Origin of the sequence: Ruminococcus flavefaciens ND2009 (assembly GCF_000621785.1) — a bacterium.
GTDB lineage: Bacteria > Bacillota > Clostridia > Oscillospirales > Ruminococcaceae > Ruminococcus > Ruminococcus flavefaciens_C.
Map to the genome: position 1 here is coordinate 115,344 of NZ_JHXI01000010.1, position 57,671 is coordinate 173,014.

Below are 57,671 nucleotides of genomic sequence, written 5' to 3' on the forward strand. Positions count from 1 at the left end.
GGTGCCGTCTGCTACAGCCACATAGTCCTTAGCCTTTATGCCGTCGCAGCCTGCGGTGATGTTCAGCTCTCCGCCCGTCAGGACTATATCGTCCTTTGAGCGTATGCCGCAGTAGTTTCCCTTGATATTGAGAGTACCGCCGCCATTGATGGTAAGACTGTCCCGGCTAAACAGTGCAGCGTCGGGTATATCCGACTCCTCGGGAATGATACTGCTCCTGCCGTCGGTGAGTGAGTTTACGCTGTTATACTCAAGGGTGATGTATGTTTTTTTGGCGTCATTTATGAGTAAAGGCGCCGACGTCCCGGAAGTGATATTTACGTTGTTCAACTTCAGATGAACACTTGCTTCCGGTGCATCGATTATTATCTGCCCGTTTGTGAGCTCTCCCGATATGCTGTAAATGCCCTCGGAAGTGATAGTTACAGTGCTGCCCTCAATGGTCACGCCTGTTCCCTCGACCTCAGCCTTGCTGCCCATTAAGTTTATCTCTGCGTCATTCTCAACCAGCGGAGGAGATATGTCTTTCGTTGTGAACAATTCCTCCGGGGTCGGCAATGTATCGGATATGCTTCTGACAGGCTCGGGGATATTTGCGGTCACGGTAGCAGCGGTAGTATCAGATGTGGTGTACTCCGTTGTGACTGCTGTATCCGAACTGCTGCCCTTTGATGAGCTGCAGCCCGCTGTCACGGAAGCGAGGTAAGCCGCAGCAGCAAGCAAGCCCAGGAGCTTAGCGTATTTTTTCATAGTAAAAACCTGCTTTCTCTGTCTTTTTGCCTTGCAGCTCTCTATCCAATGTAAGCATTATACGCTACAGATATGTGCATTATGTGATAGAAAGCTGAATTATTGATGTAGCAGCCAGATCCAGAAGCTGATACTTGACAAAAATGAAATTTCTCTGCGTTGCAAAAGCTCGAAATACGGCAGTATTCCTTCACTTTTGCGCCTTGATAAATTCCATTTTTGCCTTCGTCCGGACTTCAGGATCTGATTGCTCCATCAATAAAAGAAAAATCCTCACGGAAAGTCCGTGAGGATAAGAACGTATCAAAGTCCCGAAACTGTGAAGTCCACCTCTATGTCGGTCCAGTCCTTGAATTCGGCAGGATCCACGATCTGAGCGGAATAGCTGCCGTCGTTGAGCTCCGAAGGCGTATTGAAGTCGTAGTTTGTATAGAGAGCTCCCTCGGCTGTTCTTGCATCTGCGGGAAGGTACTCGTCGCTTACCCACTCGTTGTAGATATTTGAGCGTACAGCCTCAGCCTCGGTATTGGTGTAATTCTTCTTTTTCAGCTCCACGTCCCTGCCGTCCACCTTTACGTTCTTGACGGTGATGATAGCATTTGGAAGGACCTTCTCGGCGTCGGCGATGATGACTGCCGCAAAGCCTATGCCGTTTACCTTGTAGGAGCCCTTGGGGTCTCCTGATGCCAGATACTGGAAGGCGGTGCTGTTGGCTGTGACGCTTACCTTATAGTCGCCGTTGCCGTTTATGTGTACTGTCCCTGCCTTGTAGCAGAGGGGGTTCTTCTCGTCTGTGCCGCCCAGGTACTGCTTGTCCCAGTTGGCGTCAACTACGGCAAGATAGGCATCTCCCGAAGCTGCCTCAACAGCCTCATCGAAGTCTACTCCCGGAACTGCTGCCGTGGTGGGCTCTGTCTCGGGCTCGGCAGCCGTACCCTTGTCGGGCGCCTTGCTCTTTTTACCGGAGCTGCACGAAGCAGAGCCTCCGCATATCACAGCGGCAGCAAGCAGAGCTGCCAGCACTTTGGTTATTTTCATTTTCATGACCTCATTTCCCATAACATTTACATATTCAACTATTATAATAATACACGATATGCCGTTTTTCTGCAAGATACTTATTGAACAAACTTTTTACTTTGACTGTTTTTTGAATTGTATAATCAGCTCAGTTCAAACATACCCGTGTACAGCTGATAGTACTTGCCATGCTGTGCGATGAGCTCTCTGTGGTTTCCTCTCTCGATTATCCTGCCATGCTCCAGCACCATGATGGCGTGGGAGTTGCGGACGGTTGAGAGCCTGTGGGCAATGACGAATACGGTCCTGCCCTCCATAAGGGAGTCCATGCCCTTTTCGATGAGGGCTTCTGTACGGGTGTCGATGGAGCTGGTAGCCTCATCGAGAATGAGCACAGGCGGGTCTGCAACGGCGGCTCTTGCAATGGCAAGGAGCTGACGCTGTCCCTGTGACAGGTTGGCACCGTCGGCGGTGAGCATGGTGTCATAGCCGTTTTCAAGGTGCTTTATGAAGCTGTCTGCGTTGGCGAGCTCTGCTGCTGCGTAGACCTCCTCGTCGGTGGCGTCAAGCTTTCCGTAGCGGATATTGTCCATGACTGTTCCCGTGAACAGGTGGGTGTCCTGAAGAACTATGGACTGGGAGCGTCTCAGGTCGACCTTCTTTATCTTGTTGATGTTTATGCCGTCATAGCGTATCTTGCCCTCGGGCACATCGTAGAAGCGGTTTATGAGGTTGATGATAGTGGTCTTGCCTGCGCCCGTTGAGCCTACGAATGCTATCTTCTGTCCCGGCTTCGCATAGAGTGATATGCCGTTGAGGACGGTCTTGTTGGGCTCATAGCCGAACACCACATCGTCGAATTCCACATTTCCGCGTACCTCGGTGTAGGTAACGGTGCCCTCAGCCTTGTGGGGGTGCTTCCATGCCCAGTGACCTGTGCGCTTGTCGGTCTCGGTAACTGTGCCGTCGGGAGCTATCTCCGCATTTACCAGTGTCACATAGCCCTCGTCAGCCTCGGGCTCCTCGTCGATGACGCGGAATATCCTCTCTGCACCTGCAAGGGCAGTGAGTACGGAATTGAGCTGCTGGGACACCTGTGTGATGGGCTGTGAGAAGGAACGGGTGAACATGAGGTAGGACACAACGGTACCGATAGTCATGCCGCCGATGTTCTTCACGGCGAAGATACCGCCGATTATGGCAGTTGCGGCGTAATGTATATAGGACAGGTTGTTCATGACGGGCATGAGGATATTTGCGAAGGTATTGGCATGGGTGGCAGCCTTGCACAGCTCCTCGTTGAGAGCGTCGAACTCCTCCTCAGCCTTGTCCTCATGGCAGAATACCTTGACCACCTTCTGACCTTCTATCATCTCCTCGATATAGCCGTTCACTCTTCCGAGAGCCTTCTGCTGGGCGATGAAGCCCCTGCTGCTCCGTGAGCCCACGAAGCCTATGACCTTGATGATTATGAACAGCATTGCAATAACAAGTATGGTCAGTCTCCAGCTGTAGATGAGCATAGCCGTGAAAACTCCCACGATAGTCACCGCTGAGCTGATGAACTGGGCGATACTGTTGCTGAGCATCTCGCGGATAGCATCGGTATCATTGGTGTAGAGACTCATGAGCTCGCCGTGGGTGTGCTTGTCGAAGAAGCGTATGGGCAGCATTTCCATCTTGCAGAAAAGGTCGTTCCTTATACGCATGAGGGTGGTGGTGGATATTTTCATCATCATACGCTGATAAAACAGCGAGCAGAGAGCTCCCATGATGTATATCGCTGACATGAGGGCAAGTATGCTGATGAATTCACCGTAGCGCCATTTGCCGTCGCCTACTGCCCTGTTGAGGTTGTCGATAATGGGCTTGAGAAGCGAGTTTCCCATGATACCCGCAAAGGAGCTGAAGATTATGCAGATGACCACGAAGATGAACTGCACGCGGAAGCCGTACATATAGCTGAATATGCGCTTCAGAGCCTTGAATGTGTTCTCGGGCTTTGCCATTGCTCTTTGTGTTCTCGGAGGCATTATTCTTCATCTCCCTTCTGCTGTGAGTCATATACCTCGCGGTATATCCCGCTGGACTCCATGAGCTGTGCATGGGTGCCGATGTCGGTTATCCTGCCGCCGTCCATGACGATTATCCTGTCTGCGTCCATGACTGAGGTTATACGCTGAGCGATGATGATAGTGGTGGTGTCGCCCAGCTTCTCGCGGAACGCCTTTCGGATACTGCTGTCTGTAGCAGTGTCAACAGCGCTGGTGGAGTCGTCCAGAATGATTATCTTAGGCTTTTTCAGAAGGGCTCTTGCAATACAGAGCCTCTGCTTCTGACCTCCCGATACGTTTACGCCGCCCTGTCCCAGGTCGGTGTCGTAGCCCTCGGGGAAGCTCATGATGAAGTCGTGAGCGCAGGCTGACTTGCAGGCGTCTATTATCTCCTCGTCTGTGGCATTCTCGTCGCCCCAGCGGAGATTGTCCTTGATAGTGCCCGAGAACAGCACGTTCTTCTGGAGCACCATTGCCACCTGGTCGCGGAGAGTCTCAAGGGGATACTCCTTTACATCGTGACCTCCGACCAGTACCCTTCCTGCGGTGGCATCATAGAGACGGGGTATGAGCTGTACCAGCGAGGTCTTTGACGAGCCCGTACCGCCGATGATACCGATGGTCTCGCCTGAATGTATATCCAGGTCTATGCCCTCAAGGGCAAGGTTTTCCATATCGTCATAGTAGCTGAAGCTGACATTCTCAAATCTTATGGAGCCGTCCTCTGCGGACACGGAAGCTCCCTCGGGAGCCACGATGGTGGGCTTCTCCTTCAGTACCTCGTAGATACGCTGGAGAGAAGCTCTCGATACCACGAACATGATGAACAGCATGGAAAGCATCATCAGCGACATGAGTATCTGTCCCACGAACATGATGAAGCTGTAGAGCTCGCCTGTCTCTATACCGCCCTTTACGGACATATGACCGCCGAAGTAGAGTATGGCGACTATGCTTGCATACATTACCAGCTGCATGATAGGCATATTGAGTATTACCAGCTTTTCCGCCGCGAACTGCGCCAGACGGACGTCGTTGGTGTTCTCCTCAAAGCGCTTCTTCTCATAGTCCTCACGGGCAAAAGCCTTTACCACGCGGATACCGATGAGGTTTTCCTGTATCCTTCCGTTCATGCTGTCATATTTGGTCAGCATCTTCTCGAAGCGGGGGTGCGCCTTGGAGATGATGAAGAACACCGCACAGCCCAGCACGGGTATGGCGAACAGGAATATCACCGACAGCTTTGCATTCTGCCTTACCGCCATTACCGTGGCACAGACCAGCATGATGGGCGAGCGGAATGCCATGCGTATGAACATCATAAAGGCGTTCTGTATATTGGTGACGTCCGTGGTGAGACGTGTGGTCAGCGACGCCGTTGAGAAGCGGTCCACATTTGCAAAGGAGAAGCCCTGTACCTTGCGGAAAAGAGCGCTTCTGAGATTTTTTGCGAAGCCCATTGCCGCAACTGCGCTGAATCTTGCCGCCAGTGCGCCGAAGCACAGCGAGCATATTGACATAACGACCATAAGTCCGCCCATTCGCGCAACATAGCCTATGTCTCCCATTTTTATGCCGTTATCTATTATCTTTCCCATGACTATCGGTATCAGCACCTCCATGAGCACCTCTCCGATAATGGTCACAGGCGAAAGAATCGCCTGTTTCTTGTACTTTCCCACATGGGAAAATATGGTCTTGTACATTCACATTCCCCTTTCACATCGTTTATACAGTCTAACTTTTATTTTAACATTTGTAATGTATCTTGTCAAATGGGGAGAAACTCTCCCCTCCGCCTTGACATCGGAGTGATACTATAGTAAAATGTTATTCGGAGGTGTTATGATGTTAAACTACAGACCTAAAATGTTCGACGAAGCGTCGAAGTCACACGCATCAAAAAAGCTTTTCGTGATAATACTCTGCTTTATTGCAGTGTTCATAGTGGTGATCGTGCTTGAGAGCCTGGTATCGGGAATAGTTTCCTGGACCCCCTTGAAGGATGAACTTGCAAACGCCGATACGGAACATATATGGCAGGAGTCCATGGAGGCTTCAAAGAAGGTAATGTCAGACCCGAAAATAATGGTGCCCACCCTTATCGGTACGGTATTCGGCACTCTTACAGCCATGTTCTACTGCCGCTTTATAGAGATGAGACCCATCCGCTCAATGGGTGCGGTAAAGAAGCGCTGCATACCCGATTACCTTATCGGACTTGTGATCGGTGCAGCTCTTATGACCGCAATAGTCGCCATGAGCAATCTCACAGGCGCAAGCAAGACCGTTATGTGTGAAAAGGTAGAATACGGCACTATAGCCCTGTTCCTGCTGGGATTTTTCGTACAGGGCATGAGCGAGGAGTTCATCTTCCGCGGCTATCTGCTTACCACCATAGGAGGCGCAGGCTACCACACCGCTGTCGGTGTCGGCATAACCTCTGTAGGCTTTGCCCTTGCACACGCCGCAAACCCCGGCTTCGGAGCAGTCCCCTTTATCAATCTCACCATGTTCGGTGTCTTTGCAGCCCTCTACATGATACTCACTGACAGTATATGGGGTGTTTCCGCCATACATTCCATCTGGAACTTCACCCAGGGCAATCTCTACGGCATAAGCGTCAGCGGCTCTGCCGACACAGAGTCGGTAATGCGCACCTCGGCTGTGTCGGAAAAGGCATGGCTCACAGGCGGAGAGTTCGGCATAGAGGGAAGCATATTCACCACTGTCGCCCTCGGTATCGGCATAGCTGCTGTGCTCTTCCTGCTGAATAAAAAGGCAGCAAAAGCTGCCCCCGCTCAATGATCCCGAAGCTATGATCTGAGTTTAGAGTTGAAAGTTGTAGAGTCGTCTGCGGTGACAATTTTTAAATATTGTGAGCGAAGCGAACACATTAACTAATCACTGACCACTATGCACTAATCACTATCAGCGCTTGCGCTGAACAAACACAATGCCCCTGAGTGCCTTGTAACACTCAGGGGCAAAACTTTTATACGGGATAATTTTTTATTGCTTGGTTTCAAGTATGCGGAGCGCCATGTATCCGATGTGTATCACAACTGCGATTATGCAGCCCACCGAGGTCAGCGCCACGGGGAAGCCTCTCAGCTTCTGTGCCGGTGTGGACATGGGCAGCCTGTTCTTTACGGTGAATATTATCAGCAGGATAAGTCCTACCACCGCGCCTGCCAGGATAGCCAGACCATAGATACCCTTTGCAACGTCGTTATCCTCCATGAGAGACATGACAGTCACCATTGAGTTGATAAAGATGTGGACGATTATTGAGGGGATTATGGAGTTGTGCTTCATGTCGATGTGGCCGAAGAATATTCCGATGAGGAAAGCCAGCATGAACTGAGGCAGATTGCCGTGGGCAAGTCCGAAGAACACTGCCGATATGAATATGGCGAAGCGCCTGTCCGCCTTTGAGAATATCTTCATCAGTGCGCCGCGGAACATTATCTCTTCCGTAAGGGGAGCAATGATACAGCTGTATATGGTCATTATGGCAAAGCCCAGACCCGTATTTCCGTAGTCCAGATCCATGACATTGGTGGTGAAGCCGTACTTGGAGAAGATGCTCTCTATGCCGCTGGAAAGCATTCCTGCGGTTATCCAGATGAACAGTCCCGCAAAGCAGTGTATCACCGCGTCGCTGAAGGTGTAATCCCTGGTTTTAAGCATGAATGAGGGCTTTATCTTCGCCCATTTCAGTCCTATGAAGGCAAATCCCACATTTGAGATAAGGTATATGAGCATATTTATCGAGACGAAGATCGCTCCGCCGTCCATATAGTGGGAAATAGCGCCTGTGGACGCATTGGGGTTCAGCTTTTGCAGCAGGAACTGTATACCAAATATAAGTGCATAAGCCAGAATGCTTGAGCCGATGAACTGGAAGAGGAAGGTAAATCCGCCTATGTTGTAATACTTCCTGAGGGCGTTCTTTTCCACCTTCGCAGGCTCATACGGCACGGAGAACTCGGGCATCGTTATCCAGGGGAGTATCTCCGAATAGTCGTCATTGTACCAGTGGTACTCCGAGGGGTTGTCAAAGGGGTCATAGACGTCGGTCTTCTGCTTTTCCTTCAGCTCCTTGTCCTTCGCCTGAAGCTGCTTTGTAAGGCTGTATATCTCATGGTTAAGTGCGGCATATTCCGCGCTGTATCCCTGTGTTTCGTTCATTTCCGTCGTTTATCCCTGCCTTTCTCTGTATCTTCAGCATATTCTGAACTATATTTTAACATAAAAATCAATAAAAGTAAAGAGGCAGCAGCAAGTTTTCATCAGCTGTACACTATTGCAAGTCCCTGTGAGCTCTCGCAGGTAAAGGGCTTGTCGTCGCCCGTCACTGTCACAAAGAGCTCATCGCCCCTTCGGACCGCCTTTATCTCTGCGGCGATACTGCCGTTTCTGTCATACACTATGGTCTCCGCGGAGCCGCCCTCGCTCATACCATAGAACACTATCCTCATGCCGTCGGCGTAGTCATAGTCGGCGGTGTCGGTGAAGCTTCCGTACACTATGACGGAATCGGGCTTTGCATACAGGGGCATACCGAAATAATCGTACTTACGGGTATACCAGCCTCCGCCCGAGAGCTCCTCACCTGTCTGTATATCCGTCCATGTGCCGCCCGCGGGAAGATAGAAGCTGCACTCCCCCGACTCGCTGAAAACGGGAGCCGCAAGCAGGGAGTCTCCCAGCATATACTGAGTGTCAACAGTGAGGGCGCCGCGGTCGTGGGTGAAGTCCACAGCCATTGCCCTCATGACGGGAACTCCCGTGAAATGAGTCTTTACGGCGCAGCTCCAGATATAGGGCATGAGCCTGCCTTTCAGCTTTACGAAATGCCTTGCCACATCGCAGCTCTCCTCGTCGAAGTGCCAGGGCACACGATAGGAGTTGTTGCCGTGATAGCGCGAATGTGAGGACATGAGCCCAAAGGCTGTCCAACGCTTGTAGAGGTCGGGAGTGCCAGTAGCCTCGAAGCCGCCTATGTCATGGGAGAAAAAGCCGAAGCCCGACATACAAAGAGAAAGTCCGCCGCGGAGGGTCTCCCACATGGAATTGTAGTCCGAGAAGCAATCTCCGCCCCAGTGAACGGGGAACTGCTGACAGCCTGCGGTGGCTGACCTTGCGAAAAGGCATCCCCTGCCCTCAAGGGCTTCAAAAGCAGTCCTGTTGTATAGGTAGGAGTAATAGTTGTGCATCATGAACGGGTCCGAGCCGTCATGCCAGACCACGTCCGTGGGGATACGCTCGCCGAAATCCGTCTTTACCGCATCCACTCCCATATCCGAAAGCTCCCGTATCTGTGCGGCATACCACTCTCTCGCCTCAGGGTTTGTGAAGTCTATTATGCCCATACCCGGCTGCCACATATCGCTCTGATACACGGAGCCGTCCCTGTTTTTCAGGAAGAAGCCCTTCTCCGCGCACTCCGCGAACACAGGGGATTTCTGCCCCACATAGGGATTTATCCACACGCATATCCTGAGCCCCTTTGCCTTGAGGCGGGCTATCATCGCCCCGGGGTCAGGGAATTTTCTCTCGTCCCAGCGGAAGCTGCACCACTCCAGCTCCTTCATCCAGAAGCAGTCGAAGTGGAAAACGTCCAGGGGTATGTCCCTGCGCTTCATCTCGTCAATGAAGGAGGTCACGGTGTCCTCGTCATACTCTGTGGTGAAGGAGGTTGACAGCCACAGTCCGAAGGACCAGGGCGGCGGCAGTGCAGGTCTGCCTGTAAGGGCGGTGTACCGCTCTATAACATCGGCAATGGTATCGCCGCCGAAGATGAAGTATTCCAGTGTCTCCCCCTGAACGGAAAAAGCAGTCTTTGACACGTTCTCGCTCCCCACCTCGAAGCTGACACGGGCAGGGGTATTGACAAAGACGCCATAGCCGCGGGACGATGTGAAGAAAGGCACCGATTTGTAGCTCTGCTCGGTGCAGGTGCCGCCGTCATCATTCCAGACCTCAACGGTCTGACCGTTCTTTACGAAAGAGGTGAACTTCTCGCCTAAGCCGTAGATATACTCGCCTACGGAGATGTCAAGCATTTCGCGGATATAGGTGCTGCCGCCGTTGTCCCACTGCGAGAAGGGGCGCTCCCCCGAGGTCTCCTGCTGACGGAGCTGCCTGCGGAAGGGCTCCTCCTCTATGATAGAAGTGGTGCGCCAGCCTGTTTTGGTTAGGAGCCTGTCCCCGTACCTGTAGGAGATGTTCCACTCCTTGCCGTCAGCGCCCGTCCTGACGGAGGTCTTTCCCGAAATGAGCTCCCAGCCCCCGTCCTCGGTACGCCTTATGACGGGACGGAAGCCGCTGTCCTCATTGAGAGGGAAAGAAGGACGCTTCTTCACGCCGCCGCTGAAATGGCTTATAGTGACCTTGATGCTGTTCTCCAGTGTGGAGGTGAAGGTCACTGTGAGCATGGGACCGCCTAAGGTCATGCCCCTGTTTGATATGAACTGTGTAGCCGCCCACACCGTCAGGGACCTGTCGTCCGCTTCGGTCTCGTATATCTGAGCTGCCCAGCGGACGTCATAGCCCGTCCTGCTGAGCCAGTAACCGTCGGATACCTTCATTTTTTCAACTCCTTCCGCGCCGAAAGCGCTGAATGTCATGATAGTACTATCATACCATGTTTTTATGAACTTTTCAATCCGTTCTGTCAAGCCTTCTTTAAGGTTTGCGCCTCAGGTGTACTTTCTACAAATGGTAATTTTTGCAATCCGGTTTCCACTATGGATATATCTGCTTCTGCACTTTTTCACTGCTTTTTACACAGGCGATATAAAGCCTTTTATACCGCAAAAATCCCACTGTTCACACCTGTTCTGCGAGGTTACGGTTATAACATATCGTGCAAAATATCACACGTTTTCTGAAATAACATTATTATGCTAAAAATAGTAATATCTTGACCAAAATTTTAAGAAAAAAGGCTATTTATCGGCATTTCCTTCGTTTTGTACACCTAATCTTTATTTTTTGAGTTGCAATGTTATTATTATTGAAGTAAAATGAGTGTAACAGCATGAAATGATATGCAGCATATCATTGCGTGAGCGAAAAAATAAAATAAATAAATATTGAGGAGGAGAATGTATGAAATTCAAAAAACTTGTTGCAAGTCTTACCGCTGCAAGCTGTCTTTCGGGCGCCTTCGTGGCATTCCCCGAATTCGTACAGCGCACATACGCTGCTTCTGTCGTATCCAACGATTTTGAACGCAACTATGACGGCTGGTACGGCGAAGGCGACACCGTTGAGCTGACTGCTCAGCCCGCAGCAGGCGCAGATATGTCAAGAGGCATGAAGGTCTCGGGACGTGCTTCCGCTGAGGACGGCGCCGCTTCATCAAAGGGCCTCTACCTTTTCGGCGGAGACAAGTACGACTACAGCGTAAAGGTATTCAGCAATACCGCTCAGAAGTTCAACCTTACACTTCTTGTCATCGACGAGGAGACTGAGAAGGAGACAACTGTTGTACTGGATTCAAAGAACGTTCCCGCAGGTCAGTGGACAGAGCTGAAGAACAGCTATACCGCTCCCGAGGGAAGCTACGAGTTCAAGGTAAAGATCACCACAGACTCCACAGATGACTTCTTCTTTGATGATTTCCTCATCACAGGAGACAAGAGCGCTCTTGATGCACACGCTGCTCCCGCAGGCAAGGGTCTCAAGGACGAGTTCGCTAATTACTTCCGCGTTGGCAACATCTTCAACGGCGGTACTATCAAGAACAGCGGTATCCAGGGCATACTGCTCAAGGACTGCAACGCTATCGAGTGCGAGAACGAGACAAAGCCCTGGGATACTATGGTCCAGAACGGCTCGACCAATACCAACGTAAAGGTATCTCTCAACAGCTGTGCAGCTATCTGCGATTTCTGCGTTCAGCACGGTCTCGGCTTCAGAGGTCATACCCTTGTATGGCACAGCCAGACTCATGAGTGGTTCTTCAAGGAGAACTTCAGCAACAACGGCGGCTATGTAAACAGCTCCACAATGGATCAGCGTATGGAGAGCTACATCAAGAATATGTTCAACGCATACGCAACTCAATACCCCGACCTCGACCTCTATGCTTACGACGTTTGTAACGAGGTAATCAACGACGGCACCGCTTCACAGGGCGGACTCAGACCTACAAACGGCACAGAGGGTCAGAACGGCTCATCTGCATGGGTAAGAGTTTACGGAAACAACTCCTTCGTTGAGAAGGCATTCACCTATGCAAGACAGTACGCTCCTCCGACCTGTAAGCTTTTCTACAACGACTATAACGAGTTCGCTAATGACAAGCAGAACTGCATCATAAACACCATCCTCAAGCCTCTCATGGCTAAGGGACTCATCGACGGTATGGGTATGCAGTCTCACCTCAACTGCGCTGCAAGCGGCGCATGGGGCGATACAAACTCTTACCTGGCTGCTATGGACAAGTACCTCAATCTCGGTCTCGATGTTCAGGTCACAGAGCTTGACCTCTCAAGAGACGGCGGCTATACCGATCAGCAGCAGGCTGACAAGTACAAGGCTATATTCAAGCATTGTATGGACTGGAACGCAAGCCACCCCAACGGACCTAACGTAACTCTCGTTCAGGTATGGGGTCCCAATGACAACAACTCATGGGTTGGTACAAACAAATCAGGTCAGCCCAACTATCCTCTCCTTTATGATGGAAACAATCAGCCCAAGTCGGCTTACAACGCTATCACAAGCCTTGTTCCCGACAGCCAGTGGGGCGAAGGTCTCCCCTACAAGGGACCCGGAAGCTCAGGCTTCACCATCGCAGACCCCGAGCCTGACTCCGACGGTTACTGGTTCCACAGCAAATTTGAAGGCTCAGAGGACAACTGGGTAGGCAGAGGCTCAGCTTCTGTAAGCACCAGCGGCAGAACAAATTACGAAGGCAAGGAAGCCCTCCTGGTCCAGGACAGAGAGGCTTCATGGAACGGCGCAGCAATGCCCCTCAATTCAAGAATATTCAAGCCCGGCGAGGAGTACAGCTTCTCAGTAAATGCCTGCTACCTCGACGGTGATCTGGATTCTCAGGAATTCAAGCTCACTCTCCAGTACAACGACGCTGACAACGAGCCCCATTACGATCAGATCGCTCTGGCATCTGCTCCCAAGGGCGAGTGGGTACAGCTTGCAAACACAAACTTCAAGATCCCCTCAGGCGCTACCGACGTTCAGATCTACGTTGAGACAACTACTGAGGACGTATTCACAAACTTCTATATCGATGATGCAGTAGGCGCTCCCGCAGGTACAGTAGTTCCCGGCGCAGGACAGCCTCATATCCGCACAGTCATCCTCGGCGATGTAAACTTCGATGAGTGCATCGACTCAATGGATATGGCAGCTGCAAGAAGAGGACTCCTCAAGGGCGGCTTCGACGATTCAATGACTCAGAAGGCTGCCGACGTTGACCAGAACAGGACCTTTGAGGTTGCCGATCTGGTTCTCCTCCAGCAGTACATCCTCGCTAAGATCTCAGAATTCCCCGTAAACAAGCCTCAGGTTGACCTCGATGCTTTAGCATCTAAATTCGGAACAGTGAATATTGCAGAATCATTGAAAAAGAACGGAGAGAATAATCCTCTCTATACCCAGCGTTTCGGCGCTGACCCCGGCTGGCTGGTATACGACGGCAGACTTTACGTTTATACAACAGCTGATGAATTCGCATACAAGAACGGTCAGATGATCGAAAATGATTATTCTTCAGGCTATATCAACTGCTTATCAACAGCAGACCTTGTAAACTGGACAGACCACGGTCAGATCCCTGTTGCAAAGACAAGAGTAAACGGCACACCTATTGCAAGATGGGCTAATAACGCCTGGGCTCCCGATGCTGCATGGAAGAAGATCAACGGTCAGGACAAGTTCTTCCTTTACTTCGCAAACAATGGTTCAGGTATCGGCGTTATCACAGCTGATGACCCCACATTCACAAAGAATGTAAAGGATCCCCTCGGACACGAGCTCATCTCCAGAAGCACACCCAACAGTAATGTAACATGGCTCTTCGATCCCGGCGTTTACTATGATCCTGATACAGACACAGGTATCATCGCATACGGCGGCGGTGTTCCCGAAGGACAGGCTGCTAATACAAAGCAGGGACGTATCGCTAAGCTGGGCGATGACATGATCTCTATCGTAGGTACTCCTATCGATCCCGGTACACCTTACCTCTTTGAGGACTCAAGCATGATCAAGATCGGCAACACATGGTATTACTCATTCTGCCACAACTGGAATGTTCCCGGCGGCACAAGCGTAAACGGTAATTCCTTCGGCAATGCCGACATCGGTTACATGACATCAACAGATCCTCTCAAGGGATACCAGTATCAGGGCGTTGTATTCAAGAACACAGGTACACAGAGACTTGACAACGGCGGTAACAACCACCACTCAATTATCGAATTCAAGGGCAGCTACTATGTACTTTATCACTCACGTCAGCTTGAAATACGTATGGGCGTTAACGGCGGCAAGGGTCTTAACTACAGATCACCCTGTATCGATAAGGCAACTATAAGCAACGGCAAGATCACATGTAACGGTTCACAGACCGGTGTAAGCCAGATCGAGAACCTGGATCCTACAAAGACTGTTCGTGCAACAACAATGTCTAACCAGTCAAAGGGCATCTCAGTTTCAGGCGTAGGCAATGCAGTATTAGAGCTCAAGAAGGGCGAATGGGCTAAGGTTAGCAAGGTAGACTTCTCTAAGGTAAGCGGTTCACTTTCCGCAAAGGCTTCTTCCAAGAGCGGCGCGATCATCAAGGTTTGCGCAGGTTCAGCAACAGGCGAGGCTATCACCTACATTGAAGTACCCGCAGGCGGCTCAATGACAGACATTGAGACTCCTCTCGCAAATATCCCCAACGGCGCTTCAGACATCTACTTTGTAGCCAACGGCGATGTAAGCTTCGACAGCTGGTCGATGTCATAATTCTTTTCGATGTTGATCTGTGCGGTGCATCTGCACAACGCGCCGCACAGATTGATATAATTCCAAAAATAAATTGTAAGGGACAAATCAGAACAAGAAAGCCGTGCTGCTCAAGCACGGCTTTCCTGTTTTATAAGATATCTTGTAACTGACCGCAAAAAAGGGTACAACGGCTGTTGTACCCTTTTGGTATTTATTCCTTATTGTCCTTATCGTTTCCCGAGCTGTCCCCGGAGCTTCTGTTAATATCCTTGGAAATGAACATATCCAGAGCCACCATTCCGATAAGCAGCAAAACACATAATATAACAAGCACTGTTCTAAGCATTTTTATACCTCCGTTAATTTTTATTGACATCAGAATTAAACGGAGCTGTGATCTTATGACCGTCCTGATCGTGAACGTATTTTATAATGTACCTTCGGCTGAAACAAAGCTTCCTGATAACATAATAGATTATAATGTACAGAAGCCCTGCCGTGAAAAAAGACCATGAATTTCCCTTGAAACAGCGGTCAGAGCTTCGGGGCTGATACTGATCATGCAAGGGATCACAGCGTGTGAGCCTTATATGACTTGTGGGAAGTATCCTTTCCGCTGCTGCGATTACTGCGATATGCTCCGCATCACATGGCAATGTGTCGTAATATTTAAGTCTGTTCTGATGAGGGCTGTCCAGCCGCAGGAAGCTCTGCGCCGAACAAAGCAACGGCAAAAGCGAAAGTACCATAGACAGGGCAAGAATGTATCTGATAAATGCTTTTTTCTTCATGTCCCGCCTCCTGTCGCCGTAAGATCAGTGCTTTTGTGTATTATGGAATATAAAAAGTATATCATATCACGGCAGAGAAGTCAATAATCCAAAGCATACAGGGAACGCCCCGCTGACCACAAAAAAAAGGAGTACCTTGCGGCGTTCCCTACACATTGATATTTTCAATTTATCAGTTATTTGCGGGCGACCGCTGCGCGCCCCTGCTATGCACTAAGCACTAATAACTAACCACTGAAAAAAGAGACCTTTCAGGTCTCTTTTTTCATAATATGAAGCAGATAAGTCCCGAGCAGCCTTCGTTGATGACCCGCTCAAGGGTCTCCTGAAGCTTCATTCGGGCGTCCACAGGCATCTTGAACAGCTTGCTGTGAAGCCCCTCGTTCACCAGCTCGTGGAGGGACTTGCCGAAGATGTTGCTCTCCCATATCTTCTTCGGGTCGTCGTCAAAGCCGTCCAGCAGGTACATAACCAGCTCCTCGGACTGCCGCTCCGTGCCTACGATGGGACTGACGGTGGTGTTGATGTTGGCTTTCATCAGGTGTATCGACGGCGCCGATGCCTTGAGCTTGACGCCGTACTTGCCGCCCTGTCGGATTATCTTGGGCTCCTCAAGTGACATCTCCTCAAGCTCGGGCATGACGATGCCGTAGCCCGTCGCCTCCACCTCCGCAAGGGCAGGCTCTATACGCTTATACTTCCTGCGTATGTCATTTAGCTCCGCAAGCAGGGGCATGAGGTCGCTTTCGCTCTCTATCTCGATACCCGTGGTCTCCCCCAGTATCTTGTAGAAAAGGCTGCTGTCCAGCTCTGCGGTGATGGTGACGGAGCCCTTTCCCAGGTCGATACTGCTGACCTCAGCCTTCACCACGTTGGGACACTCCCCTATTGCCGCCGCAGCCTCCTCAGCCTCACGGACAAGACGAATATCCCTGGCGGCTGAGCGTATGCAGTCCAGGATCTCTGTCCTGAGCCAGTGTCCCTTCCCCAGGGAGTTTATCCATCTTGCGGTGCGGATATTTATCTCCCTGACGGGGAAGGAAAAGAGTATCTCCCGTATTATGCCGCGAATGTCCTCCTCGCTGAGTTCAAGGCAGTTGACAGGTATCACCTTGGCGTCATAGCGGTCTGTGAGCTTTGCCGCAAGGGCTCGGGACTCCGCAGACCGTGGGTCAACGGTATTGAGTATTACCACGAAGGGCTTGCCCAGCTCACGAAGCTCTCGGATAACTCTCTCCTCGCACTCCTCGTACTCCTCACGGGGAATATCCGTCACGGAGCCGTCTGTGGTGATGACCAGACCAATGGTGGAATGGTCGGTGATGACCTTCTGGGTGCCTATCTCAGCCGCCATATTGAAGGGTATCTCTTCATCGAACCAGGAAGTCATGACCATACGGGGCTGCTCATTTTCGATATAGCCCAGGGAGCTTGGAACGATATAGCCAACGCAGTCGATGAGCCTGACGTTGAAGGCTGCCCCCTCCCCCAGGTCTATGCGCACCGCCTCCTCGGGTATGAACTTGGGCTCGGTAGTCATTATGGTCTTGCCTGCGGCGGACTGGGGAAGCTCGTCAAGGGCTCTCTCCCGCATATATTCGCTGCTTATATTGGGTATCACCAGAGACTCCATGAACCGCTTTATAAAGGTGGACTTGCCCGTGCGGACGGGTCCCACCACGCCGATGTATATATCGCCGCCTGTTCGCTCGGCGATATTGCTGTATATATCTTTAGCCATACAAATACTCCTTTTATGAAACTATGGGTATCAGCAGCATACCGCCCTTTTCCAGCCGCTCTCCTGCAAGGTCGTTTTCCTCAATAATGGCGTCCACGCTGGTGCTGTACCGCTTGGCGATGTCCCAGACATCCTCGTTCTCGATGCCGAAATAGAGCTTGATAGCGTAGTCGCCGTCACGCTCCTTCCTTGCGGAAGCGTCCACGGTTATATCCGTGACCGCCCTTATGGAGTCGGAGCTGTACACCGACAGCTTCACGCCTATATCCGCCTTTGCGGTGAGGACTCCCTCGGGTGAGATGTCATAGGTGGTCTCCCTCACCTTTACCTCCGCTGACACCGATGAGCCGCTTATATCGTCGGGGAGGGCGATGGTCTCCTCGAAAGCCTCGTCACGGTCGGGCATAACTATCATGCCGTTCCTGTCCTTCGCCGCCATGGAGTAAGCCAGCATTCCGCTGATGACCACAGACCGTCCGTCGCTGCCGATACGGGTGTTGATGTTCTTCGCGCTGCTCCACATGGCAAAGACCGTCTGTGGAACAGCCTCTCCCTCCGCAAGTCTTGCACTGTGGCGGAAGCTCTCGTCGTAGACCGCAGGTATCTGCTCTGCTCTTATCTCCGATATTTCAACATCGCAGGGGTAGACTGTTGAAAAAGCGTCCTCAGCTATCATCACAGCGGCAGTTTTTACAGCGCGGCAGCACAGCCGGAGCTCCGTTTCGCACCTGACCATGCGGTTATTGCCCTCCTTGTCGGATACGGAAGCCGCGTCGCAGCTCACCACCTCAGCGGTAACGGTGCAGCCGAAGCTGTCGTCCAGTCCCTCCACGTCGATTATCTGGCTGTATCCAAGAGAAAAGCTCATGGTCTCAACGGTCCCGCCGCCTTTGTAGAGCAGCTCCACATCAGCCTCGCCCCTTGCAAGGAGCTTCCCCGATATGAGCTTCACCTCACAGTCCGAGGCGGTACAGCTGCACCGCAGTATCCCAGAAATATCGGGCTGTGCCGCAGAGAGCTCCACCTCCTCCTCGATACGCACATTTTTCTCCGCACTGAGCCTGCCTGCGGCAAATTCAACAGTCCGCCGCTTCAGCTGTATATTCATGCCCTCGGCGTCGGAGACCACCTGCTGCTCCTGCTGACCTGTCACGCGTATCTTTACGGAGACCGCTCCCCTCAGGTCAAGGCGGCGGCTGTTTACGGCGCGGAAGTTCACATGGTCGGTCTTGGGTGCCAGTCTGACCTGAGGCGACACGGGGCTCCGACCCAGCTCCACTGTCCCGGTGAAGCTCCTGTGCTGGTCCACAGACTGTACCTCGCTTCCCTCCTCGCCGCAGTAGAGGATATGTATGTCACACCTAAGCTCATAGGTGAGCCTGTCGCCGCTTACGGACCAGTCTGTGATGACGGGGATAGTCTCGCAGCGTATCAGGCGGAAGATGTCGGGACAGTAATCGGGGAGAATATAATCCAGTTCCACGGGCTGCTCCTGAACGCCGTCAAATATGACCTCGGCGGCAGGAACAGTCTCTCTGTTGAGTTTTAATTCCATAATGGGGGACCTCCTTGAAGTTTGCTTTGTGTAATTATATTCGCGGGAGAGCTCCGTTATTCCTGTCCGTATTGACTTATGCGCCGTTCTGTGCTATAATCCGGGTAAAGGCCCATGTACGAAAGGAGATTTTTTATGAGCGGACAGCAATTCTGGGGTTACAAAGGATATATTCAGAAAAACGGCGGCGAGATACTGTATGACGCCGGCTCCTGCTGCATTGCCCATTACAGCTATCCCGAGGACACAAGATACTTTGTGCGGTGTGAATTCCCCGTAAAAACAGGTCTGAACGAGACAAGCAGCCCCGAGATATGGACAAGCAGAGAGTCTGAGGCAAAATACCTGCTGGACAATCCCGACAAGGTGGTGGACTGGCTCCGCAGACGCATAAAAGCAGACCCGAAGTTCAGCCGCTATGTGGATCAGCCTGTGATAGAGATGGATCACCGCCTGCCAAATTACGGCGGAAACCCTCAGCTCCTGGCGAAAACTCCTCAATATATCATCTTCCGGTGCCACTGGGCTGCCAGAGAGAAATACGAACTGGCAGCAGAATGTAACCCACGCGGCAGCCATGACTCCACACCGATGTGGGCAGTGAACCTGTCAAAAAAAGAGGCGGACGCTCTTCTCGCCCACCCCGAAAGGATCGCGCCCTTTTTTCATGCTATGCAGGCTAAATACCCATACGGTGACTGATATTGCATAACCGCGGGCTGTTTCGCGGCTTAAATGAAAAAAACAGCAGTTTATTTCCGCGCCACTTGCTATTTTTGTGATAATATGCTATAATATTTATGAACAACATAAATAAGCAGCACCTCACAGCCGCAGAAGCAGGGTGTCATGCTTATATTCTGCCCGTTTTCCGGGCAAGAAAGGATAGTCTATGCTTCACGAGAAATCATGCGGCGCCATTGTCTACAGGAAATACCACGGCAATACGGAAATTCTGCTGATAAAGCATATCAACAGCGGTCACTGGTCCTTTCCCAAGGGTCATGTTGAAAAGGGTGAGACCGAGGTGGAGACTGCTCGTCGTGAAATAATGGAGGAGACCTCCATTGACGTTATTATTGATCCGACATTCAGAGAAACTGTTACCTATTCACCGAAAAAGGACACAGTAAAAGTCGTAGTTTACTTCCTTGCGAAGGCGAAGAATGTGGATTTTTCGCCTCAGGAAGGAGAGATCGCCGAGATACGCTGGGTGGATATCTCCTATGCCTCAAATATCCTGTCATACGAAAATGACAGGACCATAGTCGCCAAGGCAAAAAGCGCTATCAAGGAAACACATTAGGCAGCAAAAAAGGAGACCTTTAAGGTCTCCTTTTTTATTTGCTTATGCAGGACGCCAGTGGGCGTCTTTTTTATTATCGCCTCACAGAGTAACGGGAAGTCCGTTTATCTCTATGGTGGGATCGTCGATGTCGATGAGGAGGCAGCGTCTGCCGTCCACCACGCTGGTGCGCACCTTGTCAGCCGCCGAGGGCTTGATGTTCACGGTAATGCCCGGAGAGGTCAGAACGGTCTTGTTCTCCACAAGGTTAGCCGCAGTAAGGGGAGCTGTTCCGCAGACTTTCTCGTACACAGGCTCAACCATGCTCACTCTCTCCTCGGGAAGTCCCACATCAACGAGTATATCCTTGAGCTTGGCGTTGTCGATGACCACCCTGTCGGTCTCGTCCTTGCTGTCATCCACAACCTCCTGTATCTTCTCGTTGACGGTCTTGATGAGCATATAGTCAAGGTCCTCGCCCACAACGTTCTTGAGAATGCTCTGGAAGCTGCTCTTCTCGCTCTCTGCGGACATTACAAAAGTGCATCCCAGCACGTTCTCGACTACTGAGACGTTGGGAGACTTCACGTTCTTGGTGTAGTACATCACATGATTGATGTCGGAGCTCCTGTTGCTGAAAACAGGATACAAGAAGCCGTCCGAGGGAGCCTTGCTGATGATGAGCTCAGTGTTCATCTTCTTGGTTATCTCGTTGCCCACGCTGTCAAAGATAAAGCCGTCCTTGCTGGTGTTCACAGGGCAGATGGCTGTGAGGATATAGCGGTATATCTCGTCCTCACCGTCGGCGAACTCGTCGTTCTTGTCCTTCTTGCGGACAGTATAGGTACAATAGGAGGTTATTACCGCAAAGGGACCCGTATAGGCGATATTGTTGGCGATGTGGTTGAGGAAGTCCTCACAGGCTGCATCGTCCTTGAGCTCGGAGGTGAGGAGGGTATAGAGGATATTCTGGGGCTGTCCCTCGTCATAAGCCTCGTTGGGGAACTCATACTCCACAAAAGCCTTGCCCACGTTGGTGTTCAGCACCTTTTTCAGGGTCTCGTCATAGACGTCGTGCTCCTCAACGGGCATTGTAAGACAGGAGCTGACATTGTGGTAGCGGAGGTTCTTGTCTGCGTCGATGAAGGCGGTAAGCACCCTCTCCATGATGAAAAATCCGCTCTTGTCGGAGAAATTCTTCTTTATCTCTGCTGTTTCCTTTTTATTCATTATGTACTTCCTTTCTCAGAAACATACGGAGCTGCCGCACTTAAGCGCCGCAGCTCCGTAAAGATCATCTTATGGTTATACTTCCGTTCTGGAAATGCTCAAAGGCATACTTCTCAAAGGGAGGATCATTGCTGGCATTACGGAACATATCCGAATCCTTGTAATAGAAGCCCAGATCGTAAACCGTTCCCGGCTGTGCGTCATCGGGCACCTTTAAGTAGAAGGTAGCTATATCTCCGTCGCCGCCTGCGTTGTCCACAAACATGGTGGTGAAGAAGATCGAATACTTCTTCTCCCTTACCAGCTCGGGGTCCAGGTTCTTCTGCCAGTCCATGGCTATGAAGCCCGAATTCTTGCTTATAGCCTCACCGGGAGTATAGGAAGCCGTAAGATCCTCGGGGTTGTCTATCTTGCACTCCAGTACATCGGGATATGTGATATGGATACCGCACATTGTCCACTGGTTGGCGGCTCCTGTGACCGAGACCGTTACCTCAGCCATTTCACCGGGCTTTGCCGAAGTATCGCTGAGCTTTATGACAGGACCGCTGGATAGCGACTCTACGTCCTTGTACCTTATGTGCATGAGCTCCATGCTCTCGGACATCTCGTCACCGTCATCGGCGGTGGTCGTCTCCCCTGCTGATGCCGAAGCCGCAGTTGTGCTCCCGGGAGCAGAGGTGCTGCTGCCCTTCTTGCTGCTGCACCCTGCGAATACTGCCGCAGAAGCCGTCATTGCAAGGAGCACGGCTAATATCTTACGCTTCATTTACGGAAGCCTCCTTACTGCCTGTAACTACGATCTTATCGCCGTCAGCGGAAATGCTTATCCTGCTGATCTCAGAGCCCCGCTCAAGTATCATCTCAGCTACCTGATCCTCTACCTCGTCGCGGATAACTCTGCGTATATCTCTTGCGCCGTAGGGCTTGCCGAAGGACTTTTCTGCGATGAGCTCAAGAGCCTCTCTTGTGTAGTCCACGGTAATATCCTTCTCGGCAAGGGGCTCCTTCATCTCGTCGATCATGAGAGCGGCGATGTCAGCGAAGTTCTCCTTTGTGAGATCCCTGAACACAACTATCTCGTCGATACGGCTGATGAACTCGGGACGGAGGAACTCCCTCAGACCCTTGAGAGCCTTGTCTCTTGAAATTTCATTCTCTGTGCGGTTGAAGCCCACACCTATGCTCTTGTCTGTAGAGCCTGCATTTGAGGTCATACAGATGATGGTATTAGCGAAGTTTACGGTTCTGCCGTGGGCGTCGTCAACCTTGCCCTCGTCCAGTATCTGCATAAGGATATTCATAACGTCGGGGTGAGCCTTCTCGATCTCGTCAAAGAGGATAACGGAGTAGGGCTTTCTGCGCACCTTTTCGGTGAGCTGTCCCGCCTCGTCATAGCCCACGTATCCGGGAGGCGAACCGATCATTCTCGCAACGGAGTGCTTCTCCATATACTCGGTCATATCCAGTCTGATAAGGGGATCGGGAGAGTCAAAGAGCTCCTCAGCCAGCGACTTTACCAGCTCTGTCTTGCCCACGCCCGTAGGACCTACGAACACGAATGAAGCAGGTCTGCGGCGCTTGCTGAGCTGTACCCTTGTGCGCTTGATAGCCTTTGTGAGCACCTCAACAGCCTCGTCCTGACCGATGACTCTCTTTTTGAGAGCACCCTCAAGCCTTGAGATCTTCAGGAACTCGTTCTCAGCGATCTTAGCCGCAGGGATACCCGTCCAGCGCTCAATGACCTTGGTCACATCTGACTCCTCAACATTTACGCCCTCAGCCTTCTCCCTGAGCTCTGCTTCCGTCTCGCGGATATGGATGAGCTTGCCCTTGACCTCTGCAAGAGCCTGATAGTCTATCTCATCCTGCTCGGATATGGACTTTTCCATGTCCTCCAGGACCTTTATCTCCTTCTTGAGCTTTTCGTACTCGCCTATTTCGGGAGAGCGTATGCAGGCATATGCGCAGCTTTCGTCCATAAGGTCTATCGCCTTATCGGGCAGGAAGCGGTCTGTGATGTATCTCTCTGAGAGAACAGCGCATACTCTCACAAGGTAATCGGAGATATGGACCTTGTGGAAATCCTCGTAATACTTCTTTATGCCCACGAGAACGTTGACTGTGTCCTCGATAGTGGGCTCGTTTACTGTAACTGGCTGGAAACGGCGCTCAAGAGCCGAATCCTTTTCGATAAACTTGCGGTACTCGCCGAAGGTGGTGGCGCCGATGACCTGGACCTCGCCTCTTGAAAGAGCAGGCTTCAGGATATTTGCGGCGTTCATTGAGCCCTCAGAATCTCCTGCGCCGACGAGATTGTGTACCTCGTCGATAAAGAGGATTATATTTCCCTCACGCTTTACCTCGTCAACAAGTCCCTTCACACGGCTCTCGAACTGTCCGCGGAACTGAGTTCCCGCAACGAGAGCGGTAAGGTCAAGGAGGTATACCTTCTTATCCGCAAGGTTGAAGGGCACATTTCCCTCGTTAATGCGGAGAGCGATACCCTCTGCGATAGCGGTCTTGCCGACACCCGGCTCGCCTATGAGGCAGGGGTTGTTCTTGGTACGCCTTGAAAGTATCTGTATAACTCTTGCTATCTCGTTGTCTCTGCCGATGATATTGTCCAGCTTGCCGTCAGCAGCCTTCTGTGAAAGGTTGGTGCAGTAGCTTCCGAGGAATTTGGGCTCTCTCGGCTTTTTCTCCTTATTGCGTCCGAAAAAGCCTTTCTTTTCCTTGCTGTCGGACTGCTTGTCATCGGAACGTCCGCCGCCGAAGAGGCTTCTCGGGTCAAAGCCGCTCTCATCGGGCTTATCTCCGCCCTCTGCGTCATCGCCGCTGTTTCCGCCGAACATATTGGTGATAAAGTCGGGAAGGACTCCCGAGCCGCCCATTTCAAAGCTGTCACCGTCGAGCATACCCATCATCTGGTCGGAGAGCTGGTCAAGCTCCTCGTCGGTGATCCCCAGCTTATCCATATATTCCTTTATCTGCGGGATATTCTGTGCCCTTGCACATGAAAGGCACAGACCCTCGTTTTTCTTTTCGTTGCCCTGAACAGAGGTGATGAACACCACCGCAGGTCTTTTTTTGCATTTACTGCACATTATCATCAGGCAGTTCCTCCTGTAGTAATTTCTATGCGCCTGCTCCGCATACCGCGGGCGCTTTTTTCAGGCAGTTTACAGATCCTTTACGAAGTTGTAAACATACTTGAAGATAAAGGTCTTGTCGATCGCATCGTGATTGAAGAACAGCATCTTGTTGCTGCCGAAGACCACGTTTATGCGGACAATGACCGCTATCAGGAACACTATCACAGCGCCCTTGAACAGACCGATAAGTCCGCTGAGGGCATGGGTAACGATACTGGGTTCCATTTTGTCGTTTTTGCCCACCGAGCTGGATATAGCAATGGTCAGCACCAGGAATACGGCAAGCATGACCACAAGGGTGATGAGCTTAACGATAGAAGTATATGGTTCTCTGAGGTAGTTGTCAACGATGAACTCCGCAGGCTGACGTGTACTTTCAGTCTCGCTCATGAGCTGCATAAATCCGTAGAAATCGCGTGGTCTGCTTTTGATCTCCTCAGCTGCATACTCGGCAGAATACTCATTGAGATGCTTGGAAACGAAGCTGCTTATGATGTTTGCATAGCCCTCATGGAGCTTGTTGTTGAAAGCAGCCTCCTCGTCCACTGTCCTGCCGTTGATATTATTGACATACTTATAGATCTCGTGATCCACGTCAACTCCCGTATCGCAGATAGTCTTGAGCTTTTCGCGGTCCACTCTTATACTGTAGCCCAGTGACTCCAGGTATTTTGCCAGCTCCTCGTTGAAGTTGCCTCCCTCAAGGGTCTGATCCATCTTTTTAACAATACTCTCTCTGATCGAATTCTTATAAAGTGAGCTGCTTATTGAAGAGCTCAGGGAAAGTGCTATTATCATGGCTAAAACATAGCCTATCGCTGATATTGCTGCCTTGTAGAAGCCTCTTTTGATCGTAATGAACATACAGATGAGTATAGCTGCAACAGCAACAACATCATAAAACCACCAGAATTGTACTCCCATAAAATACGCGTCATTTGTCAGGTGACGCTGCCTCCCTTCGATTGATTGATAAATGCATCAAAAGTCAGCTTTCATAGTCTATACGGTCTATTTTATTATGTCCCTTCAGGAAAATATGATCTTCGCTCCTTAAAAATCCTGTATACGAGTCACTGACATCAGCGATGGAGCGCAGTCCGCCGTTGAAGTCATAGGCTTTGATATTGCCCTGACACATAACATAGACAAGGTCCTCATATATCACAACATCTATAGAGGGGGCGTCAAGCTCGATGATACGGGCTTCGGTATTGCCTCCCTTGAACAGTGCCAGTACATACTTTCTTCTGTCATCGTCGTTGACGATAACGGCGGAATTACCGCCTTCGCTTGCACCTGCGGCAAGCCTGCCGTCATAGGAATAATAAGAGCTGATCTGACCGTTGTCGTCCACATAGCCGCAGGCGTCCGTACCGAGCACGAAGGCGCCCTTTCCGTAGCCGAAAACGTCGAGACCCAGGGTGTTGAGTCCGGGAGAGGTCCAGTGCTCTCCCTTTTCACTGAAATCTATTTCCTGAACATTTGTAACGAGCTGACCGTTTTCTGCTGAGATATAGCTCAGCACGCAACCCTTGCTTCTTTCAATGAAGCTCAGGTCACTGACCCTTTCGATACATTTCCTGTTGTATATGTCCTTTCCCCTTTTATCATATACAACGATCTCGCAGCTGTAATTGTCAGAAGTTGTGACAACAGCTGTATATCCCTCCTCGCTTATTCTTGCGAAGAGAATGAGATTCTTGGCGAATGTCTTTGTATAGATGACCTGATCTTCGTCCTCCACACAGAGCTCATTTCCGCCGTTTTCGTAGAGCAGGGCTTTTCCGCCTGCTGCACGAAGCACCGTATTGGTGTATGTATGCTGACGGCGTCTCAGAAGCGCTCCGTCAGTATCGTAGAAATAAGTATAGGTATCGCTGAGCACGATCATTTTTTTGTCTGAAAGCTCAAACTGGTAATCTGCTCCTCCGCTGACCTCGATGGGAAAATTTCCCTCAGCCAGCTGTCCTGAGTTAACGATGGTCCTGTACTGTTCTCCTATACCCCTTAACTTATTATACCACTTGTCGCGGGTAAAATAAAGACCCGCTCCAATGCCCGCTATAAGCAGGATAGTCAGAAACCGCATAAGTCTTTTCCGCCGTCTTTTGCGATTTTTAAGATCGACTATATCATCGGCGTCATACATTTTCGGCACACTGACACCTCCTTATCATTTGTTCTTGCTGATGAGAGCCGCCTCATCAGTATGTATCTTTCATAAGCTCTTCCTCGCTGTAGAACACGCGGTTCAGATACAGTCCGTGAGCCATGGCTGTCCTGCCTGCTTTAAGGCGGTCCTTTGCGGCAAGGATAGCGGGGATATCCTCGGGCGAAATGCGTTTTTCGCTGACGTCCAGAAGGGTACCTGCCATTATCCTAATCATATTATACAAAAAACCGTTGCCTTTTACAAGCATTATCACAGAATCTCCACTATTTTCTATTCTGAAGGAATAAATCGTCCTTACGGTGGTGGAAACATTTGTACAATCGGCACAAAATGAGGAGAAATCGTGGGTCCCCACAAAGTATTGTGCCGCCTTTCTTGCCGCCTCGATGTCGAATTTCCTCCTGTAGTGGAGCATAAGGTCGGCTGCAAAAGGATTTTTCGATTCGCTGCAGTGTATCTTGTAGATATACTCCTTACCCTTGCAGTCGAACCGCGCGTGGAAGTCCTCGGGGACGTCCTCACAGCTGAGAATGGATATATCGTCGGGAAGCTCGCCGTTTACTCCTCTGCAAAAGCCCAGACAGTGTATTTTGCTTGTGGTCTTCACATTGAAGCAGAACATATTGGCGTGGACCCCTGTATCCGTCCTTGAGCAGCCCGTAATGGTCACAGGCTCGTTGAGAACCTTTGACAGTGCCTTTTCAAGCACCTCCTGCACCGTTACCGCGTTGCTCTGCCGCTGGAAGCCGTGATACTTAGTCCCCCTGTAGGCTATTGTCACTTTCAGATTGCGCATCACCGACCTCCTTTTCCATCTCCTTGCTTCCGTCGTACAGTATGACCTCGGTATCCTCTACCCTGCCCACGTCCTCACCAATGAGGGATTCGCAGACCTGGTCGTATACCTCAGCCCTGTAATTGAATGGGGGCTGTTCCCGGAGCTCCTCCTGTGGAGCCTCCTCCGCGGGAGCTGTTCTCCTGCGCTTTCTCAGCCTTCTTCTGTCCGCAAGGATCGTCAGTATTACCAGTCCGAGACTGATGAAGGTTATTGTCACTCCAAGAGGGAAGCCCTCGGGGGTATACTCTATGCGGACATCATGGCTGCCCTCAGCCACCTTTACGCCTGTCACAGCCTGGAGCAGCTTGAAGGTCTCAGCCCTCTCGCCGTCGATATACACCTTCCAGCCCTTTTCATAGGGTATGGACAGGAAGAGTATCCCGTCCTCCTTTGCGGTGAGCTCTCCCCTTATCTTCCTGTCGGAAAACTCGGTTATGTTGAGCTGCTCGTCCGCCAGCTCGTCGTAAGCCTTTGTAAAGACCTCCTTGTTGAGGGCGTATATCATCAGCTTGAAGTTGCCTGTCTTGTGGTCCTTGTTGGAGGTTATCCTTACTGTCGAGGTATCGCCCTCCTGACCGTTGCCCATGGTGAAAACTATGGGGTAGCTCTCGATCAGCTTGCCTGAGTCCACCAGGTCATCGCCGCATTTTATCTCGAGAGTATCGCAGGTGCCGCCGGTGCCGTTTGCATAGCCGTAGAGGGCGCTTCCCTCCACACAGTCGTAGGTGTATACGGCGCTTCCCGTAGGCTCCTCTGATACGTTCTCGAATGTGTAGTTTCCGTAGCCGTTCTTTGTTACGTCAAGTCCTTCGTATTCCACAAGTGCAACAGGCTGAGCCACAAAGAGCTTGTCCTCAACGCCGGAGACCCTGCGGATAAGGTCGTTCTGATACTCAAAGGGATTGGCGCCGCCGCCGTCCTCCATAAGGAGCACATTGTCCTTGACCATGAAGCCCAGAGACAGCGGATAGCGGTTCTCATAGATGTGGGATGATCCTGCGGAGTCCTTCTCCTCAAGCACCCACGCCTCTGAATTGAGGTCGCCGCCCTTTTTGATGATGTATTTTATTCCCAGAAGCGAATTCACAACGGGGGTAGAAGTTCTGTAGTAGTATCTGTTTCCTGCCTCAGAGGCATATAGCCCCAGACGCTTGAACATTGTTGTTACCGAGACATTTGCCGCCGACGAGAACTGTGACACTCCGCGGTAGCCGTAGAGGGCACTGTCGTTGAGGGTATAGGTCTGGGTCATCTCCGTGCGGTAGAAAAGCGACTTGTCCTTCTTTGCCGTATCGTCAAGGAGCTCACTGACCTCACTGCCGCTGGCAGGATAGTCGCTGTAGCCCGTGGTATCCACAGTTCTTACGCCCATCTGTGCATTGCTGACGAATTCGCTGAACACCGCTGCCGAAAGCGCCAGTGTGAGCAGCACGTTCCTCCTCTTTACAGTCCTGAAGGGGAATATCTTCGCCGCTATGAATATGAGCCAGAAGGCTATGGTAATGACGATAGAGCTCTTGAAAGCCTGTGAGGGCTTGAAGGCGTCTCCCTCCACCATGCGGTTGAGGACGAACACCGTAACGGGAGCTATGGGCATCAGTATGAGCTGGTATATCTTTATGCCCTTTTTGAGCATGATGTCCAGCGCCCTGAATGCCGAAGCCGCCAGCACGAAGCTGAAGATGAATGCAAATCTGTAGGGTATCTGATTTGTGAAGTGGAATCCGTGCCAGATGAAGTTGAGGATATTCATATTGCAGCTCACCGCGATTATGCCCAGCATTATCAGTGACGAGATCTTCTCCCTTATCTTTATGCCGAAGGACAGCAGGAACACTCCGAAGAGCATTACCGCCAGCATTCCGCAGGCAAAGTTGGGAAGTCCGTCCACCTTTGTGGGCTCGTCGTAGGAGAGCAGGTTTGCGAATATCTTCTTCCAGTCCTCATAGAAGGTCATCTCGCGCGGCATGGTGTTGTTGGCGCTGTATGTGAGCTGTAATCCGTAGTAGGCAGGCAGGAGTATGAAGCCTCCCAGACCTATGCCCAAGACTGAGGAGCGTATCATGATGAAAAGCTTCCTGAACCAGTCCTTTATTCCCCTGCACTCGATCATGCTTGCCGAGGCGAACATGAACACCGAGAATATACAGGTGAAGTATCCCACATAGTAGTTTGCTATGAGTGACAGCGCAAGACCGAAGGTGAACACCTTCCACTTTCCCTCGCGGCATATCATCACTATGCCCGTCATTACCAGAGGGAAAAGCGCTATGGTGTCGAACCACATGACGTTCCAGTAATAGCCCAGGGTGTAGCTGCAAAGGGCGTACATCACCGAGAACATACATATGCTGAAGTCCTTGCGCTTATATGTATAACGCAGGAATGTGCTGAAAAAGGCTCCTGCGAAGCCTATCTTTGCCGCCAGTATGAACGTGAGCGCGTCACGTTCATTGCCCTCGCCGAAGAACACCGAGAGCCAGTTAAGCGGGCTTGCCGCGTAATAGGATATGAGCGACAGGAAATTTGTGCCCATACCGTTTTCCCAGGAGTACAGGAATGAGCCTCCGTTTATGAGCTTCTCATGCACCACCCTGAAAAAGGGGTAGTACTGATGCCACAGGTCGACCACAAGTATCTGCCTGTCTCCGAAGGGGTGAACGCCGTAAACGCCGAAGGCGTACAGCATTATCGCAAATGAGATAAGGAACGAAAGCAGGAAGTACAGGACTCCCTTCTCGTACAGTATCCCGTAGAATTTTCCTTTTCTGAACCGCTCAAGCCGTGAGTGCCTTGCGGCTCGTTTTTCCTCTTTGTTCATTTTTTTCCTCTCTTTTGTCCGTATCAGAACAGCCTTCCCAGAACTATAACTCCCGCAAGGAACAGGACAGTCACGCCCAGTGCGATATAGTCGCGGGGGGCAGATTTCAGCTGTCTGAGACGTGTTCTTCCCTCTCCGCCGTGATAGCAGCGGCACTCCATAGCCGTAGCCAGCTCGTCCGCACGTCTGAATGCGGAGATGAACAGGGGCACCAGTATGGAGATGAGGTTCTTTGCTCTCGTTGTGAAGCTTCCTGTATCTATTTCGGCTCCACGGGCTTTCTGCGCGGACATTATCTTGTCCGTCTCCTCGATGAGTGTGGGGATGAATCTGAGCGCTATGGACATCATCATCGCCAGCTCATGTACGGGAAACTTTATCTTTCTGAGCGGCGAGAGCAGCCGCTCTATGGCGTCGGTCAGCGTTATGGGCGAGGTAGTATAGGTCAGCAGGGAGCTTCCCATTATAAGAAGAACTATCCTCACCACCATGAATACGCTGGTATTCACGCCTTCGTCTGTTATCTTTATGAATTTCCAGTGCAGGAGTACGTTTCCGCGGCTCATGAAGAAAAGGTTTATGAAGGCTGTTATCAGAAGGAAGATAAACAGTGGCTTAACGCTCTTCACGAACATTTTCAGCGGTATCTTCGACAGGAGTATTGCACCTATGGTGAAGACGGCTCCCACTGCAAGGCAGATATAATTTCCGCCCGAAAAAAGCATTACTATATAGAGAATGGTTATCACTATCTTGAACCTTGGGTCAAGCTTATGGATAACGCTGTCTCCAGGGAAGTACTGTCCGATGGTGATGTCTCTCAGCATTCAGCGTACCTCCCTTTCCTTCAGCCTGCGGAGAAGCAGGTCGCGGGCATACTCCACGGTGTAGACTTCTTTGCCGAAGTCCAGCCCCCTGCGTTTCAGCTCTCCGAAAACTCTGGTTATCTGTGGTACGTCGAGACCTATCTGAGAGATCTCGTCGGCTCTTGCGAACACCTTCACCGTCTCTTCATAGCAGAAGAGCTTTGCCTTGCTCATGACAAGAATCTTGTCCGCAAATGAGGCGATGTCCTCCATGCTGTGGGAGACTATGAGGATAGTGTTCTTTGTGCGCTGATGATAGCGCTTGATATGCTCAAGTATCTTGTCCCTTCCCGCAGGGTCGAGACCTGCGGTGGGCTCGTCCAGAATGAGCACCCTTGGCTCCATAGCCATAACGCCTGCGATAGCCACACGGCGCTTCTGACCGCCCGAAAGCTCAAAGGGAGAGCGCTCCAGGAGCTCCTCCGAAAGACCTATATCATTGGCGGTCTCATGGACGCGGCGCTTTATCTCAGCCTCGTCAAGTCCCATATTCCTGGGACCGAAGGCGATGTCCTTGTAGACCGTCTCCTCGAATATCTGATACTCGGGGTACTGGAAAACAAGTCCCACCTTGAAGCGGACGTCTCTTATCTTGTCCTTGTCCGCCCAGATGTCCTTGCCGTCGAGAAGGACCTTTCCCGACGTGGGTCTGAGGAGCCCGTTGAAATGCTGTATGAGCGTGGATTTACCCGAGCCTGTATGACCCATGACGCCCACCATTTCGCCCTCATCTATTTTAAGGCTCACATGGTCCACAGCGGTCTTCTCGAAGGGAGTCCCGGGACTGTAGGTATATGTGAGCTCCTGTGTTTCAAGGATAGCCAATTCTATTCTCCTTTTCTTTCTTTAAACAGCCGTGCAGCTCATTCTGCAAACAGCCTTTCGATAGCTGCGGCGCACTCCTCCTCGGTGATTATCTCGGGAGATATGTCGCAGCCTGCCTTTCTCAGCTCCCATGCCAGCTCTGTCACCTGAGGCACGTCGAGACCGATGGCTTTCAGCTTGTCCACCTGCGAGAACACCTTCTCGGGAACGTCGTCAAGAACTACCTCGCCCTTGTCCATGACCACTACTCTGTCGCAGTCCGCAGCCTCGTCCATATAATGGGTGATGAGGACAATGGTTATGCCCTTTTCGCGGTTCATGCGGTGTATGGTGGCGAGCACCTCCTTGCGTCCCTGGGGGTCCAGCATGGCAGTGGGTTCGTCAAGGATTATGCACTTGGGCTCCATGGCGATTATGCCTGCTATTGCCACTCGCTGCTTCTGACCGCCCGAGAGCTGACTGGGAGAATGGAGCCTGTACTCGTACATTCCCACGGCTTTCAGACTGTCGTCCACCCGTCTGCGCATCTCCTCATAGGGGACGCCCAGATTTTCCAGAGCGAAGGCAACGTCCTCCTCGACTATTGAGGAGACTATCTGATTATCGGGGTTCTGGAACACCATTCCCGCGCACTGGCGCAGGTCAAAGAGCCTTTCCCCGTCCTTGGTGTCTATACCGTCCACCGTTACCGTTCCCTCGGTGGGGAGCAGTATGGCGTTCAGATGTTTGGCGAGGGTGGATTTGCCGCAGCCATTGTGCCCCAGCACCGCTACGAACTCACCCTGCTTTATGTCAAGGTCTATGCCTTTCAGTACCTCCACGGGCTTTTTATCCTCGTCGTCGGTCTCATATGAAAAGTGCAGACCCTTTATTTCGATTATATTATCCATATTTATCCCTGTTCTTCACTTTATATCGATCGTTGAGCACATCATCAGCGCTTCCTCAATAGTATCTCCGATGACCTGTACCTGATAGCTCTCGTTATCGGAAACGAAGATCTCTACACTAAAGCTCCAGCAACCGTCATGGCTTAAATCATTTTTCAGAAAATAGACGTCACAGCCGTTTATCTGCTTATAATAGACCTCGGAATTGTCCCGGATCATAAATTCCTTTGCAAGCATAGCCGTCTCAAAGCTTTCGGCATTGCTGTCGGTGCGCATTTCGCTTGTCAGAGACAGTACTGCCTTATACATTGAAAGCAGGCTCCCGTCAAATTCTATGCCCAGCTCTTTGAAAGCCTCTGCCACTGTCTCCTCGGTTATCTCGGGAAAACTGTAACCCGTAGCATATAAACTGGTCAGACTTTCCATTTTCTCGACTATGTAAGCTGTTCTGAAGCTGTCCTCCTTGCCGTAGCACGTCTTTACATAGGAAGGCCACATCTCTGTTTCCTCAAGGTCGGGAGGTATCCTCAGGCTTACTCTCTCATAGGATATTTCCTTCCAGTCTTCGGGTATATTGTCAAATTCGGGCAGGGGCTGCGGAGTTATATCAACGCCCTCCTCAGCTTCGCGCCTTTTAAGTTCCCTATATTCTTCATTATCGGGATCTGTTGTTTCTTCCTCTGTGGTATCTTCTTCGGAAGCAGCTGTGGTCGCATTCACTGCGCCGCTGTCCTCTTTTTTACTGCCGCAGGATACTGCGGAAAATGCCATTACAGCGGCTGCTGCGATAATTGCCATAAATGCTTTTTTCATTTATTTACCCTTTATTACTTGAAATTAGCGAGCTCCTCGGCTGTGGATACGACGGGCTTGCCGTCCTTGTCGGTCAGTACGCACAGACCGCCCGAATAACCGTCCTTGCGGTAGAGGTAATTCACGCCTGTTTCCTTATCCACCCATATCTCGGTCTCTACAAGCTTGCCCTGTGAATATGTCTTGACGAATCTTTCATTTTTTGCCATGGTTATTACTCCTTTGTTTACTGTGATGTGGTTTTGTGATGTTTTTCGCGTATGTGCATTTATAGCAAGCCGCGCAGCAGCACGGCATATGGCTGTGGATACGGGGAAGGCTTTATTTTGCCTCCCAGATAGCGGTTGAGCCGCAGGGAAGCGTCATTCCCGTGGACTTAACGGGGAGACCTATCTCATCGAAGCTTACCCTGCCGCCGAACCTGTCGGTGAGGACGCTTCCGAGGATATATCCCATTACCGAGGGAGAAAGTCCCGTGGTATAGCTGTTTATCAGGAAGAAAAGCGGCTCATCGGAGAGAACTCCCGAACAGAGCTTCACCAGGTCATAGACGCAGTTTTCCAGCTTCCAGACCTCTCCTCCCGGACCTCTGCCGTAGCTTGGCGGATCCATTATGACCGCATCATACTTGCGTCCGCGGCGTATCTCACGGGCGATGAACTTCTCGCAGTCGTCCACTATCCAGCGGACGGGCTTGTCGGAAAGTCCCGAAGCAGCGGCGTTGTCACGCGCCCACTGCACCATGCCCTTTGAGGCGTCAACGTGGCAAACGGAAGCTCCTGCCGCCGCACAGGCGAGAGTAGCTCCGCCCGTATAGGCAAAGAGGTTGAGGACGTTTATCTCACGCCCTGCGTTCCTTATCTTATCCGCCATGAAGTCCCAGTTCACAGCCTGCTCGGGGAAAAGTCCCGTGTGCTTGAAGCCCGTGGGGCGGATATTGAAGGTAAGGTCTCCGTAGCTTATATTCCAGGACTCCGAAAGCTTTCTGCGGAACTCCCACTTGCCGCCGCCCTGATTTGAGCGGTGGTAGTGACCGTCGGCATTTCTCCACAGAGGGTCGGTGCGCTCGGTCTTCCAGATTATCTGGGGGTCGGGACGTACAAGGCTGACGCCGCCCCATTTTTCCAGCTTCTCGCCGTCGGAGGTATCCAGTATGATATAGTCCTTCCAGTTATTTGCTGTTCTCAAAATAAATGCTCCTTAGTGTTATTCCTCAAGGTAATTTTTCACCCATATACAGCCCGCTATGGCGGCTATGGCTATCAGCGCCAGCAGGATAAGTCCTGCTATCGCCGCAATATTCATGGCAAGCTTCCTTCCGGGATGAAAGTCCCTGTAGGGTATCCCATCGGGATATGCGGCATACTCGTCATTGAGCTCCTTGCAGAGGTCACTGTGCTGCGGATAAGTCTCCGCAAAATACTTAGCGAACTCCGCGTTATCCCGTATCTTTTTTCTTACGCAGAAGTCGTTGAGGGCTGCCGCTCCTAACTTTATGGGGATATTCAGCAGCAGCGCCAGAGCTATATTGATAAGTCCCTTTTTCAGACCTATGCTGTTTACATTTATGACCACGGCGCCGAAGGTGAATACTGCCAGAAATATTCCCAGATATTCCAGCACCGCAGCAAGGTCGCTCTCCTTGTAGTACCAGTAGCTCAGCGACACATGATATCCGCCCGTTATGACACGTTCAGCGCCCAGACGTTCCTTTTTCTTCATGGCTTATACCTTATACGCGCAGGTGTCCTTGATGGTCTGTGCTATCTCCACAGCCATATCGTTTATGCGCCCGAAGTCTGCGCCCTCTATGAGGATACGGACGATGGGCTCCTTGCCGCTCTCGCGGATGACCAGTCTTCCCTCGTCCCCAAGCTCCCTGCCGAAGCTTTCGATGAGCTCGGTGATGTCCTTCTCGTTTTTCCAGAGCTCCTTGTAGTGGGGGTGTATCTTCACATTCAGCTTCACCTGGGGGTATCGGGGCATATCTCCCGACAGCTCGCTGAGGGGACAGTCCTTTTCCTTCATTATGCTCAGCAGCCTTACGCCTGCCAGCTGACCGTCGCCTGTGCCCGAATCGTCAAGGAAGATGATATGTCCGTCGGGCTCGCCGCCCAGCTTGTAGCCGCCCTCCAGCATACGCTCAAGGACGTACCGCGTACCTGCTCCCGAGCTCACCAGCCTTATGCCGTGGTCGGAGGCGTATCTGCGGAAACCGAGAGTGCTGCCTGCGGTGACTACCGCCGTATCCTTGAAAAGGGTACCCTTTTCCTTCATATACCGGGCAAAGATGGCAAGCTGTCTGTCGCCGTCCACCAGTTCGCCCTTTTCATCAACGGCAATGCACCTGTCTGCGTCGCCGTCAAAGGCAAGTCCGCAGCAGCAGCCGCTGTCGATAACTGTTTCCATGAGGCGGTGTACATTGGTACTTCCGCACTCTCTGTTGATGTTGGTGCCGTCGGGCTTGTCGGCTATGACAATAGTCTCCGCACCCAGCGCCGTAAACAGCTTTTCCGCGGTAACAGCCGCGCAGCCGTTGGCGCAGTCCAGAGCCACCTTCATTCCGCTGAGGTCAGCTCCCGTCAGCTCCTTAATATGCTGTATATACTCCTCCGCAGCCTTCTCGCCGTGGATTATCCTTCCCACATCTTCGTGGGACTTCAGCTTTACCTCCCCGGGAGCAGCCAGCACCAGCCTTTCTATCTCCTCCTCTGCCTCCTCCGTGAGCTTGCAGCCCTTTGCGGAGAACAGCTTCAGACCGTTATACTCGGCGCTGTTGTGGCTTCCCGAGATCATGATACCTCCGTCGGCACCGTGGGCACCGATAAGATATGTCACCCCGGGGGTGGGAACTGTTCCCAGCAGCTCGGCATCTGCTCCCACAGAGCATATACCTGCACAGACTGCTGCCTCCAGCGCGTCTGAGGACAGTCTTGTATCCTTGCCCACAAGTATCTTCGTCTTTCCGCCCTCTTTTTTTGCAAGCACCAGTGCAGCGGCGCGTCCCGTCTGCATTGCAAGCTCACAGGTGAGGTCGGTGACGGCGATACCTCTCGGGCCGTCGGTACCGAAAAGTTTTGCCATTGCGGAGTCTCCTTCTAAATCAGGTTGAAAAATCAGAGTCGGGAGCTTTCCATGCTCTCAACTATCTCATAAACTGCAATAGGGCGGCGCTTTCCCGCCACCTCCTCCAGATTTCTGCAAAGCTCCTCGGAGGTGCAGCTGTTGTATCTGTTATAGACCAGTATGCCGTTCCACTGCTTCACGCAGAACACCGTGTGAATAGTGGAGAGGAAGGGCTTTTTCGTCCAGAAGGTTATGATGAAAGCCTTTGCCTCATCGGGGGCTTTCGTCCGTCTGAACTCAACGCCGAAATGCTTCAGCGCCTTGCCTATCCTGTAGGCATTACAGCCGAAAAAGCCCAGCAGCACGCGGAATCGCTCCATATAGAAGGCGATCTCCTTCAGTGGACGGGGCTTTTTCAGATAGACAAGTGCATTGTGTACCGCTATGACCTCGCAGCCGTTGAAGCTCATGTGACAGATGCCGTAACGGAACTGCGCCACGATACCTCTGCCCTGTCCGTTTATCATCTCCCCGATGGGAAGCTGCTCGGCGATAGACTCATTATGTCTGAGATTATATCTCCTTGAACCTTTTATAAGCATATTCTATTCCTCGTCTCCCCTGCGGGGAGAATTGTCAGAAGCTCATCTGTCCGTCATCAGCAGAAGCTGCCTGCTCGGGCGGCACTATGCCAAGGTGCTCATAGGCAAGCCTCGTGGCAACTCTGCCTCGCGGCGTCCTGCCCAGGAAGCCCAGCTGCATAAGGAAGGGCTCGCACACGTCCTCAAGGGTAACGCTCTCCTCGTTGATAGCCGAGGCGAGGGTCTCAAGTCCCACAGGTCCGCCGCCGTAGCCCTTGATTATCATCTCAAGCATACGTCTGTCCAGACCGTCAAGACCGAGATGGTCTATTTCCAGACGGCTGAGGGCGATGGAGGCTATCTCCTGTGTTATCTGACCGTTGCCCATGACATCTGCGAAGTCGCGGACACGCTTCAGGAGCCTGTTTGCTATTCGCGGTGTGCCTCTTGCTCTGCCCGCTATCTCTGCGGCTCCGTCAGCGGTACAGGGTATGCCCAGTATCATTGAGCTCCTGCGGACGATGTCCGTGAGCTGCTCCTTGGTATAGAGCTCAAGCCTGTGGATAACGCCGAAGCGGTCGCGGAGAGGCGCCGAGAGCTGTCCTGCTCTGGTGGTGGCACCGATGAGGGTGAAGGGCTTCAGGTCCATTCGTATGGAACGGGCTGAGGGACCCTTGCCAATGATTATATCTATTACTCTGTCCTCCAGTGCGGGGTAGAGTATCTCCTCCACCGCACGGGACAGTCTGTGTATCTCGTCGATGAAAAGCACATCGTTGTCGGAGAGACTGGTCAGCAGCGACACAAGGTCTCCCGGCTTTTCAATGGCAGGACCTGTGGTGACTCTGAGATTTACCCCCAGCTCGTGAGCTATTATGGAAGAAAGGGTAGTCTTTCCCAGTCCGGGAGGTCCGTACAGAAGCACATGGTCCAGGGGTTCGTTCCTGCGCTTTGCAGCCTCGATATATATGGCAAGATTTTCCTTTACCTTGTCCTGTCCGATATAGTCGTGGAGTGTCTGCGGGCGGAGACTGAGCTCAGCCTCGCTGTCCTCCGCGGTATTCTCGGGAGTTATTATTCTGGGAGCGAACTCCATATCCTCTGTCTGTATCAAATAAACACCTCTGAATTATTTCTCGAAAAATCTCTTTTTGCGGACATAGAAAGGCTCTACGGTCTCCGCAGCCTTCTTGCCCATATCCTGTTCATAGCTGATAAAGCACAGATGCTCGTTTGCCTTTACGGTCTTGGAGAGGTACTTTGAAAGGGGCACGAAGAGCTTTCTCGTGCTTCCCATCATATCCAGGACTATGAGTATCTGGGGCTTTTCGCAGCCCTTTATCATCTCCATGATGAAGGCGCGGTCAACATTGGGCTGCTTTGAAAGGAACTTGCTTGCAGCCTTGACGATATGTCCCACCTCATGCTCCACGGGGCGGTAGCTGATGATGTCCGCTTCGTTGTATGAGATAGCCTTGATCTTGAGATTGCGGGCTATCATAAGAATGCTCTTTATCTCCTGTGATGAGAACTCCTTGCCGTAGGAATTGGGGTTCAGCACAGCGGATACCGACTGTATGAGGTCGAAAAGTCTCAGACAGTTTATCTTATAGCAGTCAACATAGCGCTTGGCGAACTGCTGGAGAGCGCGGTAGCTGGTGAAGAAGGGGATAAAGATGTCGCCGTCGGGGTTCTGGGTGGTTATCAGCTCAAGCTGAATACCGCCTTCTGCTCTGCCGCGCTCCTGCTGAACAGGGTTCTTGCAGATAACATAGACGTCGCTTTTGATGAGCGTCTGAAGGAACAGGGCGCGTTTTGAGGGGTCTTTTATTGCTGCTTTCAGCAATTCATCAAGATTCATCATAACAGTAACCATCCTTGTAACATATTTTTGAGTTTTAACGCATATTTTTTGCTGTCATCAATCTCAGAGTTTCCTTTATAAGCTCCTGTGTGCTGAGGGAGGGATCCAGCTTGCCGAGTATAGGAGCTGTTTCGCCCTGTGAGTAGCCCAGCACCATAAGGGCTTCCAGAGCTTCGGACACTGCCGAGGAGGCTGCACCCGAGGGTATATTCGCAAATTCCGCAGCGTCGCCGCCAACGCTGCCGCTGATGGACTCGGAGGAGATCTTGTCCTTGAGCTCAAGGACTATCCTCTGTGCGGTCTTTGCACCTATGCCCTTTGTCTTTGTGAATGTCTTGCTGTCTCCCGAAGCCACGAGAAACGCAAATCTTTCGGGGGTCAGGTCCGAGAGTATCGCCGTTGCCGCTTTTGGTCCTACTCCCGAGACGGAGATGAGCAGCTTGAAACAGCTCAGCTCCTGCTGTGTGGCAAAGCCGAAGAGCTCCACCACGTCCTCCCTGACGTAGAGATAGGTGTATAGCATCGCTTCGCTGCCTATCTCGCCCAGCTGTGCGACCGTATTGTATGAAGTCCTGCAGCCGTATCCTACTCCGCCGCATTCCACAACGGCAAAGCCCAGTTCCTTGACTGTCAGTTTTCCTCTTACGCTGTATATCATTTTATCACCTTTTGAACGGAGGATCTTCAGTTCCACCTGACGGAATGGCCGTGGCAGATGGCTATGGCAAGGGCGTCCGCAGCGTCATCGGGCTTTGGTATCTGCGCCAGCCCCAGCAGCTGCTTCGTCATTTCCATGACCTGTTTTTTCTCCGCCTTTCCGTATCCGACTACCGACTGCTTGACCTGAAGGGGGGTATACTCCGACACCGGGACTTTCCTCATCGCCGCCGAAAGTACGGTTATACCTCTCGCCTGTGCCACATCAATGGCAGTCTTCTGGTTGGTAGTGAAATAGAGACGCTCTATTGCCATACAGTCGGGAGAGAATTTGTCGAAAATGAATTCGATGTCCTCGTGTATAGCTCTGAGCCTTTCGGGGAATGGCGTTCCCGCCTCGGTGAGCACTGCTCCGTACTCAACGGGTGTGAACCTTATGCCGTCGTAGTCCAGCACGCCGAAGCCCACTATGGCATACCCCGGGTCTATGCCTAAAATCCTTATCTTTTTCACTGTTTTTTCCTGTACATTTGTTAAAATCTTCACATGGATATAGTTTCTCACTATATTCTATATCATTATACCACAGAACACTTGTGATTTGCAATATATTTATCCTTTTTTTATTGATTTCTACAAAAATAAATGCTATAATATGTGAGGTATATCAATTCGAGCCTTCAGCCCTGCGGTCTTGCCGGCACATAAGGACTTACGGCTCAAATCGGAGGTATTTTTTATGGATCTTAAACAGCTTCGTGACGGCATTGATGACATCGACAGCAGCATTCTCTCCCTCTTTATGAAGCGCATGGAGCTCTGCAAGGGCGTCGCCGACTACAAGAAGGAGCACGATATGCCCGTTTTTCAGGGCGGACGCGAGCAGCAGGTCATCGACCGCATCAAAGAGCTGACAGGGGATAAAAATCTTGAGAAGGGCACTGCTGCCCTTTTTACCACTATCATGGATATAAGCAAGATACTCCAGAACCGCACTATCCTGGCAGGCGCTCCCGACTATGAGTTCTCCGCTCCCGACTTTGCAGGAGCAAGGACAGTGGGCTGTCAGGGCACATCGGGTGCCAACTCCGAGGTGGCTGCAAGGTCTGTGTTCGGTGACCGCAGCTTTAACTTCTACCCCTCCTTCGAGGACGTTTTCAGAGCGGTCAGCGACGGTGAGATAGACTACGGCGTTCTCCCCGTTCAGAACTCCACCGCAGGCTCGGTAAACAGCACCTACGACCTCATGGCAAAGTACCCCGTGTACATCGTCAAGGAGGTCATCGTCGAGATAAACCACTGTCTCGCCGCAAAGAAGGATATGCCCCTTTCTCAGGTGAAGAAGGTATACTCCCACCCCCAGGCGCTGGCACAGTGCGAGACCTTCCTCCGCAAAAACGGTCTCAGGACCTCTGAGTACGCAAACACGGCAACTGCCGCGGAAAAGGTCATGGACAGCGACGAGGACATCGCAGCTATATGCTCGGTACAGTGCGCTGAGCAGATGGGCATGACCATTCTTGCAAGAGACATAGCCGACGTCTCCGTGAACCGCACTCAGTTCATAGTTATATCAAAGGATATGCAGGTGGCGGAGGACTCGGATTCCGTTTCCGTAATGCTGGCTATCCCCCATACAGAGGGTAGTCTTTACCGACTCCTAACCAAATTCTATGTGAACGATATGAACCTTATCCGTATCGAGAGCCGACCTATCCGTGACGGCAGCTTCAACGTCCTCTTCTTCCTGGATTTCAGCGGCAGACTCACAGACCCCAACGTTAAGGCAGTTCTCCGCGACCTTGAGGAGAACCTTGAGACCTTCCGCTGCATAGGCACATTCAAAAGCGAATAAAGGAGACTGCTATGTCCGATAAATTCTTTTCACTTCTTGACAGAAACAGCTTTGTATTCCTTGACGGCGGCATGGGCACCATGCTCCAGGCTCACGGGATAAAGACAGAACATATACCCGAGCTTCTCAATATCACAGACCCGGAAGCTATAATGAAGATACACCGTCTCTATGTGGAGAGCGGTGCGGATATAATCTACTCCAACACCTTCGGCGCAAACCGCTTCAAGCTTTCTGGAAGCGGCTATTCCGTTGAGAAGATAGTCTCCGCAGGTGTTGCCAATGCACGTAAAGCCGCGGCAGGACGTGCCCTTACGGCTCTGGACTTAGGTCCCATAGGACAGCTCCTTGAGCCTGCGGGAACACTGAAATTCGAGGAGGCATATGAGGTCTACAAGGAACTCGTACTGGCAGGAAAGGACGCCGACCTCATCGTCATCGAGACCATGACCGACCTCTATGAGGTAAAGGCTGCTCTACTGGCTGCAAAGGAAAACTCCGACAAGCCCGTGCTTGTGACCATGACCTTTGAGGAGAATATGCGTACATTCACGGGAGTTTCCCCCGAGTGCATGGTGGCAGTGCTGGAGGGTCTGGGGGCAGACGCCATCGGCGTGAACTGTTCGCTGGGTCCAGAGGAGCTCTTCCCCGTCCTTGACAGGATATGTGCACTGACCTCACTGCCCGTTATAGCCAAGCCCAATGCAGGTCTCCCCGACCCTGTGACCAACGAGTACAACGTCGGTCCCGAGGACTTTGCGGAAAGCGCCGTAAAGCTTGCAAAGGCAGGCGTTACCATATTCGGCGGCTGCTGCGGCACCACACCTCAGCACATCTACACTATGATAGAATCCCTTTCGGGCATGGAGAGACAGCCCAGAAAGATAGTACGCGCCAGCATAGCCTGCTCAGCGGTGAACTGCGTGAATATAAACCAGCCCCGTGTTATCGGCGAGCGTATCAACCCCACAGGCAAGAAGCGCTTCAAGGAAGCTCTCCTCGCCCATGATGTGGACTATATCCTGGGTCAGGCTGTGGAGCAGATACACGCAGGCGCCGAGATACTTGACGTAAACGTGGGACTTCCCGGCATCGACGAGAAGGAAATGATGGTAACAGCTGTTAAGGCTATACAGAGCGTATGTGACACTCCCCTCCAGCTTGACTCCACTATCCCCGGGGTGCTTGAGGCAGGTCTCCGTGTATACAACGGAAAGCCCATTGTAAACTCGGTAAACGGCGAGGACGACTCCCTCGACACTATCCTCCCCATCGTAAAGAAATACGGTGCATCGGTGGTGGGACTTACCCTCGACAAGGGCGGTATTCCCAAGACCGCCGACGGACGCTTCGCCATTGCGGAGAAGATTCTCCGCCGCGCCATGGAATACGGCATACCAAAGGAGGACGTTTTCATCGACTGCCTTACCCTGACGGCTTCTGCCGAGCAGGACGGCGTTATGGAGACCCTCAATGCGCTCCACAGAGTAAAGACAGAGCTGGGACTGAGGACAGTCCTGGGCGTTTCAAATATATCCTTCGGACTGCCAAACCGTGAGCTCATCACCCGTACCTTCCTCACAATGGCGCTCCACAGCGGTCTGGACCTTCCTATCATCAACCCCAATGTAGAGGGCATAATCGGCGCAGTAAGAGCATACAGGCTCCTTGCGGGAATAGACCGCAACTCCGCGGATTTCATAAGCATCTACGCACAGGACGACAGCGCTCCCAAGGCTCCTGCCCCCGCAAAGGACAAGGACTCCCCCGACCTTGTGTACTCGGTGGAGAACGGTCTGAAAAACAACGCCGTAAAGGCTGCGGAGGCTCTCATGGACACCGTTGACCCCATGGAGATAATCAACGGCTATCTTATCCCTGCCCTGGACAGTGCAGGCGCTAAATTCGAGAAGGGCAAGATATTCCTGCCCCAGCTCATACTCACCGCAGAGGCGGCACAGGCGTGCTTCGAGGTAATAAAGACAAAGCTCTCGGCAGCAAACAGCGAAAGCGTTTCCAAGGGCAAGGTGGTGCTCGCCACAGTACACGGAGATATACACGATATAGGCAAGAACATCGTCAAGGTGCTCCTTGACAGCTACGGCTTCACGGTCATAGACCTTGGCAAGGACGTTCCTCCCGAGACTATCGTGGAAGCCGCTATACAACACAAGGTCAGCCTTGTGGGACTGTCGGCACTGATGACCACTACCCTCGGCGCTATGGCTGAGACTATCCGCCAGCTCAACGAGAAATACCCCGAGTGCAGGACCGTTGTGGGCGGAGCTGTTCTCACAGCCTCCTACGCTGAGCAGATACACGCGGATTTCTACGCCAAGGACGCAAAGCAGACCGTTGATATAGCGTCAAAGGTCTACGGAGTGTGAGTTATCACTGCATATGACAAAAAGCAGCCTACAACCGTGATACTCGTACAGCAGTTTTATAGGTGATATTGAGGAAAACCCTTTTGAAAAAGGGTTCTTCCTCAAACTCCTTTCCTAAAACTTTCAGCATTAAATTTAGCCCCGTCAGGGCGCTCCTCACAAAATGTGAAAATCAGTAATAATACTGAGAGCACCCTGACGGGGCTAAATTCAGTTATAAAGTCTTTGGAAAAGGGGGTATGGGGGGGAAGAACCTTTCCTCAGAAAGGTTTTCCCCCGATAGTTTCGCATAACCTGCTATATAAGTACCACGGTTATGGGCTGCTTTTTTTCGTATACACAAAGGCATACATAAAAAGGAACGCCGAAGCGGCGTTCCCTACTGTTTTATCTTATGGGCTTTCTCATAGACCTTGCCGATAACGAATGCCGCTACGTCTGCAAATACCGAGGCTATACGCATTACCAGCACGAACAGCACTATCCTGTCCGCATAGCTGTCTCCGCAGACAAAGAGCATAACGCCCTCCCTTATGCCGATACCGCCGGGAGCTCCGGGGGTCACGAAGCCTATTATCCACGCGAACATGAAGGCTCCCGTAAGTGCTGTAAGCTCCCCTGTGCCTGCCTGAGGAACTATGAGCCAGAGACAGGTAAAGTACATGGCTGCCGACACCAGATTGTGCACAAGATAATAGAATATGCCAAAGAGGAGCTGAGGTCGTCTCTCCTTGCTGAATGCCTTTGCATACCGCGAAAGATAGGAGCTTACCCTGTCCCTGAACTTCAGCCTTATGACTATCGCCCCGGCTGCAAGTACCGCTATGCCCACGGCTGCCACGATGAGTAGATTTCTGCCGTATTTCGACATGAGCTCCGCTATCCTTCCGCCCAGCAGCACCACGGAGATGATCCCCGTCCACATCACGCAGAACAGCACGTCAAGAATGGTGGCACAGGCTACGTCAACATGGCTTATATCCATATCCGCCGCCAGCTGATTGCGTCCCACATACTGGAACACATTGCCGGGGAGGTACTTGTACAGGTTGGACTGTGTGTACACAGGCACCGCTGCCGAGAAGGGTATCTTCCTTCCGGAAAGTGACCGCGTGAACATGAGCCAGGGGAAGCAGGAGCAGATGATTATTGCGGTCTGTACCGCGAAGCACACCAGAAAGCCGCCCAGTACTCTCCCCTCTTTCAGCTGAGAGAAGCTGATGTCCATATCCAGCAGTTTTTTTATCACAAACGCAAGTGCGGCTATCATGACGATATTGCCGATGATCTTCAGTGCCTTCTTCATACGCACCTCTGTTCCTTTATCTGCTTTATGAGCTCAGCCAGCTTTTCGGGACTGCCCATCTCGCAGAAATATACTCCCTTGTCGCTCTCCGAAAAGAGCTCACGGTTTGCGGGATTGTCCCCCAGCACCACAGGCTTCTCCATAGCGCGGTAGATATAGGTCTTGCCTGCGATGGTACGCTTTGCTTTCATAATATCGCCGTCGAAATGACCTGCAAGGCACAGGTCAGCTCCGGCTATCTTCTCAGCCAGCTCCTCCTGAGGGAGCCAGTTTATATACTCGGTGATATTCTCGCCTGTACGGATATTATCACTGCCGAGAGGTCCCACGAACACGAAGCGTAGTCCCTTTTCGTCCTTCAGAAGGTCTATCGCCTTCAGTATGACCGACACTCCCTGGAGAGGCAGCACACTGCCGAAATACAGCACGGTGAAATCGCTGTGCTCCTTCATGGGGCGGGGGTAGTAGATACTGCTGTCTGCTTCAAGGTAAAGCACCGACATCTTCTCCGCAGGGAAGCCGAATTCCTTGCAGAAGTATCTGCCGTGAGCCTTTGTATCGCATATTGCAAGGTCGGCGGCGACGAGAGTCTTTCTGTCGATACGCCTGAGCAGCCTGCCTGCAAGGCTTTCGGGACGGAACTTTTTCCTGTCGAAGCAAAGGGTATCGTACATGGAGATAAAGAAGTCCATAGCTAAGGGCTTCTTTTTTAGCTTTCTGCGGAAAAGGGGCAGCACCAGCTGAGGCGCAAAGCCCACGAAGCTCATGTCATAGTCCTTCATACTTGTCCTCAGGAGCCTGCCGTAGACCTGCAAAAGCCTTTTGGGGTAGCTCTTTGAGGGAGAGCTTATGACCGTTACCGTATTGCCGTTTTCGCGGAGGAGCCTTATTTCCTGTACCAGCCTGAGATAATCGCTGTTCTTGGTGGCGATATAGAGTATCCTCTTGTTCCTTATATCACTCAGCCTTTTCATTCCTCTGCTCCTCGTCGCTCTTTCCGCACTCCATCTTTCTCACTCTGTACTGAACGTCCTCAAGGAGCTTGCGGTTTGAAGCAATGGTGTCACCGAGAAGTCCGAGAGTTATGGTCTGGAAGCCCATCATGATGAGTATGGCGGTCAGGATAAGGGACTGAACGTGACCGTCGCCGTCTCCCATAGCCATGAGTATCAGGAAGCGTATTCCCAGTACAGCGCCTATGAGGAGCAGCACGAAGCCTATGGTCATGAAGAATTTGAGAGGCTTGTACATTACGAAGGAACGTGTGATGACGGTTGATGAACGCTTCATGTAGCGCCACATACTTGAGAAAAGACGTGAGGGTCTGGTCTCGGGGTTTGTCCTTATGGGGACAGATGTCATGGCAGTCTTGTTGTTGCCTGCCTGAATGATGGTCTCAAGAGTATATGTATACTCGTTCACAACATTAAGTCTCAGGGCAGCATCACGGGAGTAGGCTCTGAAGCCGCTGGGAGCGTCGGGTATATCGGTTCCCGAAGCCACGCGCACCACCCAGCTTCCCAGATGCTGGAACTTCTTCTTTTTCCATGAGAAGTGCTCTGTCTGGTCGATAGGTCTCTCGCCGATGACGATGTCAGCCTTCTCGTCGAGAATGGGGCGGACTATCTTCTCGATGTCCGCGCCGCAGTACTGGTTGTCGGCGTCGGTGTTGACGATTATATCCGCGCCAAGGTGGAGACAGGCATCTATACCTGCCATAAAGCCCTTGGCGAGACCTTTGTTTCGCTTGAATGAAACGATATGGTGGAAGCCCAGCTCTCTTGCGCGGGCAACGGTGTTGTCCTTACTTCCGTCGTTTATGATGAGGTATTCTATGGTGTCGATACCGTCTATATGTCTGGGCAGGTCGTTATACGCCAGCTCCAGTGTCTTTTCCTCGTTATAGCATGGTATCTGTATGATAAGCTTCATTTTATCTCAGTTCCTTTCTTTTATGCGACCGGCGAAAAACGCACCGAGCTGACGGGTATGCCCAGCTCGCGGTCATCATTGGGATTTGAAAGCGATGCGCTCCACAGGGGAGAACGTATCTCAAGGATATTCTCGCCCTCAAGCACCTGGTCCTCCTCAGCGGTGAAGCGGAGGGGCTGACCGTTATTCTCCTGAGTTATCGCCTGTGTGCCTATCTCCTCGCCGTTGAGCAGGAGGGTGACCTCTATCTTATCTTTGCCTATTTTATCAAGAGGGATACCGCAGCCCATTTCCATGGTGATGTCATAATCTCCGGGATAAAGACCGCATTCCACCTGTGCCTCCTCACTGTCTGTCCAGCAGAAGCTTACCTCAAGAGGACCGAAGCCGCTCATCTTGGAGTAGTCTCCCTCGGCGGTGTAGATAAATCTGTATTTATCGTAGGAGTAAAGGTGTATCTCCTCAACAAAGCTGTAGAAGAACTTGGGCATTGGAATGATGGTTCCCGTATTTACCATATCGTCCTCGATATGGTGTATCCTGTTGGAGTATATTGAGGTGTAGTCCTCCTCGCCAAGTATATCCTTTGTCAGGACCATTACTCTGCCGTATCTTGCGGCAAGTCTGTCCAGCTGTTCGGGGTCCGCTGTATCCTCGGGGTAGACATGAGCGCCTGTCATGCTCCTTATGGGGAGCCAGAGCTTCTGAGCGTAATCATTGGAGATGACCACGCAGTCGCCCTCCTCCACAAAGTCGGTAAGGTCGCTGAGAACGCTCCATTCCATACGGGTGTCGTCCTTATGCCACATGAGGTAGGCATCGTATCTTGCTGTCAGCAGGAATGACGCCGCAGCCGCAGGTATGAACAGCTTTCCGCCGAAGCGGTCCAGAGCCAGTCCGCTGAATATGAGACCCACAGGTATAAAGGGAGCCAGATAGCGTGAATAGTAGAAATAATACTGTATCTCGGGGCGCAGGAAGGCTGAGTAGACCAGTACACAGTAGAAGAACATGATGAACACCACAAGGCGCTGATGTGACTCGGCAAAGGACTTCGCAAAAATAACGGCGAAAACTATTGCCAGAGGCAGCACAAAGAATCCCACGTTTGCACAGAAGCCCCAGAGCGTAACATGGCTGGCTTCGTCCCAGTTGCTGTAATTCCTGAAAGCCTTTATGATGATATATACACAGGGCAGTATTATCAGCAGCCTCAGCAGAATGCCGAAGGGCTTTGATGCGGAAGCCTTTTTCAGGAACCTCCTCTGTGAGAAGTCCTTCTTTGTCAGCTTCTTCACTATGAGGTCAAAGATGATGACAGCCGCAAATGCAGCAGCAGAGCCGATGATGACTACTGTGGTGATATTGTTGACGTTTATGCCGCCCACAAAGAGGGGGCTGTAGTTGTTCATGGTGTAGAAGGGCTGCACCTGCTTCATCATGAAGAAGCTTGCCAGATACCCTGCCACGGTCACGGGCATGAGCACCGCATACTGACGCTCTCTTGTGAACACATACATTCCGCCGTATACCATGATGAACATGGGTACCATGGTGTACAGGGATACATGGTAGCAGCCGAAGACCGCCACGGGGATTATGGACATCCACCGCTGCTTGCTGTCCTCATCGGTCATGAAGTAGAGGAAGACCGCAGGTATCAGGGTGAGCAGTATCTCCGTAAGGGAGGATTTTGCCGTCCATATTATAACGGGAGCCAGCGCCGTGAGAGCACAGACACAGGCAGATGTGGTCTTTTTGAGCTTGAGTGAACGGGTTATGAAGTAGATGACGAATATGAGGCACACAAAGAGCACGGTCTCAAAGTCTGCCATATGCTCCATGCCGAATATGCTTCCCCACATTGCCAGCAGAGCCGAATATGTAGGGATACCGTGGATTATTCCCGAGGACTCTCCCACGCTCCTGTCATATACGGTGTCGGGGTATTCCGCATGGGGAATATCAAGTCCCGCCAGCTTGCTGTGGATATTGTAATTGAACGCCGCTCTCTCGCTGTCGGAGGTGACGTCATGATACTCGGTTATATCCTTCTGGCGTTTTGTATCGCCGTTCATGAAGAGTATCGCCTGTGTCTGGTACACTCCCTGATCCTGTCCCATGCCGAAGAACTCGTTCTTGGTGGAGACAAGGGGAAGGGCAAGAAGGCTTATTATCAGTGGTATGAGCATATCCTTCAGGGAAAGGTCGTGCCTGAAGATATGCTTCCAGCGGAAGGGCTTGCTCCTGCGCAGGAACACCGCCAGCACCAGCAGCACAAGGCTCACCGAAGCGGCTCCGAAGCCTGCACGGAAGACGGTGTACTTGTCTATGACGAACAGCCCCATGCTGACAACGATATGAACGAAGAACCACATGACAGTTCCCATTATAACGCCCTCGATAAGGTTCTTGTTCCTGAACCATACCACGCCGCACAGCATACTGAATATCACTCCGGCCAGGCATATCGCAGCAAATAACATCTAATACTTTCACTCCTTGCAGATATTGTTTATCATCTCGCTGAAATTGCGCATTATTACCTCCCAGCGGTAGTTCTCCTCCACATAGGCTTCGGCATTTCTGCGCATTATTGCGTACTCCCTGTCGTGGGAGAACACATAGTCAATTATGCCCTCGAACTCGAAGTAATCGGTATAGTAGAGACCGCCGTTGCTCTTGACGCAGTGCCCCTTGAGCACCTCACAGCCGCCGTTTACGATAACGGGAACGGACAGGGTCATAGCCTCAAGGACGGAAATGGACAGGCTCTCAAATCTGGACGGCAGCACAAGGCATTTTGCTCCCGATATGCCGCTGAACTTGTCCTCCTCGCTGACGAAGCCGAGACTGATTATGTCCTTGTGCTTCGGTATCTCGCAGACGGGCTTGCCCATGAGCACCAGCTTTAAGGAACTGTCGGGACGGCGCTTCTTGTATTCAAGGAAGTATCTGAACATCTCGGGGCAGCATTTGCCCTCGTCGATACGTCCAACGTATATGATATAATCGCCCTCTATGCCGAATTTGCTGCGGAATGCAGCCTCATCGGGCTGACAGGGCACCTCAACTCCCGTGCCCATTACGCGGCAGGGTATATCCTCACAGTGAAAAAGTCCCTGCACCAGAGCCTTCTCCTCATCGGTGAGGAACACATAAGCCCTCGGCAGCTTAAAGAAGGTCTTGTAGGTCTCGAAGTGTATGAAGGGCTCATCGTGAGCGGTGGGTATCATTATGGACTTCTCAGCCACCTCGGGGAGTCCCTGTACTGTCAGGTAGTAGAGATAGGTCACGAAGATGAACACATCGTACTTATCCTTTGAGGCACGGATATAGTCGATAGCCGCAGGAGAATAGGGTCCCTGCTTCTCAAACCATATCTTCTCTGTCTCTGTGTCGTAGCTGCCGGAAGCGAGGTATTTACCGTTGAATTCGTTGAAGTCCTTTGCACGGGGCTTCTCAACAGGGAAGCGGAGCACTCTTACTCCGTTTATCTCCTCCTCGTCGGCAGTGTAATAGTTTTCCCATGTGGTATATTCAAGAGCCTTTGTGGTAATGACATCCACTTCAAACTCGCCCGTGAGCCTTTCGGCAATGAGCCTTGTGTAGTACTCCGAGCCGCCGTTTACCTCAAGGCCGTATCTCTGATTTACAAGCGCTATCCTTTTCATTGTTCCCTTTCTCCGATGACTTCTGCGAAAAACTTCTTGTATTTCTCGACGATCACGTCCCATGCGAAATTGCTGCGGACGTAGTCTCCGCCGTTTCTTCCCATGAGCGCAGCCTTTTCCCTGTTGCGGAGGATCCAGTCGGTGCAGCCCTCGAACTCGAAGTAGTCACCGAAATAGAGACCGCCGTCGGACTCCGATACGAAGTTCCTTGTGACAGGACAGCCGCTGTGCACCAGCACGGGGCGTCCGCAGAGCCAGCTCTCCATGATGACAAGGGAGAAGCTCTCGTTCTTTGAGGGCTGACAGAGGAACTCTGCCGCTGCCTGACCGTTGTATTTGTCCTGTATATCCACGAAGCCCAGGTCGATTATCCGCTTCTGCCTTACCAGCTCATCGGGGAGCTCTATGCTGCCGCCGCCCATGAGCACCAGCTTCAGGTCGGTGTCGCGGCGCTTGAGATACTCCGCAAAATACTGCACCAGCGTGTGGACGTTCTTGCCCTTGTCCTTGCGTCCCGCGTAGACGATAAAGGGGCTGTCTATGCCGAACTTTTTACGGAAGGCGTCGGCGTCGGGCTTTATATCAGTATCCATGCCTATTCCCATGACTATGGTCCTGGTGCCGCTCTTTGAGAAGCCGTAGAGCCTCTCGGCAAGCTCAGACTCGGGACGGGCATTGAATATCATTCCCGCAGCCTTGGGAAATACCTCTTTATACCGGGATATATAGGCATAAGCCTCGTCGTGGAAGCAGGGTATCAGCACCGACTTCTCCGGGAACATCTTCGTTCCGTTATAGGTGGTGCAGAGCAGATAGGGAATGAACACAAAGAGGCTGTACTCCTCGCTGTGCTCCTTCATATAGCCGTAGAGAGCAGAGCACTCCGCCATTTCCGTAAGGAAGATGTCCTCCTCGGCAGGAGTTATCCTCATGCCCTTCATGAGCTTTGCATTCACCGCGTCAAAAGCCGCGGCATTTCTCTCGCCCACTCTGAACCTTCTTACGGTTATGCCGTTTGAGGCAGTCTCCGTGCCCTCCTTGTGGAAATTGCGGCTCCAGTCCGAGCCTGCGTCCTTTATACAGGTGGTCAGTATCTCCAGCTCCACCCCTGCCCTGTGCAGGCGGTCAGTCACCTGCCGGAGCTCCATTTCCGCTCCGCCGGGGATATTCTCGCCGTACCACGGGATAACAAAACCTATCTTCTTCATCGTTCTATCCTTTGTTATTTACCTTTTCTTCCCTCGATAAAGCCTGTAAGGCAGTCTGTGAAGATGGCCTTCAGGCGGTCGTATGAGAAGTATTCAAGTCTTTTCTTCTGTCCCTCGATGAGACTTCTGCGGAGCTTTTCGTCCCTTACAACTCTGTCGATGACAGCCGCCGCGAATACGGGGTCATTGCTGTCCAGAAGGACGCCGCTTCCGCCGAGAGTCTCGGAAATAGCGCTGGTATCATAGGCTATTATGGGGACTCCGAAGAACATCGACTCCACCAGGGGCACGCAAAGTCCCTCATGCTCGCTCATACAGACAAAAGCGTCAGCCACATGGTAATACGCCAGTATCTCGCTGAACTTTATATGTCCCGTAAATATTACATCGTCGCTGAGTCCCAGTGCGCCTGCATACTTCACAAGGCGCTCGTTGTAGTTCTCCATGCCGTTTGCGGAGCCCACAAGTATGAGCCTTGAATTCGGCTCCAGCTTCTTATAGCAGTAGTAGGCTCTGATGATATTCTCCTGTCTCTTGTTGGGAGCTATCCTGCCCACGAATATGATATTCTTCTTGCCGTCGCGGTACTTCTTCATGGTAGCCTCGTCGGGAGCCTGCTCATAGTCCTCGAACTTTGTCAGTGAGGGACTGATGTCAATGGGGCAGGTATAGCCCAGCCTTCTCAGCTCCGATTTGTTGTAGTTGGACACTGCCATGACATAGTCCATCTTGTCCCGGAGGTACTCCACGCCCTTGTAGCCGTATTCCGTCAGCTGTGTGGCTGAGGGGCTGTAGGGACGGAAGAAGTCGGGGGGAGTGATATTGTGGTATATCATAGCCCTGCGGCACTTGTAGCTGTCTATCTTGAAGGACAGGTCCGTGCCTGTGGACTTGTGGTATATGAGCACATCACTGCTTTTCAGGTCAGTGAGCTTATCCGCCTTTATGGCAGAGCCCTCGGGGAGGCGCTTGTCGATATTCTCGGCGTATATAGCGGTCTCATAGCCCAGACCTGCTATTATCTCCTTGAGGGCAAGAGCGTCGTTTCCCACTCCGTCGCCGAAGGAAAGTGTGGGAAGGAGCTGTACCACCTTCATCAGGAGTTCTCCTTTGAGATGAGTCTGCGGAGCTCCGCATTCTCGCGCTCCAGCTTGTCAAGTCTGATGAGGAGCTCCTTGTTGGCAAGCTCAAGGGTCTCCACTCTGCCGCCCAGGTCTGCGCTTCCGCTCTCCGCAAGTGACTTCATTACAGTTACCGCATTGGCGTTGAAGTCGTTCTGCTCAAACACAACAGGTTCAACATAGAACTTGGTCAGCTTTCTGATGACCTTCTTGATGAAAACCTTTACGGGATTGCCCTGAAGCTCCTTGTAGGGCTGTATATAGTAATGGGTGCTGACATAGTCCAGCGCCTCGCTTGCAGAGCCGCTCTGGGCGTTCTTCCTGTAGGGAACGTCCTCGAAGCTGAGCATATCCGCAGTAAGTCCCTGCTCCTTTATGCTCTGCTTTATCTCAGCCATTATCTCCTCTATATTTATCTTTTCGTTTTCCATAGCTTATCCTTTCTTTACAGCCACAACAGCGTAGTCCTGACTTCCGAATATCATCTCGGACACGCGCTTCATCGCCTCATTGAACTCCTCTGTATTCTCTGCTCCATCGCATTTCAGGGCAGGGATACTGTAGGGGGGACGGCTGTTCTCGGTATATATTATCTCCACATCGGTAAAGCCTGCCTTCTCAAGGTAATACTGCATGGTGAGAGGGTGTACGGGCTTTATATGGGAGGGGTCTATATAAAATGCGTTGGTATATATGGACAGTGAGGTGGGGTTGGGGGTCTCGATGATGATACAGCCCCCCTCCTCCAGACGGTCATAGGCAGTATTGCACAGGTCGATTATCTGGTGGGGAGTAAGGTGCTCCACCACCTGTCCCACGAAGATACCGTCCACGCCCTCGGTCTTTCTGAGGAAGTCCGCACCGTCGCCGCAGACGGCTTTCAGCCCCTTCATATTGCAGTATTCGGTGTAGGGCTCGTATATATCCACGCCCTCGGCGTTTATGCCGTTGTCCTTCATGAGGGACAGGAACTCTCCCCTGCCGCAGCCTATGTCAACAACGTGCTTTTTGCCGCTGTAGAACCGCAGATAATACTCCTGAGCCTTCTTTATGCTCTCTATGGAGCCGCGGAAGTGGTTCTCGAAGTCAAAATAGTCGATGTCCTCATAGTCAGAGCCGCTTCCCGCAGCCGCAGCAGATGCCTCCGCAGGAGCAGATGCAGCGTCTGCGGACTGAACGACTGTGCCCTTCAGCTTCTTTTCCACCGTGCCCAGCTTGCTGCGCAGGAACTCCTCCTCGCTGGTTAGCCGCTCGATGAGGTTGTTGTTGTTCCTGAGATTTACACAGGCAGACTCAAAGTCGCTCCTGAGTGCGGAAAGACTTTCCGCAGCAGCTCCCTGAGAGTCGCCGAAGCGCTTTTCCAGCTCCGCCATATCCCTGTCAGCCGCCTGAAGCCCTGCAAAGAAGCTGCCGAAAAGCTTTCTTTTCAGTGCTCCTTTCAGTCCCTTCTGATTGTTTATACTTTCCAGAAACTGTGATATATTGCTCATTTTTTACCTCTGCAAATTCCATGTGTGGTCAACGCGGGCGATACCCGCATCGCCGTATGCCGATATCATCTGTATTTTGTATGCCTGCCTGTAGTAGTCCACAGGTATGCCCTCGCCCTGTTCTATGGCTATATCTATCATATACTCTCCCGACAGCAGCTGTACGTTCTTCATGGTTATCTCAGCGGTGCCGTCCTTGTCGAGTGTCATCTCGGGGAGCTTGTCTATCCTTGTGTTGGTGCCGTAGCACTGTACGCCGTTCATATCGAAGATACCGAAGCCGATAACAGCGTCCTTCACGGGCTTTTTCACGGTGTAGTCAACGGTGAGCCTTATATCCTCGCCCACTCTGAATACGGACTGCTCCGTGCCGTCCGAAGCATAGGAGCGTATCCTCTTTATACGCGCCTCGCCGCTTCCCCAGCGCTTGCCCTTCTCGTTCCCGGCAGGCTCCTCTGATTCGGCAGCCTCCTCTGTCTTCTTGTTGCTGTCCTGCATCTTCCTGCTCATATAGTCAAGGTACTCAAGGTCTATCTCCTTGGGCGGACCCTCCGCCTTGATAAGTCCCTCATGTATCCATATTGAGCGGTCGCATATCTGCTCTATCTGTCCCAGAGAGTGTGACACGATAACGATGGTGGTGCCATGGGACTTTATCTCCCTGAGCTTGTTGAAGCACTTGGACTGGAAATTGGCGTCGCCCACGGCAAGTATCTCGTCGATGAGGAGTATATCCGCGTCCACGTTTATAGCTACGGAGAAAGCCAGTCTCATATACATTCCCGAGGAGTAGGTGCGGACGGGATTATCGATGAAGTCCTTCAGCTCCGAGAAGTCGATTATGCTCTGTATACGGGAGTCTATCTCCTTTTTGTTGAGACCGAATATAGCGGCGTTGGTGTAGATGTTCTCCCTGCCGCTCATATCGGGGTGGAAGCCTGCTCCCAGCTCGATAAGGCTGGAGACTCTTCCCTTCATCTTTATGCTTCCCGAATCGGGGTACATTATCCTTGTCAGCAGCTTCAGCGTGGTGCTCTTGCCGCAGCCGTTGTGACCGATGAGACCTATCGCCTCGCCCTTCTTAACAGAGAAGCTTATGCCGCGGAGCACCTTTCTCTCCTCATAGCGGCTCCTCTTGCGGAAAAGCAGTCTCTCTTTCAGCTGCGAGCCCTTGTCCAGATACACCTTGAAGCTCTTGGTGACGTCCCTGACTTCTATTACATTCTCATTTTCAGCCATTACAGTTCCTCCGCAAAGTGCTTCTGGAGCTTATTGAACACCAGAGCTCCGATTATAAGGAATAATACTCCCAGACCAGCCGCCCAGAGCAGCGTGGTAAGGTCGGGGACCTGCTTGTCGTAGAGCACCGTTCTGTAGCAGTCGATTATATGTGTCATGGGGTTGAGATTGAATATGGGAAGGTATCTCGGGGGCACGATGGACTTTGAGTACACAACGGGAGTAAGATACATCCACGCCATGGAGACAATGCCCAGGATATGCTCCAGGTCCCTGAAATAGACGGTTATCGCCGAGGTCAGCAGCGCCATTCCCAGCGCAAAGACATACTCCACTATCATTATGACGGGAAGGGTCAGCACCGCCAGGAAGTTTATGCCTGCTCCCGTTACTATTATGACCGCGAATATGACTATGAAGCACAGCAGCATATTCACAAAGCAGCTTGTGACATAGGAAATGGGTATGACCATTCGCGGGAAGTATATCTTCTTCACCAGGTCTTTCTGCGCCACTATGGACGCTGCTCCCACCGTAATGGAGGAGGAGAAGAATATCCAGGGTATCAGCGCCACGAAAAGGTAAAGATAATACTTGTCAATGTTATTGGGAAGTATCTTCGAGAAGACTATCGTGTATACTATCAGCTGGAAAAGAGGATTTATAAAGGTCCACAGAAAGCCCAGCACCGAGCCCTTATAGCGTCCGCGGAGGTCCTTTTTCACAAGGCTGAATATCATCTGTCTGTAAGCATACAGCTCTTTTATCGTACTCATTTATTGCTCCTTGAAAGGCGTAATGACGGAGTTTCCGCCAAATGCGCATAAAAATCCATAGTATCATTTAATTATATCACAAGCGCATTATACTGTCAAGTACAATGGTGCTCATTCGTCGGTATAATGCAAAAAACGGACCTTTTGGGTCCGTTTTTGTCACTTATGGTATTTTCCGCCCTCAGCTATCTGGAATGCGCGGTATATCTGCTCCAGCAGCATCACCCTTGCAAGCTGGTGAGGGAAGGTCATTTTAGACATGGAGAGCCTGAGGCTGCCCATGGACTTTATTTCGGGGTCAAGACCGAATGAGCTTCCGATTATGAATGTGACGGTGCTCTGACCGCTGACGCCTGCCTCTGTCATCTTTTCCGACAGCTCGGGGCTTGTGAGCTGCTTTCCCTCTATGCACATGGGTACTATCATGCCCTTGGCATAGCGCTTTATCTGCTCCGCTTCCTTTTTCAGTGCGGCAGCTATCTCCTTATCGGAAGGGTTGTCCCCCAGTCTGCACTCGTCCAGCTCATGGAGCTCAAAAGTGCAGTATCTTCCCAGACGCTTGATGTATTCTCCGCAGGCACTGCGAAGGTAGTCCTCCTTCAGCTTTCCGATAGCGATAAGTACGATATTCATCAGAAAATAACTGCTCCTCCCTGAGTTTCTACGGGAGCTACTCCGAGGAGATAGTCCCTTCCTCTTGCGAACCTGTCCAGACTTCGCTGAACGGTGCT

General features: G+C 51.7%; 49 protein-coding genes (2 of these 49 cut by a window edge). 6 read left to right on the top strand and 43 right to left on the bottom strand.

Annotated features, from left to right (window positions below; translation table 11 throughout):
* The 4 genes from T488_RS16795 to T488_RS0102405 form a co-directional block, all read right to left on the bottom strand.
* Positions 1 to 750 carry the start of a carbohydrate-binding domain-containing protein gene (locus tag T488_RS16795; protein ID WP_051536172.1) on the bottom strand. 1,107 nt of this gene lie to the left of the window's left edge, so only the first 750 of its 1,857 coding nucleotides appear in the window; the start codon lies at positions 748 to 750; its stop codon lies beyond the left edge, outside the window.
* A 303-nt stretch (positions 751 to 1,053) separates the two neighbouring features.
* Positions 1,054 to 1,788, bottom strand: coding sequence for a hypothetical protein (locus T488_RS0102395; RefSeq protein ID WP_028519403.1), 735 nt, complete (start codon positions 1,786 to 1,788; stop codon positions 1,054 to 1,056).
* Between the two features lie 125 nt (positions 1,789 to 1,913).
* On the bottom strand, positions 1,914 to 3,803 hold the full coding sequence (locus T488_RS0102400; protein ID WP_028519404.1) for an ABC transporter ATP-binding protein: 1,890 nt from the start codon (positions 3,801 to 3,803) through the stop codon (positions 1,914 to 1,916).
* Positions 3,803 to 5,530, bottom strand: a complete 1,728-nt coding sequence (locus tag T488_RS0102405) for an ABC transporter ATP-binding protein (protein WP_028519405.1) — start codon at positions 5,528 to 5,530, stop codon at positions 3,803 to 3,805. The genes T488_RS0102400 and T488_RS0102405 overlap by 1 nt, the downstream gene beginning before the upstream one ends.
* Positions 5,531 to 5,669: 139 nt before the next feature.
* On the opposite strand from T488_RS0102405, the gene T488_RS0102410 reads away from it, so the two are divergent.
* Entirely contained in the window at positions 5,670 to 6,632 is a 963-nt protein-coding gene (locus tag T488_RS0102410; RefSeq protein ID WP_196243255.1) for a CPBP family intramembrane glutamic endopeptidase, read from the top strand.
* Positions 6,633 to 6,836: 204 nt separating this feature from the next.
* On the opposite strand, the gene T488_RS0102415 is transcribed toward T488_RS0102410, so the two are convergent.
* Together T488_RS0102415 and yicI are read right to left on the bottom strand one after the other, a co-directional pair.
* Positions 6,837 to 8,018: a type II CAAX endopeptidase family protein gene (locus tag T488_RS0102415; protein ID WP_028519407.1), complete on the bottom strand. Its 1,182-nt coding sequence runs from the start codon at positions 8,016 to 8,018 to the stop codon at positions 6,837 to 6,839.
* A 101-nt stretch (positions 8,019 to 8,119) separates the two neighbouring features.
* Positions 8,120 to 10,510: an alpha-xylosidase gene (gene yicI, locus T488_RS0102420; RefSeq protein ID WP_242838287.1), complete on the bottom strand. Its 2,391-nt coding sequence runs from the start codon at positions 10,508 to 10,510 to the stop codon at positions 8,120 to 8,122.
* Between the two features lie 433 nt (positions 10,511 to 10,943).
* Between yicI and T488_RS0102425 the strand changes: the two genes are divergently transcribed.
* A complete protein-coding gene (locus tag T488_RS0102425) occupies positions 10,944 to 14,816 on the top strand; it encodes an endo-1,4-beta-xylanase (RefSeq protein ID WP_028519409.1) in 3,873 nt (1,290 codons plus the stop codon).
* A gap of 193 nt (positions 14,817 to 15,009) precedes the next feature.
* Here T488_RS0102425 and T488_RS20225 read toward each other — a convergent pair whose 3' ends face one another.
* The 4 genes from T488_RS20225 to T488_RS0102445 all read right to left on the bottom strand — a co-directional run bounded on the left by T488_RS20225 (position 15,010) and on the right by T488_RS0102445 (position 18,885).
* Positions 15,010 to 15,144: a hypothetical protein gene (locus T488_RS20225; protein ID WP_278245053.1), complete on the bottom strand. Its 135-nt coding sequence runs from the start codon at positions 15,142 to 15,144 to the stop codon at positions 15,010 to 15,012.
* A 13-nt stretch (positions 15,145 to 15,157) separates the two neighbouring features.
* Positions 15,158 to 15,589 (bottom strand): hypothetical protein, encoded by a 432-nt coding sequence (locus T488_RS0102435; protein WP_028519410.1) that lies wholly within the window; start codon positions 15,587 to 15,589, stop codon positions 15,158 to 15,160.
* Between the two features lie 265 nt (positions 15,590 to 15,854).
* Entirely contained in the window at positions 15,855 to 17,330 is a 1,476-nt protein-coding gene (spoIVA, locus tag T488_RS0102440; RefSeq protein WP_028519411.1) for a stage IV sporulation protein A, read from the bottom strand.
* Positions 17,331 to 17,343: 13 nt separating this feature from the next.
* Positions 17,344 to 18,885, bottom strand: a complete 1,542-nt coding sequence (locus T488_RS0102445; protein WP_028519412.1) for a DUF3794 and LysM peptidoglycan-binding domain-containing protein — start codon at positions 18,883 to 18,885, stop codon at positions 17,344 to 17,346.
* A gap of 135 nt (positions 18,886 to 19,020) precedes the next feature.
* Between T488_RS0102445 and T488_RS0102450 the strand changes: the two genes are divergently transcribed.
* Together T488_RS0102450 and T488_RS0102455 are read left to right on the top strand one after the other, a co-directional pair.
* A complete protein-coding gene (locus tag T488_RS0102450; RefSeq protein WP_028519413.1) occupies positions 19,021 to 19,587 on the top strand; it encodes a hypothetical protein in 567 nt (188 codons plus the stop codon).
* 190 nt (positions 19,588 to 19,777) lie between these two features.
* Positions 19,778 to 20,191, top strand: a complete 414-nt coding sequence (locus tag T488_RS0102455) for a bis(5'-nucleosyl)-tetraphosphatase (RefSeq protein WP_028519414.1) — start codon at positions 19,778 to 19,780, stop codon at positions 20,189 to 20,191.
* Positions 20,192 to 20,272: 81 nt separating this feature from the next.
* Here the strand turns inward: T488_RS0102455 and T488_RS0102460 are convergent, their stop codons facing one another.
* The 20 genes from T488_RS0102460 to ruvC form a co-directional block, all read right to left on the bottom strand.
* Positions 20,273 to 21,400 (bottom strand): DUF4317 domain-containing protein, encoded by a 1,128-nt coding sequence (locus T488_RS0102460; protein ID WP_028519415.1) that lies wholly within the window; start codon positions 21,398 to 21,400, stop codon positions 20,273 to 20,275.
* Positions 21,401 to 21,464: 64 nt separating this feature from the next.
* Positions 21,465 to 22,169, bottom strand: a complete 705-nt coding sequence (locus tag T488_RS0102465) for a cohesin domain-containing protein (RefSeq protein WP_028519416.1) — start codon at positions 22,167 to 22,169, stop codon at positions 21,465 to 21,467.
* Positions 22,159 to 24,513, bottom strand: a complete 2,355-nt coding sequence (locus T488_RS0102470; protein WP_196243256.1) for an ATP-dependent Clp protease ATP-binding subunit — start codon at positions 24,511 to 24,513, stop codon at positions 22,159 to 22,161. The genes T488_RS0102465 and T488_RS0102470 overlap by 11 nt, the downstream gene beginning before the upstream one ends.
* Positions 24,514 to 24,582: 69 nt before the next feature.
* Positions 24,583 to 25,479 (bottom strand): hypothetical protein, encoded by an 897-nt coding sequence (locus T488_RS0102475; RefSeq protein WP_028519418.1) that lies wholly within the window; start codon positions 25,477 to 25,479, stop codon positions 24,583 to 24,585.
* Positions 25,480 to 25,543: 64 nt separating this feature from the next.
* Positions 25,544 to 26,707 (bottom strand): DUF5711 family protein, encoded by a 1,164-nt coding sequence (locus T488_RS0102480; protein WP_242838293.1) that lies wholly within the window; start codon positions 26,705 to 26,707, stop codon positions 25,544 to 25,546.
* 55 nt (positions 26,708 to 26,762) lie between these two features.
* Positions 26,763 to 27,527 carry a tRNA pseudouridine(38-40) synthase TruA gene (gene truA / locus T488_RS0102485; RefSeq protein ID WP_028519420.1) on the bottom strand — a complete coding sequence of 255 codons (765 nt, stop codon included), beginning with the start codon at positions 27,525 to 27,527 and terminating at the stop codon, positions 26,763 to 26,765.
* Positions 27,487 to 30,390 (bottom strand): YfhO family protein, encoded by a 2,904-nt coding sequence (locus T488_RS0102490; protein WP_028519421.1) that lies wholly within the window; start codon positions 30,388 to 30,390, stop codon positions 27,487 to 27,489. The genes truA and T488_RS0102490 overlap by 41 nt, the downstream gene beginning before the upstream one ends.
* A gap of 23 nt (positions 30,391 to 30,413) precedes the next feature.
* The gene (locus tag T488_RS0102495; protein WP_028519422.1) at positions 30,414 to 31,217 is read right to left on the bottom strand and encodes an energy-coupling factor transporter transmembrane component T family protein; all 804 of its coding nucleotides are present in this window, start codon (positions 31,215 to 31,217) and stop codon (positions 30,414 to 30,416) included.
* Complete coding sequence (locus T488_RS0102500) at positions 31,218 to 32,081, bottom strand: energy-coupling factor transporter ATPase (protein WP_028519423.1); 864 nt, start codon at positions 32,079 to 32,081, stop codon at positions 31,218 to 31,220.
* A 38-nt stretch (positions 32,082 to 32,119) separates the two neighbouring features.
* On the bottom strand, positions 32,120 to 32,971 hold the full coding sequence (locus T488_RS0102505; RefSeq protein WP_028519424.1) for an energy-coupling factor transporter ATPase: 852 nt from the start codon (positions 32,969 to 32,971) through the stop codon (positions 32,120 to 32,122).
* A 15-nt stretch (positions 32,972 to 32,986) separates the two neighbouring features.
* Positions 32,987 to 33,784 carry a hypothetical protein gene (locus T488_RS0102510; protein ID WP_028519425.1) on the bottom strand — a complete coding sequence of 266 codons (798 nt, stop codon included), beginning with the start codon at positions 33,782 to 33,784 and terminating at the stop codon, positions 32,987 to 32,989.
* Positions 33,785 to 33,798: 14 nt separating this feature from the next.
* Positions 33,799 to 33,993, bottom strand: a complete 195-nt coding sequence (locus tag T488_RS0102515; RefSeq protein ID WP_028519426.1) for a DUF6440 family protein — start codon at positions 33,991 to 33,993, stop codon at positions 33,799 to 33,801.
* Positions 33,994 to 34,105: 112 nt separating this feature from the next.
* Positions 34,106 to 34,972, bottom strand: coding sequence for a class I SAM-dependent methyltransferase (locus T488_RS0102520; RefSeq protein WP_028519427.1), 867 nt, complete (start codon positions 34,970 to 34,972; stop codon positions 34,106 to 34,108).
* A gap of 18 nt (positions 34,973 to 34,990) precedes the next feature.
* Positions 34,991 to 35,506, bottom strand: a complete 516-nt coding sequence (locus tag T488_RS0102525) for a hypothetical protein (protein ID WP_028519428.1) — start codon at positions 35,504 to 35,506, stop codon at positions 34,991 to 34,993.
* Positions 35,507 to 35,509: 3 nt separating this feature from the next.
* The gene (gene glmM, locus T488_RS0102530; protein ID WP_028519429.1) at positions 35,510 to 36,868 is read right to left on the bottom strand and encodes a phosphoglucosamine mutase; all 1,359 of its coding nucleotides are present in this window, start codon (positions 36,866 to 36,868) and stop codon (positions 35,510 to 35,512) included.
* Positions 36,869 to 36,900: 32 nt separating this feature from the next.
* Entirely contained in the window at positions 36,901 to 37,452 is a 552-nt protein-coding gene (locus T488_RS0102535) for a hypothetical protein (protein ID WP_028519430.1), read from the bottom strand.
* Between the two features lie 34 nt (positions 37,453 to 37,486).
* Positions 37,487 to 38,527, bottom strand: a complete 1,041-nt coding sequence (gene ruvB / locus T488_RS0102540; RefSeq protein WP_037296890.1) for a Holliday junction branch migration DNA helicase RuvB — start codon at positions 38,525 to 38,527, stop codon at positions 37,487 to 37,489.
* A gap of 33 nt (positions 38,528 to 38,560) precedes the next feature.
* Positions 38,561 to 39,295, bottom strand: a complete 735-nt coding sequence (locus tag T488_RS0102545; protein ID WP_242838288.1) for an enhanced serine sensitivity protein SseB — start codon at positions 39,293 to 39,295, stop codon at positions 38,561 to 38,563.
* 34 nt (positions 39,296 to 39,329) lie between these two features.
* Complete coding sequence (gene ruvA, locus T488_RS0102550) at positions 39,330 to 39,953, bottom strand: Holliday junction branch migration protein RuvA (protein ID WP_028519433.1); 624 nt, start codon at positions 39,951 to 39,953, stop codon at positions 39,330 to 39,332.
* A gap of 26 nt (positions 39,954 to 39,979) precedes the next feature.
* Entirely contained in the window at positions 39,980 to 40,456 is a 477-nt protein-coding gene (gene ruvC / locus T488_RS0102555) for a crossover junction endodeoxyribonuclease RuvC (protein WP_028519434.1), read from the bottom strand.
* A gap of 235 nt (positions 40,457 to 40,691) precedes the next feature.
* Between ruvC and T488_RS0102560 the strand changes: the two genes are divergently transcribed.
* Both T488_RS0102560 and T488_RS0102565 read left to right on the top strand, forming a co-directional pair.
* Positions 40,692 to 41,807, top strand: a complete 1,116-nt coding sequence (locus tag T488_RS0102560; RefSeq protein WP_028519435.1) for a bifunctional chorismate mutase/prephenate dehydratase — start codon at positions 40,692 to 40,694, stop codon at positions 41,805 to 41,807.
* 11 nt (positions 41,808 to 41,818) lie between these two features.
* Positions 41,819 to 44,194 carry a homocysteine S-methyltransferase family protein gene (locus T488_RS0102565; protein WP_028519436.1) on the top strand — a complete coding sequence of 792 codons (2,376 nt, stop codon included), beginning with the start codon at positions 41,819 to 41,821 and terminating at the stop codon, positions 44,192 to 44,194.
* A gap of 379 nt (positions 44,195 to 44,573) precedes the next feature.
* Here T488_RS0102565 and T488_RS0102570 read toward each other — a convergent pair whose 3' ends face one another.
* From T488_RS0102570 to T488_RS0102630, 13 genes are all read right to left on the bottom strand, one after another.
* Positions 44,574 to 45,500 carry a lysylphosphatidylglycerol synthase domain-containing protein gene (locus tag T488_RS0102570; RefSeq protein ID WP_028519437.1) on the bottom strand — a complete coding sequence of 309 codons (927 nt, stop codon included), beginning with the start codon at positions 45,498 to 45,500 and terminating at the stop codon, positions 44,574 to 44,576.
* Positions 45,497 to 46,474 carry a glycosyltransferase gene (locus tag T488_RS0102575; protein WP_037296837.1) on the bottom strand — a complete coding sequence of 326 codons (978 nt, stop codon included), beginning with the start codon at positions 46,472 to 46,474 and terminating at the stop codon, positions 45,497 to 45,499. Before T488_RS0102575 ends, T488_RS0102570 begins: the two co-directional genes overlap by 4 nt.
* Positions 46,458 to 47,432: a glycosyltransferase family 2 protein gene (locus T488_RS0102580; protein ID WP_028519439.1), complete on the bottom strand. Its 975-nt coding sequence runs from the start codon at positions 47,430 to 47,432 to the stop codon at positions 46,458 to 46,460. The genes T488_RS0102575 and T488_RS0102580 overlap by 17 nt, the downstream gene beginning before the upstream one ends.
* A gap of 20 nt (positions 47,433 to 47,452) precedes the next feature.
* Positions 47,453 to 49,888: a hypothetical protein gene (locus tag T488_RS0102585; protein WP_196243257.1), complete on the bottom strand. Its 2,436-nt coding sequence runs from the start codon at positions 49,886 to 49,888 to the stop codon at positions 47,453 to 47,455.
* A 39-nt stretch (positions 49,889 to 49,927) separates the two neighbouring features.
* Positions 49,928 to 51,106, bottom strand: coding sequence for a glycosyltransferase family 4 protein (locus T488_RS0102590; RefSeq protein WP_028519441.1), 1,179 nt, complete (start codon positions 51,104 to 51,106; stop codon positions 49,928 to 49,930).
* Positions 51,103 to 52,314, bottom strand: coding sequence for a glycosyltransferase family 4 protein (locus T488_RS0102595; protein ID WP_028519442.1), 1,212 nt, complete (start codon positions 52,312 to 52,314; stop codon positions 51,103 to 51,105). The genes T488_RS0102590 and T488_RS0102595 overlap by 4 nt, the downstream gene beginning before the upstream one ends.
* A 14-nt stretch (positions 52,315 to 52,328) precedes the next feature.
* Positions 52,329 to 53,411, bottom strand: coding sequence for a glycosyltransferase (locus T488_RS0102600; RefSeq protein WP_028519443.1), 1,083 nt, complete (start codon positions 53,409 to 53,411; stop codon positions 52,329 to 52,331).
* The gene (locus tag T488_RS0102605; RefSeq protein ID WP_028519444.1) at positions 53,411 to 53,866 is read right to left on the bottom strand and encodes a hypothetical protein; all 456 of its coding nucleotides are present in this window, start codon (positions 53,864 to 53,866) and stop codon (positions 53,411 to 53,413) included. Before T488_RS0102605 ends, T488_RS0102600 begins: the two co-directional genes overlap by 1 nt.
* A gap of 3 nt (positions 53,867 to 53,869) precedes the next feature.
* The gene (locus T488_RS0102610; RefSeq protein WP_028519445.1) at positions 53,870 to 54,925 is read right to left on the bottom strand and encodes a class I SAM-dependent methyltransferase; all 1,056 of its coding nucleotides are present in this window, start codon (positions 54,923 to 54,925) and stop codon (positions 53,870 to 53,872) included.
* Between the two features lie 3 nt (positions 54,926 to 54,928).
* Positions 54,929 to 56,164, bottom strand: a complete 1,236-nt coding sequence (locus T488_RS0102615; protein ID WP_028519446.1) for an ABC transporter ATP-binding protein — start codon at positions 56,162 to 56,164, stop codon at positions 54,929 to 54,931.
* The gene (locus T488_RS0102620; RefSeq protein ID WP_028519447.1) at positions 56,164 to 56,940 is read right to left on the bottom strand and encodes an ABC transporter permease; all 777 of its coding nucleotides are present in this window, start codon (positions 56,938 to 56,940) and stop codon (positions 56,164 to 56,166) included. Before T488_RS0102620 ends, T488_RS0102615 begins: the two co-directional genes overlap by 1 nt.
* A gap of 159 nt (positions 56,941 to 57,099) precedes the next feature.
* Positions 57,100 to 57,576 carry a 23S rRNA (pseudouridine(1915)-N(3))-methyltransferase RlmH gene (rlmH, locus tag T488_RS0102625; protein ID WP_028519448.1) on the bottom strand — a complete coding sequence of 159 codons (477 nt, stop codon included), beginning with the start codon at positions 57,574 to 57,576 and terminating at the stop codon, positions 57,100 to 57,102.
* A protein-coding gene (locus T488_RS0102630; protein ID WP_028519449.1) for an MBL fold metallo-hydrolase crosses the window boundary here: on the bottom strand, positions 57,573 to 57,671 show its end. The gene runs 687 nt beyond the window's last position; only the last 99 of its 786 coding nucleotides appear in the window; its start codon lies beyond the right edge, outside the window — the gene reads right to left on this strand; it ends in the stop codon at positions 57,573 to 57,575. Before T488_RS0102630 ends, rlmH begins: the two co-directional genes overlap by 4 nt.

Bases quoted from the DNA above. Each gene is read 5' to 3' on its own strand.
- T488_RS0102580 (WP_028519439.1), bottom strand. From the start codon at position 47,432: ATGAAGCTTATCATACAGATACCATGCTATAACGAGGAAAAGACACTG.
- T488_RS0102415 (WP_028519407.1), bottom strand. From the start codon at position 8,018: ATGAACGAAACACAGGGATACAGCGCGGAATATGCCGCACTTAACCAT.
- T488_RS0102480 (WP_242838293.1), bottom strand. From the start codon at position 26,707: ATGTATGACGCCGATGATATAGTCGATCTTAAAAATCGCAAAAGACGG.
- T488_RS0102425 (WP_028519409.1), top strand. From the start codon at position 10,944: ATGAAATTCAAAAAACTTGTTGCAAGTCTTACCGCTGCAAGCTGTCTT.
- T488_RS0102475 (WP_028519418.1), bottom strand. From the start codon at position 25,479: ATGGGAGTACAATTCTGGTGGTTTTATGATGTTGTTGCTGTTGCAGCT.
- T488_RS0102505 (WP_028519424.1), bottom strand. From the start codon at position 32,971: ATGGATAATATAATCGAAATAAAGGGTCTGCACTTTTCATATGAGACC.
- ruvA (WP_028519433.1), bottom strand. From the start codon at position 39,953: ATGATATACAGCGTAAGAGGAAAACTGACAGTCAAGGAACTGGGCTTT.
- T488_RS0102615 (WP_028519446.1), bottom strand. From the start codon at position 56,164: ATGGCTGAAAATGAGAATGTAATAGAAGTCAGGGACGTCACCAAGAGC.
- T488_RS0102570 (WP_028519437.1), bottom strand. From the start codon at position 45,500: ATGAAGAAGGCACTGAAGATCATCGGCAATATCGTCATGATAGCCGCA.
- truA (WP_028519420.1), bottom strand. From the start codon at position 27,527: ATGCGCAATCTGAAAGTGACAATAGCCTACAGGGGGACTAAGTATCAC.
- ruvB (WP_037296890.1), bottom strand. From the start codon at position 38,527: ATGGAGTTCGCTCCCAGAATAATAACTCCCGAGAATACCGCGGAGGAC.
- glmM (WP_028519429.1), bottom strand. From the start codon at position 36,868: ATGGCAAAACTTTTCGGTACCGACGGCCCGAGAGGTATCGCCGTCACC.
- T488_RS0102575 (WP_037296837.1), bottom strand. From the start codon at position 46,474: ATGAAAAGGCTGAGTGATATAAGGAACAAGAGGATACTCTATATCGCC.
- T488_RS0102565 (WP_028519436.1), top strand. From the start codon at position 41,819: ATGTCCGATAAATTCTTTTCACTTCTTGACAGAAACAGCTTTGTATTC.
- T488_RS0102535 (WP_028519430.1), bottom strand. From the start codon at position 37,452: ATGCTTATAAAAGGTTCAAGGAGATATAATCTCAGACATAATGAGTCT.
- T488_RS0102490 (WP_028519421.1), bottom strand. From the start codon at position 30,390: ATGAACAAAGAGGAAAAACGAGCCGCAAGGCACTCACGGCTTGAGCGG.
- T488_RS0102470 (WP_196243256.1), bottom strand. From the start codon at position 24,513: ATGATAATGTGCAGTAAATGCAAAAAAAGACCTGCGGTGGTGTTCATC.
- T488_RS0102395 (WP_028519403.1), bottom strand. From the start codon at position 1,788: ATGAAAATAACCAAAGTGCTGGCAGCTCTGCTTGCTGCCGCTGTGATA.
- T488_RS0102595 (WP_028519442.1), bottom strand. From the start codon at position 52,314: ATGAAGAAGATAGGTTTTGTTATCCCGTGGTACGGCGAGAATATCCCC.
- T488_RS0102400 (WP_028519404.1), bottom strand. From the start codon at position 3,803: ATGCCTCCGAGAACACAAAGAGCAATGGCAAAGCCCGAGAACACATTC.
- T488_RS0102405 (WP_028519405.1), bottom strand. From the start codon at position 5,530: ATGTACAAGACCATATTTTCCCATGTGGGAAAGTACAAGAAACAGGCG.
- T488_RS0102590 (WP_028519441.1), bottom strand. From the start codon at position 51,106: ATGAAAAGGATAGCGCTTGTAAATCAGAGATACGGCCTTGAGGTAAAC.
- T488_RS0102515 (WP_028519426.1), bottom strand. From the start codon at position 33,993: ATGGCAAAAAATGAAAGATTCGTCAAGACATATTCACAGGGCAAGCTT.
- T488_RS0102510 (WP_028519425.1), bottom strand. From the start codon at position 33,784: ATGAAAAAAGCATTTATGGCAATTATCGCAGCAGCCGCTGTAATGGCA.
- T488_RS0102610 (WP_028519445.1), bottom strand. From the start codon at position 54,925: ATGAGCAATATATCACAGTTTCTGGAAAGTATAAACAATCAGAAGGGA.
- T488_RS0102460 (WP_028519415.1), bottom strand. From the start codon at position 21,400: ATGAATAAAAAGGAAACAGCAGAGATAAAGAAGAATTTCTCCGACAAG.
- T488_RS20225 (WP_278245053.1), bottom strand. From the start codon at position 15,144: ATGCTTAGAACAGTGCTTGTTATATTATGTGTTTTGCTGCTTATCGGA.
- T488_RS0102600 (WP_028519443.1), bottom strand. From the start codon at position 53,411: ATGAAGGTGGTACAGCTCCTTCCCACACTTTCCTTCGGCGACGGAGTG.
- T488_RS0102620 (WP_028519447.1), bottom strand. From the start codon at position 56,940: ATGAGTACGATAAAAGAGCTGTATGCTTACAGACAGATGATATTCAGC.
- T488_RS0102545 (WP_242838288.1), bottom strand. From the start codon at position 39,295: ATGATGAATCTTGATGAATTGCTGAAAGCAGCAATAAAAGACCCCTCA.
- T488_RS0102455 (WP_028519414.1), top strand. From the start codon at position 19,778: ATGCTTCACGAGAAATCATGCGGCGCCATTGTCTACAGGAAATACCAC.
- T488_RS0102560 (WP_028519435.1), top strand. From the start codon at position 40,692: ATGGATCTTAAACAGCTTCGTGACGGCATTGATGACATCGACAGCAGC.
- T488_RS0102410 (WP_196243255.1), top strand. From the start codon at position 5,670: ATGATGTTAAACTACAGACCTAAAATGTTCGACGAAGCGTCGAAGTCA.
- spoIVA (WP_028519411.1), bottom strand. From the start codon at position 17,330: ATGGCTAAAGATATATACAGCAATATCGCCGAGCGAACAGGCGGCGAT.
- T488_RS0102525 (WP_028519428.1), bottom strand. From the start codon at position 35,506: ATGAAGAAAAAGGAACGTCTGGGCGCTGAACGTGTCATAACGGGCGGA.
- T488_RS0102445 (WP_028519412.1), bottom strand. From the start codon at position 18,885: ATGGAATTAAAACTCAACAGAGAGACTGTTCCTGCCGCCGAGGTCATA.
- T488_RS0102605 (WP_028519444.1), bottom strand. From the start codon at position 53,866: ATGGAAAACGAAAAGATAAATATAGAGGAGATAATGGCTGAGATAAAG.
- T488_RS0102450 (WP_028519413.1), top strand. From the start codon at position 19,021: ATGAGCGGACAGCAATTCTGGGGTTACAAAGGATATATTCAGAAAAAC.
- T488_RS0102465 (WP_028519416.1), bottom strand. From the start codon at position 22,169: ATGAAGCGTAAGATATTAGCCGTGCTCCTTGCAATGACGGCTTCTGCG.
- T488_RS0102495 (WP_028519422.1), bottom strand. From the start codon at position 31,217: ATGCTGAGAGACATCACCATCGGACAGTACTTCCCTGGAGACAGCGTT.
- T488_RS0102435 (WP_028519410.1), bottom strand. From the start codon at position 15,589: ATGAAGAAAAAAGCATTTATCAGATACATTCTTGCCCTGTCTATGGTA.